This window comes from Bacteroidia bacterium (genome assembly GCA_039924845.1).
Classification (GTDB): domain Bacteria; phylum Bacteroidota; class Bacteroidia; order DATLTG01; family DATLTG01; genus DATLTG01.
Map to the genome: position 1 here is coordinate 1 of JBDTAC010000010.1, position 57,671 is coordinate 57,671.

59 protein-coding genes (1 of these 59 running past the window's edge) are annotated in these 57,671 nt (G+C 35.5%); 29 read left to right on the forward strand and 30 right to left on the reverse strand.

Going from position 1 to position 57,671, the window contains the following annotated elements; genetic code table 11:
* Positions 1-1,539: SpoIIE family protein phosphatase (locus ABIZ51_01270; protein ID MEO7087402.1), on the forward strand; the 1,539-nt coding region annotated here is incomplete at its 5' end.
* Positions 1,540-1,595: 56 nt separating this feature from the next.
* On the opposite strand, the gene ABIZ51_01275 is transcribed toward ABIZ51_01270, so the two are convergent.
* The 12 genes from ABIZ51_01275 to ABIZ51_01330 are packed head-to-tail and all read right to left on the reverse strand — an operon-like array spanning position 1,596 to position 10,273.
* Positions 1,596-2,102, reverse strand: a complete 507-nt coding sequence (locus ABIZ51_01275) for a DUF2480 family protein (protein ID MEO7087403.1) — start codon at positions 2,100-2,102, stop codon at positions 1,596-1,598.
* Between the two features lie 5 nt (positions 2,103-2,107).
* Positions 2,108-2,437 carry an iron-sulfur cluster assembly protein gene (locus ABIZ51_01280; protein MEO7087404.1) on the reverse strand — a complete coding sequence of 110 codons (330 nt, stop codon included), beginning with the start codon at positions 2,435-2,437 and terminating at the stop codon, positions 2,108-2,110.
* A gap of 17 nt (positions 2,438-2,454) precedes the next feature.
* Positions 2,455-2,883: a SufE family protein gene (locus ABIZ51_01285; protein MEO7087405.1), complete on the reverse strand. Its 429-nt coding sequence runs from the start codon at positions 2,881-2,883 to the stop codon at positions 2,455-2,457.
* On the reverse strand, positions 2,870-3,982 hold the full coding sequence (locus ABIZ51_01290; protein MEO7087406.1) for a hypothetical protein: 1,113 nt from the start codon (positions 3,980-3,982) through the stop codon (positions 2,870-2,872). The genes ABIZ51_01285 and ABIZ51_01290 overlap by 14 nt, the downstream gene beginning before the upstream one ends.
* Positions 3,983-3,986: 4 nt before the next feature.
* Positions 3,987-5,246, reverse strand: coding sequence for a cysteine desulfurase (locus ABIZ51_01295; GenBank protein ID MEO7087407.1), 1,260 nt, complete (start codon positions 5,244-5,246; stop codon positions 3,987-3,989).
* Entirely contained in the window at positions 5,224-6,570 is a 1,347-nt protein-coding gene (gene sufD, locus ABIZ51_01300) for a Fe-S cluster assembly protein SufD (protein MEO7087408.1), read from the reverse strand. The genes ABIZ51_01295 and sufD overlap by 23 nt, the downstream gene beginning before the upstream one ends.
* 1 nt (position 6,571) lies before the next feature.
* On the reverse strand, positions 6,572-7,021 hold the full coding sequence (locus ABIZ51_01305) for a hypothetical protein (GenBank protein MEO7087409.1): 450 nt from the start codon (positions 7,019-7,021) through the stop codon (positions 6,572-6,574).
* Between the two features lie 32 nt (positions 7,022-7,053).
* Positions 7,054-7,233, reverse strand: coding sequence for a hypothetical protein (locus ABIZ51_01310; GenBank protein MEO7087410.1), 180 nt, complete (start codon positions 7,231-7,233; stop codon positions 7,054-7,056).
* 37 nt (positions 7,234-7,270) lie between these two features.
* Positions 7,271-8,029, reverse strand: coding sequence for a Fe-S cluster assembly ATPase SufC (gene sufC / locus ABIZ51_01315; GenBank protein ID MEO7087411.1), 759 nt, complete (start codon positions 8,027-8,029; stop codon positions 7,271-7,273).
* 18 nt (positions 8,030-8,047) lie between these two features.
* Positions 8,048-8,446, reverse strand: coding sequence for a four helix bundle protein (locus ABIZ51_01320; GenBank protein ID MEO7087412.1), 399 nt, complete (start codon positions 8,444-8,446; stop codon positions 8,048-8,050).
* A gap of 42 nt (positions 8,447-8,488) precedes the next feature.
* Positions 8,489-9,940: a Fe-S cluster assembly protein SufB gene (sufB, locus tag ABIZ51_01325; GenBank protein MEO7087413.1), complete on the reverse strand. Its 1,452-nt coding sequence runs from the start codon at positions 9,938-9,940 to the stop codon at positions 8,489-8,491.
* 6 nt (positions 9,941-9,946) lie between these two features.
* Complete coding sequence (locus ABIZ51_01330) at positions 9,947-10,273, reverse strand: iron-sulfur cluster assembly accessory protein (GenBank protein MEO7087414.1); 327 nt, start codon at positions 10,271-10,273, stop codon at positions 9,947-9,949.
* Positions 10,274-10,560: 287 nt separating this feature from the next.
* Here ABIZ51_01330 and ABIZ51_01335 point away from each other — a divergent pair, with 287 nt between their 5' ends.
* The 16 genes from ABIZ51_01335 (at position 10,561) to ABIZ51_01410 (ending at position 21,629) form a co-directional block, all read left to right on the forward strand.
* On the forward strand, positions 10,561-10,989 hold the full coding sequence (locus ABIZ51_01335; protein ID MEO7087415.1) for a VOC family protein: 429 nt from the start codon (positions 10,561-10,563) through the stop codon (positions 10,987-10,989).
* 217 nt (positions 10,990-11,206) lie between these two features.
* The gene (gene dnaB, locus ABIZ51_01340; GenBank protein MEO7087416.1) at positions 11,207-12,721 is read left to right on the forward strand and encodes a replicative DNA helicase; all 1,515 of its coding nucleotides are present in this window, start codon (positions 11,207-11,209) and stop codon (positions 12,719-12,721) included.
* Positions 12,722-12,752: 31 nt separating this feature from the next.
* Positions 12,753-14,027: an asparagine synthetase B gene (locus tag ABIZ51_01345; protein ID MEO7087417.1), complete on the forward strand. Its 1,275-nt coding sequence runs from the start codon at positions 12,753-12,755 to the stop codon at positions 14,025-14,027.
* A gap of 71 nt (positions 14,028-14,098) precedes the next feature.
* Positions 14,099-14,293 (forward strand): hypothetical protein, encoded by a 195-nt coding sequence (locus ABIZ51_01350; protein ID MEO7087418.1) that lies wholly within the window; start codon positions 14,099-14,101, stop codon positions 14,291-14,293.
* Positions 14,294-14,328: 35 nt separating this feature from the next.
* A complete protein-coding gene (locus ABIZ51_01355) occupies positions 14,329-14,487 on the forward strand; it encodes a hypothetical protein (protein MEO7087419.1) in 159 nt (52 codons plus the stop codon).
* Positions 14,487-14,984: a hypothetical protein gene (locus tag ABIZ51_01360; GenBank protein ID MEO7087420.1), complete on the forward strand. Its 498-nt coding sequence runs from the start codon at positions 14,487-14,489 to the stop codon at positions 14,982-14,984. The genes ABIZ51_01355 and ABIZ51_01360 overlap by 1 nt, the downstream gene beginning before the upstream one ends.
* Before the next feature lie 284 nt (positions 14,985-15,268).
* Positions 15,269-15,781: an acyl-CoA thioesterase gene (locus tag ABIZ51_01365; protein MEO7087421.1), complete on the forward strand. Its 513-nt coding sequence runs from the start codon at positions 15,269-15,271 to the stop codon at positions 15,779-15,781.
* A 126-nt stretch (positions 15,782-15,907) separates the two neighbouring features.
* Positions 15,908-16,486, forward strand: a complete 579-nt coding sequence (locus ABIZ51_01370; protein MEO7087422.1) for an adenylate kinase — start codon at positions 15,908-15,910, stop codon at positions 16,484-16,486.
* A gap of 11 nt (positions 16,487-16,497) precedes the next feature.
* On the forward strand, positions 16,498-17,511 hold the full coding sequence (gene obgE, locus ABIZ51_01375; protein ID MEO7087423.1) for a GTPase ObgE: 1,014 nt from the start codon (positions 16,498-16,500) through the stop codon (positions 17,509-17,511).
* A gap of 189 nt (positions 17,512-17,700) precedes the next feature.
* Entirely contained in the window at positions 17,701-18,096 is a 396-nt protein-coding gene (locus tag ABIZ51_01380) for a phosphatase PAP2 family protein (protein ID MEO7087424.1), read from the forward strand.
* The gene (gene crcB / locus ABIZ51_01385) at positions 18,089-18,457 is read left to right on the forward strand and encodes a fluoride efflux transporter CrcB (GenBank protein ID MEO7087425.1); all 369 of its coding nucleotides are present in this window, start codon (positions 18,089-18,091) and stop codon (positions 18,455-18,457) included. The genes ABIZ51_01380 and crcB overlap by 8 nt, the downstream gene beginning before the upstream one ends.
* Positions 18,458-18,485: 28 nt before the next feature.
* Positions 18,486-19,109: a 4'-phosphopantetheinyl transferase superfamily protein gene (locus ABIZ51_01390; protein MEO7087426.1), complete on the forward strand. Its 624-nt coding sequence runs from the start codon at positions 18,486-18,488 to the stop codon at positions 19,107-19,109.
* Between the two features lie 32 nt (positions 19,110-19,141).
* Positions 19,142-19,873 carry a geranylgeranylglyceryl/heptaprenylglyceryl phosphate synthase gene (locus tag ABIZ51_01395; protein ID MEO7087427.1) on the forward strand — a complete coding sequence of 244 codons (732 nt, stop codon included), beginning with the start codon at positions 19,142-19,144 and terminating at the stop codon, positions 19,871-19,873.
* A 13-nt stretch (positions 19,874-19,886) separates the two neighbouring features.
* Positions 19,887-20,516, forward strand: coding sequence for a thiamine phosphate synthase (locus ABIZ51_01400; GenBank protein MEO7087428.1), 630 nt, complete (start codon positions 19,887-19,889; stop codon positions 20,514-20,516).
* A gap of 28 nt (positions 20,517-20,544) precedes the next feature.
* Positions 20,545-21,099: a nicotinamide riboside transporter PnuC gene (pnuC, locus tag ABIZ51_01405; protein MEO7087429.1), complete on the forward strand. Its 555-nt coding sequence runs from the start codon at positions 20,545-20,547 to the stop codon at positions 21,097-21,099.
* A complete protein-coding gene (locus ABIZ51_01410) occupies positions 21,072-21,629 on the forward strand; it encodes an ATP-binding protein (GenBank protein ID MEO7087430.1) in 558 nt (185 codons plus the stop codon). The genes pnuC and ABIZ51_01410 overlap by 28 nt, the downstream gene beginning before the upstream one ends.
* Before the next feature lie 4 nt (positions 21,630-21,633).
* Here the strand turns inward: ABIZ51_01410 and ABIZ51_01415 are convergent, their stop codons facing one another.
* Together ABIZ51_01415 and ABIZ51_01420 are read right to left on the reverse strand one after the other, a co-directional pair.
* Positions 21,634-22,665, reverse strand: coding sequence for a type I asparaginase (locus tag ABIZ51_01415; GenBank protein MEO7087431.1), 1,032 nt, complete (start codon positions 22,663-22,665; stop codon positions 21,634-21,636).
* Entirely contained in the window at positions 22,662-23,432 is a 771-nt protein-coding gene (locus ABIZ51_01420; GenBank protein MEO7087432.1) for a TatD family hydrolase, read from the reverse strand. Before ABIZ51_01420 ends, ABIZ51_01415 begins: the two co-directional genes overlap by 4 nt.
* A gap of 77 nt (positions 23,433-23,509) precedes the next feature.
* Here ABIZ51_01420 and ABIZ51_01425 point away from each other — a divergent pair, with 77 nt between their 5' ends.
* Together ABIZ51_01425 and ABIZ51_01430 are read left to right on the forward strand one after the other, a co-directional pair.
* Complete coding sequence (locus tag ABIZ51_01425; GenBank protein MEO7087433.1) at positions 23,510-24,475, forward strand: glycosyltransferase family 9 protein; 966 nt, start codon at positions 23,510-23,512, stop codon at positions 24,473-24,475.
* A gap of 565 nt (positions 24,476-25,040) precedes the next feature.
* Positions 25,041-27,419, forward strand: coding sequence for a DUF5686 and carboxypeptidase regulatory-like domain-containing protein (locus ABIZ51_01430; protein MEO7087434.1), 2,379 nt, complete (start codon positions 25,041-25,043; stop codon positions 27,417-27,419).
* An 11-nt stretch (positions 27,420-27,430) separates the two neighbouring features.
* On the opposite strand, the gene ABIZ51_01435 is transcribed toward ABIZ51_01430, so the two are convergent.
* Genes ABIZ51_01435 through lpxD form a run of 4 tightly spaced genes read right to left on the reverse strand, consistent with a single transcriptional unit; the run spans position 27,431 to position 31,328 of the window.
* On the reverse strand, positions 27,431-28,051 hold the full coding sequence (locus tag ABIZ51_01435; protein MEO7087435.1) for an ATP-binding cassette domain-containing protein: 621 nt from the start codon (positions 28,049-28,051) through the stop codon (positions 27,431-27,433).
* Positions 28,052-28,088: 37 nt separating this feature from the next.
* Positions 28,089-28,862, reverse strand: coding sequence for an acyl-ACP--UDP-N-acetylglucosamine O-acyltransferase (lpxA, locus tag ABIZ51_01440; GenBank protein MEO7087436.1), 774 nt, complete (start codon positions 28,860-28,862; stop codon positions 28,089-28,091).
* Positions 28,834-30,264 (reverse strand): bifunctional UDP-3-O-[3-hydroxymyristoyl] N-acetylglucosamine deacetylase/3-hydroxyacyl-ACP dehydratase, encoded by a 1,431-nt coding sequence (locus tag ABIZ51_01445; protein ID MEO7087437.1) that lies wholly within the window; start codon positions 30,262-30,264, stop codon positions 28,834-28,836. Before ABIZ51_01445 ends, lpxA begins: the two co-directional genes overlap by 29 nt.
* On the reverse strand, positions 30,261-31,328 hold the full coding sequence (gene lpxD / locus ABIZ51_01450; protein MEO7087438.1) for a UDP-3-O-(3-hydroxymyristoyl)glucosamine N-acyltransferase: 1,068 nt from the start codon (positions 31,326-31,328) through the stop codon (positions 30,261-30,263). The genes ABIZ51_01445 and lpxD overlap by 4 nt, the downstream gene beginning before the upstream one ends.
* A gap of 295 nt (positions 31,329-31,623) precedes the next feature.
* Here lpxD and nirK point away from each other — a divergent pair, with 295 nt between their 5' ends.
* From nirK to ABIZ51_01470, 4 genes are all read left to right on the forward strand, one after another.
* Positions 31,624-33,117, forward strand: coding sequence for a copper-containing nitrite reductase (nirK, locus tag ABIZ51_01455; protein MEO7087439.1), 1,494 nt, complete (start codon positions 31,624-31,626; stop codon positions 33,115-33,117).
* A 38-nt stretch (positions 33,118-33,155) separates the two neighbouring features.
* The gene (locus ABIZ51_01460; GenBank protein MEO7087440.1) at positions 33,156-33,908 is read left to right on the forward strand and encodes a formylglycine-generating enzyme family protein; all 753 of its coding nucleotides are present in this window, start codon (positions 33,156-33,158) and stop codon (positions 33,906-33,908) included.
* Between the two features lie 34 nt (positions 33,909-33,942).
* Positions 33,943-34,569 (forward strand): SCO family protein, encoded by a 627-nt coding sequence (locus tag ABIZ51_01465; GenBank protein MEO7087441.1) that lies wholly within the window; start codon positions 33,943-33,945, stop codon positions 34,567-34,569.
* Between the two features lie 421 nt (positions 34,570-34,990).
* Complete coding sequence (locus tag ABIZ51_01470; GenBank protein ID MEO7087442.1) at positions 34,991-35,512, forward strand: peroxiredoxin; 522 nt, start codon at positions 34,991-34,993, stop codon at positions 35,510-35,512.
* Between the two features lie 18 nt (positions 35,513-35,530).
* Here the strand turns inward: ABIZ51_01470 and ABIZ51_01475 are convergent, their stop codons facing one another.
* Complete coding sequence (locus ABIZ51_01475; protein MEO7087443.1) at positions 35,531-36,205, reverse strand: MarC family protein; 675 nt, start codon at positions 36,203-36,205, stop codon at positions 35,531-35,533.
* A 72-nt stretch (positions 36,206-36,277) separates the two neighbouring features.
* Positions 36,278-37,615, reverse strand: coding sequence for a T9SS type A sorting domain-containing protein (locus ABIZ51_01480; GenBank protein ID MEO7087444.1), 1,338 nt, complete (start codon positions 37,613-37,615; stop codon positions 36,278-36,280).
* A gap of 178 nt (positions 37,616-37,793) precedes the next feature.
* Between ABIZ51_01480 and ABIZ51_01485 the strand changes: the two genes are divergently transcribed.
* Complete coding sequence (locus ABIZ51_01485; protein ID MEO7087445.1) at positions 37,794-39,131, forward strand: FAD-binding oxidoreductase; 1,338 nt, start codon at positions 37,794-37,796, stop codon at positions 39,129-39,131.
* Positions 39,132-39,232: 101 nt separating this feature from the next.
* Complete coding sequence (locus ABIZ51_01490) at positions 39,233-39,724, forward strand: hypothetical protein (protein MEO7087446.1); 492 nt, start codon at positions 39,233-39,235, stop codon at positions 39,722-39,724.
* A gap of 85 nt (positions 39,725-39,809) precedes the next feature.
* Here the strand turns inward: ABIZ51_01490 and ABIZ51_01495 are convergent, their stop codons facing one another.
* The 3 genes from ABIZ51_01495 to ABIZ51_01505 are packed head-to-tail and all read right to left on the reverse strand — an operon-like array spanning position 39,810 to position 43,002.
* Positions 39,810-41,066, reverse strand: a complete 1,257-nt coding sequence (locus tag ABIZ51_01495) for an ABC transporter permease (GenBank protein ID MEO7087447.1) — start codon at positions 41,064-41,066, stop codon at positions 39,810-39,812.
* A gap of 5 nt (positions 41,067-41,071) precedes the next feature.
* Positions 41,072-42,217 (reverse strand): glycosyltransferase, encoded by a 1,146-nt coding sequence (locus ABIZ51_01500; protein MEO7087448.1) that lies wholly within the window; start codon positions 42,215-42,217, stop codon positions 41,072-41,074.
* On the reverse strand, positions 42,214-43,002 hold the full coding sequence (locus ABIZ51_01505; protein ID MEO7087449.1) for a lysylphosphatidylglycerol synthase domain-containing protein: 789 nt from the start codon (positions 43,000-43,002) through the stop codon (positions 42,214-42,216). The genes ABIZ51_01500 and ABIZ51_01505 overlap by 4 nt, the downstream gene beginning before the upstream one ends.
* Before the next feature lie 226 nt (positions 43,003-43,228).
* Here ABIZ51_01505 and ruvC point away from each other — a divergent pair, with 226 nt between their 5' ends.
* Positions 43,229-43,780, forward strand: coding sequence for a crossover junction endodeoxyribonuclease RuvC (gene ruvC / locus ABIZ51_01510; GenBank protein MEO7087450.1), 552 nt, complete (start codon positions 43,229-43,231; stop codon positions 43,778-43,780).
* Here the strand turns inward: ruvC and ABIZ51_01515 are convergent.
* The 7 genes from ABIZ51_01515 to ABIZ51_01545 all read right to left on the reverse strand — a co-directional run bounded on the left by ABIZ51_01515 (position 43,752) and on the right by ABIZ51_01545 (position 55,037).
* Positions 43,752-44,156 (reverse strand): HIT family protein, encoded by a 405-nt coding sequence (locus tag ABIZ51_01515; protein MEO7087451.1) that lies wholly within the window; start codon positions 44,154-44,156, stop codon positions 43,752-43,754. The two genes, ruvC and ABIZ51_01515, sit on opposite strands and share 29 nt — an antisense overlap.
* 3 nt (positions 44,157-44,159) lie before the next feature.
* Positions 44,160-44,633 (reverse strand): transcription elongation factor GreA, encoded by a 474-nt coding sequence (gene greA, locus ABIZ51_01520; protein MEO7087452.1) that lies wholly within the window; start codon positions 44,631-44,633, stop codon positions 44,160-44,162.
* An 80-nt stretch (positions 44,634-44,713) separates the two neighbouring features.
* Positions 44,714-45,799, reverse strand: a complete 1,086-nt coding sequence (locus ABIZ51_01525; GenBank protein MEO7087453.1) for a PorV/PorQ family protein — start codon at positions 45,797-45,799, stop codon at positions 44,714-44,716.
* A gap of 56 nt (positions 45,800-45,855) precedes the next feature.
* A complete protein-coding gene (locus ABIZ51_01530) occupies positions 45,856-49,860 on the reverse strand; it encodes a T9SS C-terminal target domain-containing protein (GenBank protein ID MEO7087454.1) in 4,005 nt (1,334 codons plus the stop codon).
* A 47-nt stretch (positions 49,861-49,907) separates the two neighbouring features.
* Positions 49,908-53,648: a TonB-dependent receptor gene (locus ABIZ51_01535; GenBank protein MEO7087455.1), complete on the reverse strand. Its 3,741-nt coding sequence runs from the start codon at positions 53,646-53,648 to the stop codon at positions 49,908-49,910.
* A gap of 354 nt (positions 53,649-54,002) precedes the next feature.
* Positions 54,003-54,332, reverse strand: a complete 330-nt coding sequence (locus tag ABIZ51_01540; GenBank protein ID MEO7087456.1) for a hypothetical protein — start codon at positions 54,330-54,332, stop codon at positions 54,003-54,005.
* Positions 54,333-54,425: 93 nt separating this feature from the next.
* Positions 54,426-55,037, reverse strand: a complete 612-nt coding sequence (locus ABIZ51_01545) for an SET domain-containing protein (protein MEO7087457.1) — start codon at positions 55,035-55,037, stop codon at positions 54,426-54,428.
* Between the two features lie 283 nt (positions 55,038-55,320).
* Here ABIZ51_01545 and ABIZ51_01550 point away from each other — a divergent pair, with 283 nt between their 5' ends.
* From ABIZ51_01550 to ABIZ51_01560, 3 genes are all read left to right on the forward strand, one after another.
* A complete protein-coding gene (locus ABIZ51_01550) occupies positions 55,321-56,223 on the forward strand; it encodes a hypothetical protein (protein ID MEO7087458.1) in 903 nt (300 codons plus the stop codon).
* A 1-nt stretch (position 56,224) separates the two neighbouring features.
* A complete protein-coding gene (locus tag ABIZ51_01555; GenBank protein MEO7087459.1) occupies positions 56,225-56,653 on the forward strand; it encodes a hypothetical protein in 429 nt (142 codons plus the stop codon).
* 97 nt (positions 56,654-56,750) lie between these two features.
* Positions 56,751-57,671 carry the beginning of an ATP-binding cassette domain-containing protein gene (locus ABIZ51_01560; GenBank protein ID MEO7087460.1) on the forward strand. Its footprint extends 2,169 nt past the window's final position, so 921 of the gene's 3,090 nt are visible here — the first part of the coding sequence; its start codon is at positions 56,751-56,753; the stop codon falls past the right edge of the window.

Here is a 57,671-nt window from a genome sequence, read left to right on the forward strand (position 1 = left end):
GTGGATGACAAAGAAGGAACTGCCGATTGTTACGGATGTATTGGAAGTGCGTATACCAAACAACACAATTATTCAGAAGCGATTAAAAATGATTTACTCAGCTTGCAAATGCTGCAAGAAATTGGCAGTAAAAATGGAATCGCAACGTTGTACAGCATACTCGGAACTTTGTATGCAGACGAAAAAAATTATGGAGACGCGTTGAAAAATTATTCGTTCGCTTTGTCTATTCGAAAAGAAATTGGCGACAAAGAAGGTATCGCACAATCGTACGAGAATTTTGGAAATCTATACATTCAACAAAAACATTTTGCAGCAGCGATAACTGTTCTTGAAAATGCAAAAGTAATGGCAGATTCTATCGGAGAAAAAAATATTTTGAAAGATACCTACAAACTACTTTCCGAAGCCAATTACGGAGCAGGTAATTTTAAAGCAGCGTATGAATTTCATGAAAAATATACGAATTTAAAAGATACCATTCTAAATGACAAAAATCAAAAGCAAATTGCCGAAATGAGCACCAAATATCAGAGTGAAAAAAAAGACAAAGAAATTCAATTACTTAATAAAAACAAGGATTTAACGGCAGTAGAAATACAAAAACAAAAAGCGGAGCGAAATGCATTTATTGTCGGATTTATATTAATGATTGTTTTGGCATTTTTTATTTTTAGAAGTTACCGTGAAAAACAAAAAGCGAATGAAATAATTACCGCACAAAAGATAGAAGTGGAACATCAAAAAACAATAGTAGAAGAAAAAAACAAAGATATTACCGATAGCATTTATTACGCTCGACGAATACAACGCGCCTTGCTTATTTCTGAGCAATATTTAAAAAAACAATTGCCCGATTATTTTATTTTATACCAACCAAAAGACATTGTGAGTGGCGATTTTTATTGGGCATTAAACATACAGAATACTTTTTTAATTGCTACCGCAGATTGTACTGGACACGGTGTTCCTGGAGCATTTATGAGCATGCTTGGCATCAATTTTCTAAATGAAATTGTGGTTGAAAAAAATATTTTAGAGCCGAATAAAATAATGGATGAATTGCGTCAAAATATTATCCACGCACTTAATCCTGAAGATACACAAGAGGAAGCGAAAGATGGAATGGACATGGTTTTATGCGCGTTCGATTTCAAGAATAAAAAATTAAAATTGGCAGCCGCCAATAATCCAGTTTGGATTGTTCGAAATACTACAAATGAAATGCCTTTTTTGGAAGAAATAAAACCGGATAAATTTCCTATTGGGAAACACGATCAAGATCAAATTCCGTTTACGGCACACGAAATAAGTTTGCAAAAAGGCGATGTTGTTTATACGTTTACAGATGGTTACGCCGATCAGTTTGGTGGATCGAAAGGAAAGAAATTTAAGTACAAACAACTAAAAGAATTAGTACTCGCTAACTTTTCAAAACCGATGAACGAGCAACAAAAAATAATAGCAGAAACGCTTGTCAACTGGAAAGGCAATTTAGAGCAAGTGGATGATATTTTACTGATTGGAATTAAAGTGTAAAATGAGTCTTCGAAAAAATATTTTTTCGAGCGGACAAAAATAAAAAACAAAAAAAATCAGCTTTTCTTTTTGTACAAAGGCACAGTTGAGCAAGGTTCGCCATACATAATACTTTTTGCAAGTGGTCGTAAAAGTCTTGTCAATTCTACGTAAGCAGAAACAGGAACCGAAATTTTACTACAACCTTTTATCACTACGCGTTGATCTGCAAACGACTGTACATCTAACTTAGAAAGACTTTCTTGAAATAAATTTATTTCTAAATTTTCCATTGTTCCGAAAAATATTTTTTTGGCGAAAGGCTCTAAAACCACTGTTAACAACATATACGCCCAAGTTGGAACAATCGCATCGGAGGAACAAATAATAGCTACAAATTTATTTTTGTACTGTTCCCAATTTTCATTTTTCACAAATTCCCGAAACTCTTTTTCGCGTAAAATCAATCCTTGAAACAAATGTTCTTTTATATCGAAAACAACACGGTCACCCTTTTGATAAAGGTCTCCCAGATTAATTTCCATCAATCCACTTTGTGAAACTTTGTTTACGATTGGTTCCATTTCGTTTACATAAATCCCAATTCCAATTGTGCTACTTCACTCATCATTTCTTTTTCCCAAGGTGGTTCAAAAGTAAGCTCTACTTTCGCAAGCCTCACTCCTTCTACTTCTCCGAGTTTAATTTGAACATCTGGCGGCAAGGTTTCCGCAACAGGACAGGAAGGCGAAGTGAGTGTCATTTTTAAATTCACATCGTTTTCAACACTTACTTTTATCTCGTAAATCAATCCCAATTCCCATATATCTACAGGAATTTCAGGATCATAACACGTTTTGAGCATGTCAATTATCTTTTGCGACAACTCGGTATTTTCGGAAATAATTACTGCGGGCATTTGTATTTATTTTATTTCTATTGACTTGATAATTTACTTTTATATGCAATCGCATCTAATTTCATTTGCTTTATCATGCTTAGCAAACCGTTGCTGCGCGTAGGAGACAGATGTTGTTGTAATCCAATTTTATTTATAAACTCCATTTTTGCATCTAATATTTCTTGAGGCGTATGATGCGATAACACTCGAATAATCAATGCTACCAATCCCTTCGTAATAATCGCATCACTGTCGGCTGAAAAAATAATTTTTTCGTCCAACAATTCGGAATGCAACCAAACCTTGCTCTGACAACCTTTTATCAAACGATCATCCGTTTTAAATTCGGCTTTTATCATTGGCAACGATTTTCCTAATTCGATGATGTGTTCGTATTTTCCCATCCAATCGTCAAACAATTCGAACTCTTCAATAATTTCTTGTTCGGTTTCAGTTATGTTCATCAATATAAAAATTTTGCATAGGATATTTTAAGTTTAATTTTTTAAATAAATCATCATCAATAAATGTTTGATATAAAGCCATTTTTCCGGTATTTAATGCTTTAGAGTTTTTAATTTCTGAGTATGGAATCCAAAATATATTATCAGAATTGAGCAATCCTTCTGAATCATAACAATTAAAGTTTATTCCAATAGCATTAATTTTTTTTGAAATAGTTATTGCAGCAGGAACATAATTCGAGTCATTTTTGGGAATACTAAAAATCCATTTTTCTTTTATCATAAGATTAGAATATAAATGGGTTTCAGGTAATATATCATTTGCTCCTTGAGAAGTTTTGAGAGTATCTTTACAAATATTTCCCAGTTCATCTCTCGTTACCTCTTTTTTGCAATCTGCATCAGTAAATGCTTCCACATTTCCTCCAGAAACAAAATTTGATAATTGGGAAACCCAATAAGTTAATGGCATAATAGTTAATGAATCAGCATTTTTAAAACTGATACTTCTGATTGAAATATTTTTCTCGGTCAGCGAATCATCATCATAGTCGTTAATATAATTAATAAAAATATCTTCGATAATCGAGGATAATCGTTTTGTTTCAGAAGGACTAAGAAATTTATCGTAATCATTTAATGGAACTGCGAATAAAGGTTCTTTAATAGTCGTAATAGTATTATATCTATAATTATTCTCGTTGTAATAATAGAGTCTCGAGAAGCCAAGTATTTTCGCATTAGTAAGGGTTGAATCCCATTGAATTTCAATTTGGTATTGATTGGTTTTAAATTTTCGTATTTTATTAAAATCATTTTCTCGCACTTGGTATAATGTATATGGAATATCAAAAAAACAACTTGTATATTTATCAACATAAAGAGGAAGATAAACGGCATTTTTATTTTGTTTTTTTTCTTTGTAATTTTTATTCAGAATGCTCATTTCGGCAACTATATTCATTAATTTTGTTTCCACAGAATCTAAAAAATGGATTTCGGAAGTATCTCGTATATCAACAATAATTTTACTTGTTTGTGCATTTATTTTTAATGCATACGACAAGAAAAAGATTCCGCAAAAAATTATTTTTTTCATGTTTTTACTTTAACATTTTAATTGCGCGCTCAAGACCTTTCACAAATTCATCCACTTCTTCTGTCGTATTGTAAAAAGCAAAAGTAGCACGTATCGTTCCCGGAATTTTATAAAACAGCATCAGCGGTTGTGTGCAATGATGACCAGTGCGCACAGCAATCCCGAGCTGATCTAAAATGGTGCCTATATCAAAAGGATGCGTGCCCTCAATAAAGAAAGAGAGAACGCCTGCTTTTTCTTTTGCTGTACCAATGATGCGTAAATCTTTTATGCGACTTAATTTTTCGGTGGCATAATGCAATAATTTTTGCTCTTGAAAAAATATTTTTTCGAGACCGATTTTTTGGATGTAATGAAGTGCCTCTGCTAAGCCGATAACGCCTGCAATGTGTGGCGTTCCAGCTTCAAATTTCAAAGGCAAATCTTCGTAAATTGTTTTTTCGAACGTAACCGTTTTTATCGTTCCGCCACCAGTTTGATAAGGCGGAAATGCATTTAGAAATTTTTCTTTTCCGTACAAAACGCCTATTCCTGTTGGACCAAAAACTTTATGTCCGCTGAAACAATAAAAATCAGCATCCAAATCTTGCACATCTATTTTTGTGTGAGGCACAGCCTGCGCGCCATCTACCAATACTGGAATATTTTTTTCGTGCGCCAAAGCAATCATTTCCTTTATCGGATTAATCGTTCCGAGCGTATTGGAAATGTGCGTTATCGCTACAATTTTTGTTTTAGATGAAAATATTTTTTTGTATTCATCTAATACTAATTCTCCAGTTTCATTAATCGGAATGACTTTTAAAACTGCGCCTTTTTCTTCGCAGATTTGTTGCCACGGCAGGATATTGCTGTGATGTTCCATCGCGCTGATAATAATTTCATCGCCTTGAAAAATATTTTTTTTCGCGAAACAGGTCGCAACCAAATTTATCGATTCAGTAGTTCCTTTAGTGAAAATAATTTCATGAGAAAATTTCGCGTTGAGATGTTTTTGAACAGTGATTCGTGCTGCTTCGTAAGCTTCGGTAATCTCTCTGCTCAAGGCATGTACGCCGCGATGAATGTTTGCATTTTCATTTGAATAATAGTTAGAAATCGCATCAATAACCGATTTTGGTTTTTGTGCTGTAGCTCCGTTATCGAAATAAATCAAAGGTTTCCCGTTTACTTTACGCGATAAAATAGGAAAATCCGAACGAATTTTTTGTAGATCAATGGCAGTATCAACTGTCACCAAATTAATTGGTTTTAGTGTTGTCATCTTGTAATCTTTTCTCAATCAACTTTTCTATATACACTTTCAACGCCTCTATTTTCAGGGTGTTTACCACATCCACGGCAAAAGCATACATCAATAATTTTTTTCCAGATGCTTCACTTAATCCGCGCGAACGCAAGTAAAATAAAGCATCTTCGTCTATTCTTCCAGTGGATGTTCCGTGCGAACATTTTACATCATCTGCATAAATTTCCAATTGCGGTTTTGCATTAATAGTCGCGTCATCACTTAATAAAATATTTTTACTGCTTTGATACGCATTTGTTTTTTGCGCATCTTTTCGAACCATAATTTTTCCGTTAAAAACACCCGTTGATTTCTCATTTAAAATGCCTTTGTACAACTGCCGACTTTCACAATTCGGCGCACAATGATCCACCAAAGTATGGTTATCCACGTGCTGATTTCCTTTCGTGATAAACAAGCCGTTGAGGTGCGTTTCGCAATGTTCCGCGTTTAGCGCGATGTTTAAATTATTGCGAATCCATGATCCACCTAAAGTAAAAGTATTGGTGTCGAAATGCGAATTAGCTTGTTGTGAAACATTTGTAGCATGAATCCGATTTCCGTTTTCACATTCTTTTTGAAGCGTATAATAATGCATTTTTGCATTTTCCGCAATCGAAATTTCAGTAACTGTATTCGTAATTATTTTTACAGGAAGGTCAAAAGTATCAATCGTTTCAATGATTTTCAGTTCAGATTTTTTTCCAATCAAAAATAAATTTCGCTGATTAAAAAAAGTCGACTGTTTTGCCGTTACAAGATTTAAAATGTGCAACGGTTTTTCTAAAATGATATTTTCTGGAACATAAATAAAAAGCCCATTGTCCGTAAAAGCGGTGTTTAGCGCGACAAATGCGTCGGAATTAATGTCTGCATAATTTGAAAAATGTTTTTCAAAAATAGCAGTATGTTGTTTCGAAGCTTCTAAAAAATCACATACAATAATCGTTTTCGGAAGGTTTTCTAACATCGAATTTTCTTTCGAAAAAATTCCGTTTACAAGCACAACAACATCCGTATTCAAATGCGGAATAAGTTGTTTTTCTATTTCCTTTTGAGAAATTTTTGCCAATGAATTTTGGTATGCAAATTCCTCTTTGAAAAATAATTTTTCAGGAGAAGAATATTTATATTCTTCATTTTTTCTATTTGGAAATCCTTGTTTCAAGAAACTTTCCATCGCTTTCGCGCGACTATTTTTCAAAAAAATACTGCCCGAAAAATTATTTTTTTGACGCTCATATTCTGTGGCAAAAATTGCGGCAGTATCTATTTTTTCTATGCTTGCGGTCATCGACATTTTAATTCTTATTACTGTGCTTAAATTTTTTTTCAAGTGCTTCTATATCCGCTTTATCTTGTGTTCTGCCTGTGCTTAATTTATTTTTTTTGAGATCTTCGTAATGAATATAACGAAGTGAAATACCTTGAATTTCTTTTGTCAATGCTCGTTTAGTACAATCTGAAAACTCAACTCCGTCAATAGAAGTTAGTACTTCAATCCTTACCGGTTCTCTTCCAAAACTAATACCTGGCGAAGGATTTTGTTTGGTTGCATTTTGTAATAATTGTTCTTTATTTATTTGCGCAAGAGGTCCTCCAAAATCGCTCACTACTTTTAATAAACGGTCGGCATTTTCATCCGTTTTTTGTATCCAAATATCTAAATCTCCCGTATATCTTGGGTGTCCGTGAAGACCAACTGCATATCCTCCAACAACCATATACGCAACATTATGATGATTTAACAACTTAATAAAATCCCAAAAATCTTTGTTGATATTCATCTGTATTCGAAATAAGTTCTATCCATTTTAGGAGAAAGTTGGTTCATTTCTATCCACTGCGCACGTAAAAATTCTATGGCGTAATAGCGTTCTTCCACAGAGCGTTCTATCCAAAAAATACTTTCCATTTCCGCTTCTTCCGCAGAGGAAACATTTTTTACAATGGTTCTGTCCATCTTAAAAAAACTTGATATATCGAATTCTTCCGTCATATTATGCCATTAATTCGGCTTCTTTTTTTATCCAATCGTATCCTTTTGCTTCTAATTCCAACGCTAATTCTTTGGTTCCAGATTTCACAATTTTCCCTTGATACAAAACGTGAACGAAATCTGGAATAATATAATCTAAAAGCCTTTGATAATGCGTGATAACAACGGTTGCATTTTCTTTTGTCTTCAACATATTTACGCCATTTGCCACAATCCGCAAAGCGTCAATATCAAGTCCACTGTCGGTTTCATCCAAAATAGAAAGTTTTGGATTCAACATTGCCATTTGAAAAATTTCGTTGCGTTTTTTTTCTCCTCCACTGAAACCTTCGTTTACCGAACGATTCGCCAATCCGCCTTGCAACTCCACCAAGGCTTGTTTCTCTTTCACCATTTTCAAAAAATCTTTTGCTTCGATAGGCGGTAACCCTTTGTAAGCACGAATTTCAGTAATAGCTGTTTTCAAAAAATTAATATTGCTCACACCCGGAATTTCTACTGGATATTGAAATGCGAGAAATAATCCTTCTGCAGCGCGTTCTTCAGGAGCAAGGTCTAAAATATTTTTGTCGTTAAAAAAAATTTCTCCAGCAGTAATTTCATATTCTGGTCTACCCGCTAACACATTTGCCAAGGTGCTTTTGCCAGAACCATTTGGTCCCATAATAGCGTGTATTTCACCTTTCTTTATCTCCAGATTAAATCCTTTGAGAATTTCTTTTCCGTCAATACTTGCGTGTAAATTTTTTATGGATAACATATTTTAAGTTATAATGTTTTAAGGTTTAGAAGTTGTAATATTTTGTTTCATTTTAAATTCTTTCAAATAAGTTATAAAAGAACCTAACTTTTTACTCACATCTAAAGCCTCATTGTTTATTTTTTTAAATTCTGATTCTGTTATGTAATTCTGATTTTTTGAAATTAATAATTGTGTTCTCAATTCTCCTGCCGAACCTTTCGCAATTACTAAAAAATATTTAAATTGATTCGTACTGTTTCGTTCAAATCCTTCCGCGATATTAGAAGGCACCGAAATTGCCGATTTCCTTATTTGATCTCTTAACGCAAAATCTTTACTAAAAAAATTATTATTTGTTATTGCATAAATGGAATTTGTCAATAGAATCGCTAATTGCCAAACGACTAACTCTTCTATTTTCTCCACTTTTGCCATACAACTTTAAAGCTTTTTAACCTTTCAACTTGTAACAAAGAATTAACCCACACTTCCTTCTAAACTAACTGCTAATAATTTTTGTGCTTCAACGGCAAATTCCATTGGCAGTTTATTTAATACTTCTTTGCAATAACCATTTACTATTAATCCGATTGCTTTTTCTGTCGGAATGCCGCGTTGATTGCAATAAAATAATTGATCTTCGCCAATTTTAGAAGTGGTTGCTTCGTGTTCTACAATCGCTGTTTTGTCTTTTATTTCGATGTACGGAAATGTATGCGCGCCACATTTATCGCCCATTAATAAACTATCACATTGCGAAAAATTACGTGCATTTTTTGCGCCTTTCGAAATTTTTACCAAACCTCTGTAACTGTTGTTGCTAAAGCCTGCTGAAATTCCTTTCGAGATAATTGTGGAGCGTGTATTTTTTCCGATATGTGTCATTTTTGTTCCAGTATCCGCTTGCTGATAATTATTGGTAACCGCAACAGAATAAAATTCTCCGACAGAATTGTTTCCTTTCAAAATCACGGAAGGATATTTCCACGTAATGGCAGAACCGGTTTCTACTTGTGTCCAAGAAATTTTTGCGTTATCGCCCAAACAAATTCCGCGTTTGGTAACGAAATTAAAAACGCCACCTTTCCCGTTTTTGTCGCCTGGATACCAATTCTGAACAGTTGAATATTTTATCTCACCATTTTTATGCGCAATTAATTCTACCACTGCAGCGTGTAATTGATTCTCATCGCGGCTTGGAGCGGTACAGCCTTCCAAATAACTTACATAAGCGTCTTCGTCGGCGATGAGTAAAGTACGCTCAAATTGTCCAGTTCCGGCTGTATTAATCCTAAAATAAGTGGATAATTCCATCGGACAACGAACGCCTTTCGGGATGTAGCAAAAAGAACCATCCGTGAAAACGGCAGAATTTAAAGCCGCATAAAAATTATCGGTATAAGGAACAACGGTGCCCATATATTTTTTCACCATTTCGGGATGTTCTTGCACAGCTTCGCTGAACGAACAAAAAATAATTCCTTTCTCTGCCAAGGTTTCTTTAAAAGTAGTTTTCACCGAAACGCTGTCCATCACAATATCAACCGCAATGCGTGATTCAACGCCACTTAAACGTTTTTGTTCTTCTATAGAAATACCTAATTTTTCAAATGTTTTTAGTAATTCCGGATCTACTTCATCCAAACTACCAAGTGTTTTTTTAGGTTTTGGAGCCGAATAATAAATAATGTTTTGAAAATTGGGTTTGATGTAGGAAACGTGTGCCCAGTTAGGTTCTTCCAATGTAAACCAGTGGCGCAAGGCTTTTAAACGATATTCCAACATCCATTCTGGTTCGTTTTTTTTAGCCGAAATAAAACGAATAATATCTTCATTTAAGCCTTTTGGCGCATTGTCTGCTTCAATATCGGTAACGAAACCGTACTTGTATTCTTCGTTAATTTTCTCCGCTAATATCTCGTTTGCCATTTTCTTTTATACTGAAAAACTTTCTCCACAACCGCATGTTCTGCTTGCATTTGGATTAATAAATACGAATCCTTTTCCGTTCAATCCGCCGGAATAATCCAGTTCTGTTCCGATGAGGTACAAAAAACTTTTTTTATCCACTACTACTTTAATACCTTTGTCTTCAAACACTTGATCGCCCTCTTTCATCTGGTTATCAAATTCTAATTTATACGATAAACCAGAGCAACCGCCACCTTCTACCCCAACGCGGATAAAACTATCCAAAGGATGTTTTTCTTGTTGTATCAAGCTCAGGGCGTGTTGTTTAGCATTTTCTGAAACTGTTATCATAACATATTGATTTTCAAATTTATACTCGCAATTCTTATTTAGATTAAATCTAAAGAGAGTACAAAATTACCTAAAAAGAGGGATACTTGCAAATAATTAATAGAGTTTTTTTAAGGAATTTTTGTGTGAATTAAAATCCCTTTTTTTACTGCTCGAAAAATTATTTTTTTGAACGTGCTTTTTTGAAGTAGAAAAACGTGCCTGAAAAATTATTTTTTCAAAGAAGCAGAAATTATGATTCTAAAAAGAACTATTTTTATGCGTCCAAACTAAAATCTAAAAACATAATGGCACGAATCAATCCTTACCTCACGTTTAACGGCAATTGCGAACAAGCATTTATTTTTTATCTTTCTGTTTTTGGCGGAAAATTCAAAGATTTTAGTCGTTTCGGAGAATTTTCTCCTATTAAAGGACAAGAACTTCCAGAAAGTGACTTAAATAAAATAATGCACGTTTCGCTTCCAATTAGTAAAGAAACTATTTTGATGGGCAGCGATGCACTTCCCATACATGGCGCCATTACCATTGGTCAGAACTTGTCACTTTCCGTAGATACTGATACGAAAGAAGAAGCAGATAAAATTTTTAACCAACTTGCAAAAGGCGGAAAAATAACTATGCCGATTGCTACTACTTTTTGGGGTGCGTATTTCGGAATGTTAATCGATCCATTTGGTATTATTTGGATGGTAAATTACGACGAAAAAAAATAAATATGTAAACATTTATAGTTCTATTTACTCCCGAATAGACCTATTTTATTCATCTTCAGAGAAAATAATTTGTTTAAAACGTGTCGGGCGATTGTTAAAAAGAAAAAAAAAGAGTTCTTTCTTTTTTCGTATTTTTGAGTAAGAAATTTTTTAAAATCAGTTTTGGTTTATTTGCAGGCACAACGCTGAAAAGACGGAACTATTACATAAAAACAGCATGAACGAAACTAACGACAAACTAAAAACAGAACAAAAACGCAAATTCACACCTTCTAAATCTTACAATAATTTTTCAGAAACAGGGAAACTTCCACCACAAGCTGTTGAATTGGAAGAAGCAGTGTTGGGCGCATTAATGCTCGAAAAAGACGCACTCACCAATATAATTGATGTGTTGCAACCAAAAAGTTTTTACAAAGAAGCGCACGAACGTATTTTTTCTGCCATCCAACAATTATTTATGCGCTCCGAGCCAGTGGATATTTTAACGGTAACCAATCAATTAAAAAAAACGGGCGAACTCGATATAGTAGGTGGCGCGTATTACATTACACAACTCACCAATCGCGTGGCATCGGCTGCTAATGCAGAGTTTCATGCGCGGATTATTGCACAAAAATACATTCAGCGCGAATTGATTCGTGTTTCCACGGATACCATTAAAGATGCGTACGAAGACAGCACCGATGTGTTTGATTTATTAGACACTGCCGAAAAAAATCTTTTTTCGATTGTGGAAGGAAACATCCGTAAAAATTACGATAAAATGAGCACGCTTATCAACAAAGCGCTCATTCAAATTGATACCGCAAAAAATTTAAAAACAGGTGTAACAGGCGTTCCTACAGGTTTTACAGAACTCGACAGAGTTACTTCTGGCTGGCAAAAATCTGATTTGTTAATTCTAGCAGCACGCCCTGGTATGGGTAAAACAGCTTTTGTACTTTCCATCGCGCGCAACGCAGCGATTGATTTTCAAAAGCCAGTAGCTATTTTTTCTTTAGAGATGTCGTCGATACAGCTCGTAAATAGGCTTATTGCGAGCGAAACGGAATTATCGGCAGATAAATTACGCAAAGGACAATTGGAGCCACACGAATATCAACAACTGCATGCAAAAATAACACATCTCGCGGAAGCGCCTATTTACATTGATGATACACCGGCTATTTCGGTTTTCGAATTGCGTGCCAAAGCACGACGATTGAAAGAAAATCATAAAATAGAAATGATCGTAATCGATTATTTGCAATTGATGACGGCTGGAAGCGACAACAATCGCGGAAATCGCGAACAAGAAATTAGTACCATTTCGCGTTCCTTAAAAAGTTTAGCGAAGGAATTAGAAATTCCAGTAATTGCACTTTCTCAATTAAGCAGGGCGGTGGAAACGCGCGGTGGTTCTAAGCGTCCGCAACTTTCCGATTTACGTGAATCGGGAGCGATTGAGCAAGATGCCGATATGGTGATGTTTATTTATCGCCCAGATTATTACGGAATGGAAGGCGAACATCCAGATGCGGTACAAGGCGAAGCGCAAATTATCATTGCGAAACATCGTAATGGAGCCTTGAAGGATGTGAAATTGCGTTTTATTGATCGCTTGGCGAAATTTGTGGATGCGCCGTCTGAAGGCAATTACGCGCCTTTGGAACCTTCCAACGATTTTGATCCAACAAACAATATCATTCGCGGTTCGAAAATGAATGACATCGAAGAATCTCCTTTTTAAAAAAATAATTTCTAAGAAATAAATTCAATAAATTCGTTTGAAAAAATATTTTTTTATATTGATTTTTCTCGCTGCAACAATTGTTTGTAAGGCAAGTTTCATTTTAATTCCGATGGATGATACGCAAAAGAATCAACTTAAATCCTACGGAATTGCCTATTGGGAATTAGAAAATAAAGTGGAAGTACAGTGGTTGTTAAATTACCGCGGTGGCAGTTTTTTATTTCCGGATAATAAAATTTCAGAAAACGAATGCAACATTCGCGGCGTTTCTTACGAAGTAATTGCGGATGTGCAAGCCACTGCAATTCTTCAACAAATTGCCGATCCGCAAGTAAATATGGATGCTGTTAAATTAGATAAAGCTCCGAAAATTGCGGTCTATTCGCCCAAAACAAAATTGCCTTGGGATGATGCTGTTACGCTCGTGCTTACGTATGCTGAAATTCCGTACGATGTTGTGTATGATGATGATGTGTTGGCAGACAAGTTGCCGCAATACGATTGGTTGCATTTGCATCACGAAGATTTTACTGGACAATACGGAAAGTTTTTTGCTGCTTATAGTAATGCGCCTTGGTATCAGGAAGAAGTACGTTCTTCCGAAGCAGAGGCTCATAAATTAGGATTTAAAAAAGTATCGGAATTAAAATTAGCAGTGGTTAAAAAAATTCGTGATTTTACGGCTGGCGGTGGATTTTTATTTGCGATGTGTTCTGCGCCAGATTCGTACGACATTGCTTTAGCTGCTGATGGCGTGGATATTTGTCAAAGCGTTTTTGACGGCGATCCTGCTGATCCAGATGCAAATAAAAAATTAGATTACTCTAAAACCTTTGCCTTTACAGGATTTACTTTGGATATGAATTTAGGCGATTACGAAAAATCAAACATTGATACTTATTCTATTCGCAGTTCGCAATATCACATTACCGAAGCAAATGATTTTTTTACGTTGTTCGATTATTCCGCCAAATGGGATCCTGTTCCCACCATGTTGTGCCAAAATTATATGAAATTAATTAAAGGCTTTTGGGGACAAACGGCTGGTTTCAACGAAGCGTATATCAAGCCGGAAGTGTTGATAATGGGCGAAAATAAAGCTGCTAACGAAGCGCGTTACATACACGGAGATTACGGAAAAGGCACTTGGACTTTTTATAGCGGGCATGATCCGGAAGCTTATCAACACCGCGTTGGCGACCCTCCAACAGATTTGAATTTACATCCTAACTCACCCGGATACCGCTTGATTCTGAACAATGTTTTGTTTCCCGCAGCGAAAAGGAAAAAACAGAAAACGTAATTTTGGTTTTGAAAAATTATTTTTTTGAAGACTCCTTTTTAATTTTAGATTTTTATTGAAATAATTACAATATGGATAAGCTAAAAGACAAACTGATAAAATACGATTCCGTAATCTGCATTATAGCAGGTATATATGGGTTAAGCGTTCTTTTTTGTTGGAAAACAGGAACATCTTTTATGGGAGATGTTGCCGCTGGAATATCAACAATATTGGCTGGAATTTATTTGTTTTTTAGTGCCATTTTTTTGAAAAAAAAGCGCTAATAATAACAGGCAATTCAAGTTATATTAAAACAAAAATGACAACAACTTCAATAGGACATATTTACAAGGACTATCGAAAGGATCATAAAGGAACGCCTTCCTTTATGATTGACTTTTACAATGAGCATTTTATTTTTCTTAACAACATTAAATCATTCTCCGACAGCGAAGAATTAAGCATATCTACAAATTGATGGAAATATTTAAAAGTGAATTATCTCAAGCTCAAATTATAAAAAAAGGAATAGTAAATACTTTTTTTAAGATATTACTATTCAACCTAATTTGTCTAATTGTAAGTGATTTTGGAACAAAAAAAAATGAAATTTGGTGGATTTTTAACACTTTGATTATATTACTTATCGGATTAAATGTATTAAAAAAAAGAAATAGAAATGTTCTCAAAATAATTTTTAATGAGGATGAAAAAAGCATACACATTGAATACTTAAAATATTTTTTAAAAAAGGAACAAACAGATATTTCTTTTAAGGAATTGGGTTTTTATTTTGGACAAAATACTTATGGGCGCGGAGCGTTGACTTTAACACTTGTTTTTTTTAAAAATAGAAAATATTTATTTGAAATTAAATGCATTAGTAACGTATGGGATTGGGAAAAAGTAAAAGAAGTACAAGAAAAATTGAAGCTTTTAGCGACAAATCTAAAGTATCCAAACGGTAGTGGGTAGTGTTTCTATTTGCACCCAACAAATAATTGACAATGGAGAATTGAAAAAGACCTTCGAAAAATTATTTTTTCAAAGCAATTACTTCATCCATTAGTTCGCATAAATTTATTGTGAGATTTTTGCGCGAATATTTTTCGATGTGTGTGTTGGTAGTTTGCAAATTATTTTTTTTGTACAAATCGTAATAATTAGAAATTATTTTTTTGAAGCCGTAAAATCTTATCTTATTTCAGCTGATTTTACAATACCTTTGCAACGAAAATTAAAAAACTAATTAGATACTTATGAAATCAAAAACTGCCCAAGAAACGATTGCTGTTTCTACTCAAATTGTTCTTCCGAATGATACCAATACGCTCGGAAATTTAATGGGTGGACGCTTATTGCATTGGATGGACATTACGGCTGCCATTGCGGCGCATCGCCTTTGCAGACGAGTAGTGGTAACGGCTTCGGTGAATAATGTAACATTTAGTCATCCGATAAAATTGGCGGATATTGTAACACTCGAAGCAAAAGTTTCGCGCGCTTTTACTACTGCGATGGAAGTCTTTATTGATGTGTGGGTGGAAAATCACGTAACCGGAATCAAAACAAAATGCAACGAAGCCATTTATACATTTGTGGCGGTGGATCAAATGGGAAATCCGATTTCTGTGCCGGAATTGATACCTGAAACGGATTTGGAAAAAGAGCGTTTTGCAGGTGCTTTACGCAGACGACAATTGAGTTTGATATTTGGTGGAAAAATGAAGCCACACGAAGCTACTGAGCTAAAAGCCTTGTTCGAAAAATAATTTTTCGAGAGTTGTTTTTGTGCTTCAAAAAAATAATTTTTCAAGGCGCTAAAAACACCTTCCAATTTATCCCGATAAAAAAATTTTATCTTTGAAGATTCTTAGCATTTAAAAAGAAATCTGAGCATGTTGAACATTGTATTATTTGGACCTCCGGGAGCGGGCAAGGGAACGCAATCCGAAAAATTAATTGAAAAATTTCAACTCGTACATTTATCTACGGGAGATATTTTACGCGCCGAACGAAAAGCCGGAACTCCGCTCGGACAAAAGGCGCAAGCGTTTATCGAAAAAGGAGAATTGGTACCCGACGAAGTCGTAATTGGAATGATTGGTTTGCAATTGGCTAAAAATAAAAATGCAAACGGATTTATTTTTGATGGTTTTCCTCGAACTACGGCTCAAGCAGAAGCATTGGATAAATTGTTAGCAGAAAATAAATCATCCATAACCTTAATGTTGGCGCTGGAAGTAAACGAATTGGAATTGAAAAAAAGATTGTTGTTGCGCGGAAAAGATTCTGGTAGAGCAGACGATCAAAATCCGGAAATTATTCAAAATAGAATTGATGTTTACAATCGAGAAACAGCTCCTGTAAAGGATTTTTACTCGAAGCAAAATAAATTTTTCGTCGTTGATGGAATTGGAACGATTGATGAAATTTTCGGAAAATTGAGTGTCGCAATTGAGAAAAATAATAAATAAAATACATAAAAATGTCAGATTCGAACTTTGTTGATTATGTGAAAATATGTTGCCGCTCGGGCAAAGGAGGCGCAGGTTCGATGCATTTGCACCGCAGTAAATTAACGGCGAAAGGTGGTCCAGATGGTGGAGATGGCGGCAGAGGCGGACATATTATCTTAAAAGGCAACAGACAATTGTGGACTTTGATTCATCTAAAATACCGAAAACACGTAATTGCAGAACCGGGCGGAAGTGGCGGAAGTGCGCTCTGTACGGGTGCTACAGGAAGAGATGAAATATTAGAAGTGCCACTCGGAACGATTATCAGAAACGCAGAGACGGGCGAAGTAGAATTTGAAATTACGGAAGACGGTGAAACAATTATCATTGTTCCCGGCGGTCGTGGCGGCAAAGGAAACGATTATTTTAAAACGTCTACGATGCAAACTCCGCGTTTCGCACAGCCTGGTGGACCTGGTAGAGATGAATGGAAAATTTTTGAATTAAAAATATTGGCGGATGTAGGATTGGTGGGCTTTCCGAATGCAGGAAAATCAACGTTACTTTCTGTAGTATCTGCGGCAAAACCGGAGATTGCGAATTATCCTTTTACCACGCTGGTTCCGAATCTAGGAATTGTTTCGTATCGTGATGAAAAATCTTTTGTAATGGCGGATATTCCTGGAATTATTGAAGATGCCCATCTCGGGAAGGGCCTCGGAATGCGTTTTTTGAGACACATCGAGCGCAACTCTTCTTTGCTTTTTATGGTTCCGGCAGATAGTCCGGACATTGTAGCGGAATATAAAATTTTATTGAACGAATTAAAACAATACAACCCGGAATTGCTCGACAAGAAAAGAGTTTTAGCGATTTCTAAATGCGATTTATTGGATGCAGAGTTGATGAAAGAATTGAAAAAAGAAACAAAGTCAAAATTCCCAGATAAAAAAAATGTGCCGATTGTGTATATTTCTTCTCAGGCACAACAAGGGATTACGGAACTAAAAGATGTGTTGTGGGAACAAATGAATAAGTCATAAAAAGAGTTGATAGAGAAAATAAAAAATATCGATACTCAATTTTTTCTCGCTATTAACGGGGCTCACACTAATTTTTTCGACGTCGTTATGTATTGGGTTTCCAATAAGTTTTTTTGGATTCCGTTTTATCTTTTTCTCTTAATTCTCATCATATTACAATTCAAAAAAAAAATAATTCTTATTTTACCGATGATCGTGCTTGCTGTTACGCTGAGCGATCAATTGGTAGTTCGACTTTTCAAAAATGTGTTTAAACGTTATCGCCCGAGCCACAATTTGAACATTCAAAATATCGTACACATTGTAAATGGGCATGCTGGCGGACAATATGGTTTTATTTCCAATCATGCCAGCAATGCCTTTGTCATCGTTGTTTTTATCAGTATTTTGTTCCGTCAAAAAAATAAATTTTTGTCTTATTTGATGTTTGCTTGGGCTTTGCTTATCATGTACAGTCGCGTTTATTTGGGAGTTCATTATCCAATGGATGTAATATGTGGCGCGCTTTTCGGTAGTTTTATTGGCTTTTTGATTTGGAAACTTTATTTTTACACGGATAAAAAAATATTCCCATCACATGAATAATATACTTGCTGTTTTTATTGGAGGTGGACTTGGAAGTCTTGCCAGATATGGGATTTCAATTGCTTTGATTGGTAGAATAAAAGCCAGTTTCCCTGTTTCTACTTTTTGTTCTAACATTCTTAGTTGTTTTATTTTAGCGATTACCGTTTTTGTTTTGGCAGATAAAACAACAATGAATCCTTTACTGAAATTTTTTATTGTTACCGGTTTTTGTGGCGGATTCAGTACATTTTCTACATTTAGTTTTGAAACGGTAGAATTATTTCGTAGCGGAGATGTGTTTTATGCCTTATTAAATATCCTTATCAGTTTAATTGCTGGAATTGCCATTATTTATTTTTTTGCTAAAAATATACAATGAAAAAAATATTTTTTCGATGCCTCTTTTTTTGATAAAAAAAATTTCTGAGAATTTAAAAATAGGTATTTGGAATATCACCGAAACACCTGTCGGTATTGCTTCTTCACTCTTTTTAAATAAATACGATTTGAATGTTCTTTCAAGTTTTACGAATGATAAACGTAAAGTAGAATGGCTGGCAGCACGCGTTTTAATCAATGAATTAACAAATGAAAATTGTGCAATTGAATACAGTGAATTTCACAAACCTTTTATCATAGATTCTAAAAATAAAATTTCCATTTCACATTCGCGCGATTATGTGGCTGTGGCTTTAAATACTTTATCCGAAACGGGAATTGACATCGAAGAAATTCATCCGAAAATACAAAACATCGCCTCAAAATTTATGAGCGATGCAGAATTAGCGGCACTTCCACTCAATAATTTTATTGAACCGATGTTGGTTTATTGGTGCGCCAAAGAAGCTTTGTATAAATTGTATGGTGATAAAAATCTTGTCTTTGCGGAGAATTTAAGTATTCAGCCTTTTAAATACAATCCCGAAAAAGGAAAAATAAAAGCGTGCATTTGTAACGAAAAATTTAATCGCGAATATATTTTAGTGTACGAAAAAATAAATAATTATCTGATGGCGTATGTATTGGAGTAAATTAATTTATCTATTTTAGATTCAAATTTTTGATGCAAAATAATTACCTACATATCTGCGAAAAAAAAAGCAAGAAAAAAAAGCAACTTGCCTTGTTGATTGATCCTGATAAGTTTCATTCTCTTGAAATTATTGATGCTGCGAACAAAGCGCAAGTAGATGTATTATTGGTAGGAGGAAGTATTTTAACTTCTGGAAACATCGAAGAAACAATTCTCAAAATAAAAAAACAAACCACAATTCCTGTTATTATTTTTCCGGGAAATACGATGCAAATTAGTAATAAGGCAGATGGAATTTTATTTCTTTCTTTGATTTCAGGACGCAATCCGGAATTGTTAATTGGAAACCATGTCATCGCGGCACCGCTTTTAAAATCAAGCCAAATAGAAGTTATTCCGACAGGTTATATGTTGATTGAAAATGGAAAACAAACTGCCGCCGCTTACATGAGTCAGTCGTTACCGATTCCGGCAGATAAAGATGAAATTGCGGTGTGTACTGCATTAGCAGGCGAAATGTTGGGATTGAAAATGATTTACATGGACGCAGGAAGTGGTGCAAAAAATCCAATAAGTGCTTCGATGATAAAAGCGGTACGAAAAAATATTTCTGTGCCTTTAATAATTGGCGGTGGAATAAAAACGGCGGAACAAGCTGTTGTTGCTTGCGATGCAGGCGCAGATATTGTCGTAATTGGTAACGCATTCGAAAAAGATTTTTCGCTTGTTGAAACGATTTCAAAAAGTATTCATTCATTTTAATAGGATTTCATTTATGCAACTAATTGTTATTTCCAGCTCCACTAATTTCGAAAATGAAATGGAAATTGTTGGAAAACTTTTTGAAGCTGGACTCGAAACGTTTCATCTGCGAAAGCCAAAATTTTCCACGCGAGAATTAAAGAAATACATTCAGCAAATTTCACCAAATTTTCACAATCGAATTGTGATTCATTCTCATCACAGTTTAGCCGGAAAATTCAAATTAAAAGGCATTCATCTTACGAAAACACATCTCAACAGAAACCTAAAAACAAGCTTAGTTGTGAAATGGCTTCGATTTAGAAATCCCAAGCTTACTATTTCTACTTCATACTCTAAATTAATCAGTATTTTCGAGGAAGACAAACGTTTTTCATATGTTTTTTTAAGCCCTGTTTTTGATAGTTTAATCGGAAAATATCAATCTGGTTTTACGGAACACAGCATGAAAAAAGCAATTGAAAAAACTTCGCATAAAGTAATTGCGCGTGGTGGCGTAGACATTCATTGTTTGCCGAAGGCAAAGGAATTGGGTTTTGCTGGAATCGCTATTTATTCCGGACTTTGGAATAAAAAAAATCCATTGACAGAATTTGAAAGCATAATTAAAAAATGTTATGAATTAGGCATTCCAATTGAATAATCTGATTTCCTATATTAGCAATAACGCGTTGGAAATTTCTGCAACGCTGATTACTATTATTGGGATTTGGCTTGCTGCAAAAGCAAATAGTTGGAATTGGTTATTCTCAATTGTTGCGAGCGCTGTTTATACGTACATATTTTTTCATTCTCAATTGTATGGTGATGCTACACTGAATTTTATTTTTATCATTCTTAGTTTTTACGGCTGGTACGAATGGGTTTTTAGTGGAATAAAAAACAATTCGCTTAAAATTTCTTCTGTAAAGAAAAATAAAAAAATAATTTTCACACTTTGTCTCTCCTTTATTGTAGGAGCTATATTTACTATTTGGCTGTTAAAAAAAACCAACACGAATGTCCCGTACTTAGACGGAATTACTACTGTTTTAAGTCTTATTGCAACTTGGATGAGTGCGAAAAAAATAATTGAAAACTGGATAATCTGGATTTTTACAAATACGATTTACATCGGAATATATTATTACAAGCACTTGTATCCGACGGCTGTGCTGTATTTTATACTTGCATTATTGGCAATTTACGGAATGTATGAATGGAAGAAAATAATGAAAACAGCTTGAAACAGCAGAACGATATCCTAAGGATTGCCGTATTAGGTCCAGAAAGCACTGGAAAATCAACTCTTTCCGAGCAATTGGCAATACATTACAAAACAATTTGGATGCCAGAATATGCACGCGAGTATTTGAAAAACAAAGCGGATTCATACAATTTGGAAGATATCTTGAAAATTGCGCAGCACCAATTACAACTTGAAAAAAATAATTTTTCAAACGCCAAAAAAATAATTTTTGCAGACACCGAATTAATTATCGCAAAGGTTTGGTGTGAGGCTGTTTACAAAATTTGTCCAGATTGGATTTCAAAAAATATGATACAAAATAAGTACGATTTTTATTTGCTTACCTATCCAGATATTCCTTGGGAGCCTGATCCTTTACGTGAAAATCCACATCGTAGAGACTTTTTTTTTCGTTGGTACGAGCAAGAGTTAAAAAATATGAATGCTCAATATGCCATTATTAAAGGCTTTGGGAAAGATCGCTTACAAAATTCGATTAGCGCAATCGATCACTTTTTGAAAAAATAATTTTCTAAACCGTCATTTCTCCCCGCAAGTTTATTTGCAAATTATTTTTTACTTCTTGTATAGATTTATTTTTTTCGAGCAAAAACATTAGTTTGGTAATTGCGGCTTCTATCGTCATATCGTTTCCGCTGATAACACCTATTTTCGCTAATTGCGCGCTGGTTTCGTATTTTCCTTGAATGACACTTCCGGCAACACATTGCGAAATATTTAAAATAATTTTTCCAGATTCGATGGCATGTCTTAGTTCGTTCAAAAATATTTTTTCAGTGAAGGCATTTCCAGAACCAAATGTTTCGAGAATAATTGCTTTTATATTTTTCAATTTCAAACTATTTTTCACTACTTCCATCGGAATACCCGGAAAAAGTTTCAGAATTAAAATTTTATTGTCCAATGAAGTATGCACTACGAGCGATTTTTCACTGGATTTCATAATCGCTGAAAAGTTATAATGTATATGAACACCCGCATTTGCCAGCACTGGATAATTGGGTGAGCGAAAGGCTTCAAAATCTTCCGAATTAAATTTATGTGTCCGATTTCCTCGGTACAATTGGTATTCAAAATAAATACACACTTCGGAAATAATTGGCTTCCCATTTTTTTGTGCTGCCGCGAGTTCGATGGCAGTAATTAAATTTTCTTTTCCGTCGGTGCGGATAGTACCAATAGGCAATTGCGAGCCAGTGAGAATAACCGGCTTCGATAAATTTTCCAACATAAAACTCAAAGCAGATGCTGTAAATGCCATTGTGTCGGAGCCATGCAAAATGACAAATCCATCTACTTTAGAATAATTTTTTTCGATGATTTTTGCGATTTGAACCCAATGTTTTGGCTGCATATCGGAGGAATCAATCGGTTTTTCAAACGACACAGAAGAAAGTTGGGCATCCAATTTTTTTAATTCTGGGATTTGATCTGTGAGATGTTTAAAATCGAATGGTTTCAAATGTCCACTACGATGATCTTCCATCATACCAATGGTTCCGCCGGTATAAATTAAAAGAATGTGTGCTGATTTATTTTTCATATTCCGAATATTTTTTTTGAATTAAGTGTTGTTATTTCCGCTACTTTTTCCACAGAAATATTTTTTATTGTTGCCAACTTTTCAGCAATAATAACTAAAAAAGAAGGTTCGTTTCGCTTGCCTCTGTGCGGCGCGGGAGCTAAAAAAGGAGCGTCTGTTTCGAGTACGAAATGTTCCAAATCAATTTCTCTCACCACATTATCTAAGCCCGAATTTTTAAAGGTAAGTACGCCGCCGATGCCCAGTTTAAAACCGCCGAGTGCGATTATTTTTTCGGCTTGCACTAAAGTTCCTGAAAAACAATGAAATATTCCTTTTAGCTTGTTGTCGTTGAGTTCTGATAAAATTTCGAACACTTCTTCAAATGAATTTCTGGAGTGAATTACAATCGGCAAATCGTATTTTTTTGCCCATTCAATTTGTGTACGAAATACTTTTTGCTGTTGCGAAAAAAAAGTTTTATCCCAATACAAATCAATTCCGATTTCGCCGATGGCAACAAATTTTTCTTTGGACAAATAATTTTCAGCAATGGCTAATTCTTCTTCGTAATTTTCTTTGACAGAACAAGGATGCAAGCCCATCATCGGAAAACAGTGTTCCGGAAATTTTTTTTTCAAATCCAATAACCCGGCTATTGAAGTTTGATCAATGTTTGGTAAAAAAAAACGCTCGACGCCTTTACCAATAGCATTTTCAATTAAAAGAATTCGATCAACATCAAATTCTTTTGCATACAAATGCGTGTGCGTATCGGTAAAAATCATTTAGCAAATGTAAGCGAAAGGGCTTGAAAAATAAATTAAAAAATAGTCTATTTTTGTTCTGTAAAAAAATTCTGCATTTGCCAAAAATTCTCATTATACGATTTAGTTCCATTGGCGATATTGTCCTTACGACGCCTGTTATCCGTTGTTTAAAGCAACAATTAAAAGACGCGGAAATACATTTTCTTACGAAAAATAATTTTCGAGACGTGTTGAAAAACAATCCGTACATCCATAAAATTCATAGTATTGAAAAAAATAGTTCAGAAATTATTGAAGAATTAAAAAAAGAAAATTTCGATTTTATTATTGATTTACACCATAATTTACGATCGTTTGAGATAAAAAGGCATTTGAAAAAGAAATCTTTTTCGTTCGATAAACTGAATTTGCAAAAATGGCTATTAGTGAATTTGAAAATTAATTTTTTACCGCCCATTCACATTGTAGATCGTTATTTAAAAACGGTTAAAAAATTAGGTGTAAAAAACGATGGAAAAGGCTTGGATTATTTTATTGCCGACGAAGACAAAATTTCACTATCCTCGCTACCAGGTTCTCACCAAAAGGGTTTTATTGCATTTGTAATTGGGGCTAAACATTTTACCAAACGATTACCAATTGAAAAAATAATTTCCATTTGTAAAAAAATAAATCAGCCTATTATTTTATTGGGCGGAAAAGAAGATGCAGAAAAAGCTGCTATCATTGAAAAATCGAATGAGAAATTAATTTTCAGCGCATGTGGAAAATATTCGATTGCCCAATCTGCTTCCTTGATACAACAAGCAAATGCTGTGATTACGCACGATACGGGTTTGATGCACATCGCGGCAGCTTTCCGAAAAAGAATTTTTTCGGTGTGGGGAAACACCGTTCCGGCTTTTGGAATGAGTCCGTACATGCCTGTGAATGGCTCGAAAATAGTGGAAGTTCAAAATTTATCCTGCCGACCGTGTTCCAAAATCGGATACGAAAAATGTCCAAAAAAACATTTTAAATGTATGATGGATATTGACGAAAGCATTTTTTTAGAGCTTTGAAAAATTAATTTTTCAAATGCTCTTTTCAACTATTATTTTCATTGTTAAAGGAATATGTAAATTTGTGTGTTGTTTTAATTTATAACCCGTCTCGTAGAACAATTTAATTTAACAAACTTTTTTAATATAAATTATGGACACAAAACTCGTTGATAGGCTTTATAACATTGTTTTAGAAAGCAGAAAAATTCAACTACACATTACAACGTATCAAATTTTTATGGGCTTGCGAAAAAACCATTGCTGAAAATCCTAACTTAGACTTTCGCGATTGGACAATTGCTGGCCGGATTTACTTAAATTTAGTCATAGATTTTCCAGATATTGATCTTGGACCTATAATACAACCGTTATAATGTGTAGTTGAAATTTCATGCTGCGAAACTTATCCGATTAATCCTCTTCAAAAAAATAATTTTTCAAAGCATTTTTCTTCATCACCTAATCACTTCCTCACTTAATATATATATTTGCTTATTGATTTTATAAATTGTTGATGTCGAATTTACTTTCAAAAAAATATTTTTTCGTACTGCTTTTATTTCCGTTTTTCTCGCAGGCAACTGTGATAAGCGGTAAAATTACAGACGAGCAAAATCAGCCCGTTCCTTTCGCCAACGTATATATTGAAAATACCACCGTTGGTACTATTGCCAATCCTGACGGTTTATATTCCTTGGATGTTCCACAAGGAAAATGTTTGTTGGTTTTTAAAATGATTGGTTATAAAATGCAGGTGGAAACGCTTGCTGTAAATCAAAATCCGATTAAATTAAATGTACAATTACACATTGAAAAAACCGAATTACAAGCCGTAACTATTTCTGGAAGTGGCGAAGATCCTGCGTATCGCGTGATGCGCCAAGTTATCAAAAAAAGAAAATTTTATTTGGATCAAGTGAATTCGTATTCCTGCGATGTATATATAAAAGGCTTGCAGCGGATTTTGAAACATCCCGATAAAATTATGGGTTATAAAGTGGATCCGGGTGGCGATATCGACAGTACTTCTGGCATTTTTTATTTATCCGAATCGGTTTCGAAATTTAATTTTGAGCAGCCCGATAAAATTCGAGAGAAAATGATTTCCTCCAAAGTAAGCGGTGATAACAAGGCATTCAGTTATAATCAGGCTTCGGATATGTTGCTTAATTTTTACGAAAACGTTTTGCAAATTCCGATGCTCAGTACGCGCGGATTTATTTCGCCCATTGCTGGCGATGCGTTTTTGAATTACCGTTATAAAATGCTCGGCTCCTTTTTGGAAAACGGTTTGATGATTGATAAAATTTTGGTGATTCCAAAATATCCACATGCTCCGCTGTTTAGCGGCGTTATTTATATTGTGGAAGATCAATGGCGCATTCACAGTTTGGATTTAGAATTGACGAAAGAAAATCAATTGCGATTTTTAGATACGTTTAAAATTAAGCAAACTTTCTTGCCCGTTAACGCTGATGTGTGGATGCCCTTTTCCAATAAAATTAGTTTTGATTTTAGTATTTTCGGGATAAAAGGTAATGGCGTTTATTTGGGCGTTAATTCCAATTATCAATTGAATCCTGTTTTTCCGAAACATTTTTTTAATGGCGAAGAATTAGATGTTTCTGATAGCGCGAATAAAAAAGATTCTACGTATTGGTCGCGTGTAAGGCCTGTAACGCTTACGAAACAAGAAAAGAAAGATTATCATCAGCGTGATAGTTTGATGACGAAGCGAACGTCAAAAGCGTATTTAGATTCGGTGGATCGCATCAATAATAAATTTAGTCCAGCAGATTTAATTTTTGGTTACACCAATCAACATCAATACGAAAAATACGAATTTAATTTTTCTCCTTTTATAAAGAATATTGCGTTCAATACCGTTCAAGGTTGGAATTTGGCGCTCAATACAAGTTATTATAAATACAACGAGGATACGCATAAAAGCGATCGTTTTACGATGCATTTCGGTTATGGATTTTCGGATAAAAAACTTTTGCTGGGCGCAGAATGGAAGCATGTTTATCTGCCCGTAAAATTTGGTGAGTTTACTCTTAAAGCCGGAAAATCAGACAATCAATTTAATGAAAACGAGCCGATATCAACGCTTGTAAACAGTGTGTATTCTTTGTTTGATAAAACGAATTATATGAAATTGTATCAAAAAGAATATGTTCAAGCACATCATCAAATAGAACTTTTTAATGGATTTCTTTTTTATACAGATGTCGAATTTGTCGATCGCTCGCCTTTATTGAATACTACTGATTTCAGTATTTATCAGAATAAACATTTTTATACTTCTAATGATCCTCAGAACGCAGAAAATTTTTCTAATTCGTTTTCTGAAAATAAAATTTTTGATATTGATTTAGGATTTCAATTTTCTTTCAAGCAACGTTATTTGATGCGTCCGAATGAAAAAATAATTTTGCGATCGAAATTTCCTGTCTTGAAAGTTTCGTATAAAAAAGCGATTGAGAGTGTTTTTAACAGCACTGCCAATTATGATTTATTGAAGGCAGAATTGACTGGCAGAATAAATTTGAAAATGCTCGGACATTCTATTTACAACGTCAGTGTAGGAAAATTTTTAAATTCCGAAAATGTAAGTTTTATGGATTATCAACATTTTAACGGCAACCAAACATTGATTTCTAATTTCGATATTAACACTTTTGATTTGTTGAATTATTATACTTACAGCACGAAAAATTATTTTTTACAAGGTGCCTTTGAACAAAATTTCGGAGGATTTATTCTCAATAAAATTCCACTCATTCGAGAATTAAAATTTCAAGAAATAGCAAGTGTGAAAGTGCTTACAGACGATCAATTGCATCGTTACACCGAGTTTTCTGTAGGTGTTAAAAAATTATTTTTCAGAGCTGAATTTGTAACTTCCTTTTCGGATAATCAAAAATTAAATTCCGGATTTAGGTTTGGATTATTATTCTAAAAAAAATCAGATTATTTATAATCTTCGATTTTTAATTCTTGATTGCAAAAATTATATTCATGTTTCTGTTCGTTGGAACAAACAATAACGATGCGGTTCTTCGTGTGATTTTTAATTAAGTTTTGATACCATTCAATCGCATTTTTATCCAAATTGGAAGCTGGTTCATCCAATAATAAAAAAGGCGTATCGCTTAAAATAGCCAAGGCTAATTTCACACGTTGTTTCATCCCGGAAGAATAATTTTTCAGTATTTTATCTTTCGCATAAGCCAATTGTGTCGACTCAATTACTTTTTCTAAATCCCATCCCGAAAAATATTTTTTGAACTTGAAATGAAAATCAATCATCTCCGAAAGCGTATATTTTTCTAATAGTTCAAGGTATGGAGAAGCAAAACTGATTTGCGAAAATATTTTTTCTTCCAAAATTATTTTTTCATTTTCGGAGTAAGAAATGGTGCCTTCAGATGCCAATAAATTTCCAGCAATAAGTTGTAATAAAGTTGATTTTCCAGAACCGTTAGATCCGATAATTACATACGCATTTCCATCCGAAAATTCGTAATTTACATTTCGGAAAATCCATTCGCGGTTATAACGTTTACCAATATTAGCAAGGCTTATAGACATTCTTGAAAAAATATTTTTTTGAGGATAGAAATTTTTATTAAGAAATTCCTCTCATAATTCCGTCCGTTGATTCGCGGATAAATTGGATGATTTGATTTTTTTCGGCAGATGCTGGAGCTTCTTGTTCCACAATGTGTATCGCGTTGGTTACATTGTGTCCACGCACATAAATAGTGCGGTACATATCTTCAATTTCCAAAATAATTTCATTTGAAAAACCTCTGCGTCGCAAGCCAACCGAGTTAATCCCGACATACGAAAGTGGTTCGCGTCCGGCTTTTGTAAATGGCGGAACATTTTTTCGCACCAAGGAACCGCCTGTTATAAAAGCGTGCGCGCCAATCCGAACAAATTGTTGAACGGCAACCAATCCTTCTAAAATCACGTAATCTTCAATGGTAACGTGCCCTGCGAGATTTACACTGTTGGCAACTATTACATGATTTCCTAAAATGCAATCGTGTGCAATGTGCACATACGCCATAATCAAACAATTGCTACCAACTGCAGTTTTCATTTTATCTTTGGTTCCGCGATTAATCGTTACGCATTCGCGGATAGTAGTATTATCACCTATTTCAGCAGTTGTTTTTTCTCCTTCAAATTTTAAATCTTGCGGAATAGCGGAGATAACAGCTCCCGGAAAAATTTTGCAATTTTTCCCGATGCGTGCGCCTTCCATAATGGTTACGTTTGGACCAATCCATGTACCATCGCCAATTTCAACATTTTGATAAACGGTTGAAAATGGCTCTACGATTACATTCTTTCCAATTTTTGCTTCAGGATGTATGTACGAGAGTGGGTTCATTGTTTTTAACTTTTACTATTTGTGCCATCATTTCGGCTTCCATTACTGCTTTTTTTCCTACATACGCTATTCCTTTCATGTGGCAAATTCCGCGTCTGATAGGGGTTAGCAAGTAAAGATCAAAAACGACAGTGTCTCCAGGACGAACCATTTGTTTGAATCGGACTCCATCAATTTTCATAAAATACGTCAAATAATTTTCCGGATCAGGAACTGATTTTAGCGCCAAAATGCCTCCTGTTTGTGCCATTGCTTCTATTAATAAAACGCCCGGCATTACTGGGTTTCTCGGGAAATGTCCCTTGAAAAATTCTTCGTTCATGGTTACATTTTTCACACCCACAATGTGATTGGCAGTGTGTTCCATGATTTTATCAATGAGCAACATCGGCTGGCGATGTGGTAATATTTTCAGAATATCGTTGATGTTGTAAACAGGCTCTTTATCTAAATCAAAAGTGGGGATATTGTTTTTTTTCTGTTGTTTTTCTTTTTTGATGAGTTCTTTTATTTTTTTCGCGAAAGCAACATTGCCAGCATGTCCCGGACGAGCCGTTAAAATATGTGCTTTTATGGGCATTCCAATCAGTGCGAAATCGCCAACAATGTCTAATAATTTATGACGAGCCGGTTCATTAAAAAAATGCAAAGTGGTATTATTCAAAACACCTTTGCCTTTTATTTGCACATCGGGTCTATTAAAAACTTTGGCGAGATGATCTAATTTTTCTTGCGGAATAGGACGATCCACAAGTACAATCGCGTTATCAAGATCGCCGCCTTTAATTAAATTATGTTGTAATAAAGTTTCCAATTCGTGCAGAAAAACAAAGGTTCTGCATTTCGCAATTTCTGTTTTAAATTCGTGAATGTTGTAAATGGTTGCGTGCTGCGTTCCCAGTACTTCCGAGTTATAATCTACCATTACGGTAATTCGCAAATCGTCTTGCGGAACCGCCAACATTTCTACCTTTTTGATAGGATCTTCGTACGATAAAATTTCTTTCAGTTCGAAATAAATGCGCTCCGCTTTTTGTTCTACGAAACCTGCTTTTTCAATTGCTTGCACAAACAGCATGGAGCTTCCATCCATAATCGGAATTTCAGGTCCGTCTATTTCAATCATCGCATTGTCAATTTCCATCCCAACCAATGCTGCCAACACGTGTTCTGTTGTGCTTACTCTGCCGCCGTTTTGCTCTAATGTAGTTCCGCGTTCGGTATCTACTACATTGTCCACATCGGCATCAATAACAGGCTGATTTGGTAAATCAATACGCTTAAATTTATATCCGTGATTTTCTTCAGCCGGTTTAAATGTCAGGGAAACTTTTTTTCCGGTGTGTAATCCTACACCCGAAATCGTTATCGGATTTTTGATTGTTCTTTGTTTCACGCTCATAGTTCTTTTTCGATTCCTGCGGATTTTAATTTTAATTCTGCAATTGTATTTTCGAGAGTTTTAATTTTCATTTGTAATTCAGGTAATTTCCGGAAAACAACATACGCGCGTTTGTAATCGCCAATGCTGAATGCTGGTGATCCTTGTACAATATCACCTTCTGTCAAAATACTATTTCCAACGCCTGATTGTGCGGCAATTTTCACTTTATTGGCAATGGTTAAATGTCCTATAATACCTACTTGTCCTCCAACCATGCAATCCTTACCAATTTTTGTAGATCCTGAAACGCCTGTTTGCGAAGCAACAACAGTGTTTTCACCGATTTCTACATTGTGTGCAATTTGAATTAAGTTATCCAATTTCACGCCTCTTCGTAAAATGGTGGATCCAAGTGTTGCTCTATCAATCGTAGTGTTGGCACCTATTTCCACGAAATCTTCTAACACAACATTTCCTATTTGAGGCACTTTTTTATAATTATTATCTGTTTGTGGTGTAAAACCAAATCCATCTCCGCCAATAACAACGCCTCCATGAATGTCGCAATTTTTTCCGATAACAGTATCCGAATAAATTTGAACTCCTGAAAAAACAATTGTGTTATCGCCAATCGTAGTATTTTCTCCAATAAAAACATTCGGAAAAATCTTTACATTTTTTCCAATTTTTACATGATCGCTAATGTACGCAAATGATCCGATGTATGAATTTTCGCCAACAGTCGCGCTTTCCGAAACGAACGCAAATTTTTCGATTCCTGTTTTATTAAATTTTATTTGATTGTACGCTTCTAATAATTTGGCAAAAGCTTCGCGTGCTTCCGCAACACGAATAAGTGTGCAACCTTCTTTTAGTGGGCGTTCTGCCACAAAATCATGATTTACAATCACGATGGTAGCTGCCGTAGTATAGATGTAGGACGTGTATTGAGGGTTTCCTAAAAACGATAAAGAATTCGGCTCGCCTTCTTCTATTTTCGATAATTTGCTAACCGTTGCTGCGGGGTTTCCTTCCACTTTTCCATCAAGCATTGCCGCGATTTGTTGAGCTGAAAATTTCATTTCGTTTAGTTAAAATATGGACGAAGATATTATTTATCTGTAAGATAAACAAAAACAACTTTCGAACACAAAAAAGAGATACGAACTTTTGATTCTTCAGAATTATTTATTGATGGAAAAAAGAGTCTCAGAAATAAATTTTTTACTCTTTAGTAAGTTCAAATTTTTCTACTTTCAATACTATTTTTGAAAGAAATTCATTTTATGATTTATATCATACTATTTCATGAGATGTATCATAGAACTCGAAAAAGGTATTTATCTATTTTTGTCCCGTTATAAAACAAAAACCTATATGAAAAGGCTACTAAACACTAAAAATTATTTTTTACTGCTGCTTGCAGCTGTAATTTTTCAAACAAACTTTAACAGTTGTACAACCGAACCTTCGGTTACTAAACAAAAAGCCGATTCCACTTATGGTGGTCAATACGAAGCAAGGCTTTCGTATGCTCCCAATGTCCCGGAGGAAGTTAATTATGGTCATCCAATGAAGGTGGTTGTGCATTTGAATATTATCGAAAAAGTAATGCGTTTGGCAGATGGTGTAACGTATGATTTTTGGACATTTGGCGGACAAGTGCCAGGTAAATTTATTCGTATCCACGTGGGGGATGAAGTTGAATTTCATCTCAGTAATGACCCGAACGATAAAATGCCTCACTCCATTGATATGCATGCTGTAACAGGACCAGGTGGAGGCGCAGAAGCTTCTATGACCGCTCCTGGACACACATCCATATTTTCATTTAAAGCCCTTGAAGCAGGATTGTTCCTTTATCATTGTGCGACCGCTCCAGTTGGAATGCACATTGCCAACGGAATGTATGGATTAGTATTAGTAGAACCTCGCGAAGGACTTCCGCACGTTGATAAAGAATTTTACATCATGCAATCGGAAGTATATACTACTGGTAAATATGGCGATCAAGGACTTCAAGCATTTGACATGCAAAAAGCATTACTCGAACAACCTAATTATGTTATATTTAATGGTTCTGTCGGTTCTACTATCGGGGCTAATGCTTTACACGCAAAAGTGGGCGAAAAGGTGCGCTTTTATGTAGGAAATGCCGGACCAAATTTTGTTTCTTCTTTTCATATTATTGGTGAAATCATGGATACAGTAAGAATAGACGGTGGTACCTTAGAAAATCACAATGTACAAACTACTCTTATTCCTTCTGGTGGAGCTGAAATAGTGGAGTTTACTTGTAAAGTGCCAGGGACTTATACGATTGTTGATCATTCTATTTTTAGGGCATTCAACCAAGGAGCTTTGGCTCAACTGATAGTTTCAGGTCCAGAAGACAGTGCGATTTATTCTCATAAACAACAAGATATAGTGTATCTGCCGGAAGGATCCATATTACAGTCGATGTCTCAACCTGTACAACCTGCAATTGAAGAGAGAACAATGGAAGAGCGATTGACATTGGGAAAAATAAGATTTGAAAGCACTTGCGCCGCATGTCACATGTTTAATGCACAAGGCGTACCGGGATCTTTTCCTCCGCTTGCTGGCTCTAATTTCTTAATGCCTCGTCAAGATAAAGGAATTCAAATTCTATTACACGGTTTAACAGGTGAAGTTACGGTTAATGGAAATAAATTTAACGGAGTAATGCCGCAATTGGGATTAAGTGATGATGAGATTGCCAATGTATTAACGTATGTTCGTAATAATTTCGGAAATAAAGACGGATTAGTTACAGCGAAAATGGTAGCAGATTATAGAAAACAAGGCGATAAACCTGCAGTAACACATCCAAGTAAAAAGAAAAAATAATAATTGTGGGGCGGAAAAAAATTATCTGTCTGTGTATTGTGATTGGCTTAACGTCAGCTTTTGCTGACGTTAAGGCTTATTCTGCAAACATCGGAGAAAATAAGTCTATCGTGCATACTGGAATGGTTAAAATTCCGGAAGGTTATTTCGCACCTTTTTTCAAAACGTATGGCGGAAGCAAAATAAAAGTTCCGAGTTTTTATTTGGATATTTATCCCGTTACCAATCAAGAGTTTCTTGCATTCGTAAAAGCCAATCCAATTTGGTCGAAATCAAAAGTAAATCGTTTATTTGCCGACACGAATTATTTAAAAGATTGGAAAAGTGATTTCAATTTTGGTGGAAATCTTAGCAATGCGCCCGTTACAAATGTTTCTTGGTTTGCTGCAAATGCGTATTGCAAATGGAAAGGAAAACGCTTGCCTACGCTGGCAGAATGGGAATATGTTTCAGCAGCCAACCCTATCGGCAGAAATAGTTACGACACTGTTTCATTGGCTACTTACATCTTAAATTGGTACAACAAACCAACGCCAAAAACGATTCCAGCTATTCACAGCACATTCGAAAATAAATTAGGTGTTTGGGATATGAACGGATTGGTATGGGAATGGATTTTTGATTTTAACATTCCTTCGAGTTCGTCATCCACTTGTGCAGGAATATCTATAGGCGTTGTGAATAAAGAAAATTATGCTGCCTTCCTTCGCTATTCTTTTAGGAGCAGTTTAAAAGCAAATTATGCTGTCAGAGATTTAGGTTTTAGATGCGCTATGGACGCGTCCAAATAAATAGAGATTAACAAAATATAATTCTAGAAAGAAGATGAAAACAATTAAAAACATATTGCCAGTCGGATTGATTTTAGGAGTTCTACTTTTTAATTCGTGTACCAATAAAAAAGTGCCAGATTGTTGTAAAAATAAGATGAAAGATACCACTTCTTCCAAAACAGAAAGCACTTCCGATTTGTCTATTTATCAATTAAACGGAACTTGGGAAACGCAAAACAATCAACAAATTAATCTTACTGCATTAAAAGGAAAAATACAAGTCCTTACTATGTTTTTTAGCAATTGTACGTATGCGTGTCCGCGTATCGTAAACAATCTGAAAAATATAGAAAAAGAAATTCCAGCTAACTTAATTCCGCAAGTCGGATTTACACTTGTCTCTTTTGATACGAAAAGAGATACGGTTGCCAGATTAAAAGCTTTTGCCAAGGAAATGAAGTTGGATGGAAATTGGACATTGCTTCACGGAGATGAAAATGAAGTGCGCGAATTATCTATGTTGTTGAACGTAGATTATCAAAAGCAAAGCGATGGAAACTTTGCCCACGCGAGCGTTATTAATGTGTTGGATAAGGATGGAAAAATAATTTTTCGACACGAAGGTTTAGATTCCGATTCAACTGAAGTAGTTCAAAAAATTATTTCCGCACTGAAATAAATTGGAATATTTTTTCAAAAATTGTTTTTTTATTTGTGTTTTTTGATAGATACTACAAACCTTAAATTTTTATTTGCTTATTTCAAGACAAAAGAAAAGGAAGGTAAAATACCAGTTTGAAAAAATATTTTTTGAAGGCATCTGATTTCGAACAAATTACCTCACCAAAATCCTCTCCTTTAGAGAAGGGATGAGGATGAGGATGAGGTCGGAAGCTAAAATGAAATGAGAAATCAAAGCCTTGAATTTTTGGTTCTTTTTTTTAAGAAAAATTGAACCGAATGCGAGACGAAGTACAGACGATAATCAAAAATTAAAAAAAATAATTTGAATGTTCAAGGTTTGTTATCTTTGTCAAAACTTCGTGTATAAGTTCTTAATCCAAGAAACCTCTTAATTCATAAAAATAAATCCACAACTTATGTATAAATTCATTTCTATCACTTTTTTGGCAGTGCTGTTATCTGCTTCTGGCTACGCTCAATCACGTCCATTGAGTGTAGGCGATAAAATGCCTTTGTTTTCTCTGAAAGATCAGGATGGCAAAACATTTAACATGAAAGATTCTGTCGGGAATAAATTATTTGTTATTTTTTTCTATCCGAAAGATGAAAGTCCGGTTTGTACAAAAGAAGCCTGTACTTTCAGAGACAGCTTAAATATGTTTGCACAAGCAGGTGCGGAAGTGATTGGAATTAATCAAGGTACAGTCGAGAGTCATAAAAAATTTCAGCAAGATGATAAACTCAATTACGAATTATTGAGCGACCCAGACGAAAAAGTAATCAAAGCATTTGGCGTTAAAAAAGGATTATTTACTACCCGAATAACTTTTATCGTAGATATTTCAGGAGAGATTGTTTTCGAGTACGAATCAAAGTTTGATGGTAAAAAACATGTTGCGGAAGCACTTAATTTTGTAAAGACATTGAAGAAACAATAAGGAATTTGATATCGATTTTTATCCTTTTACCAAACTCGTAATTCCAGATATAGCAATTTGTAATCCCACACAAAATATAAGGAAAGCAGAAATGCGATTAATAATTATTTCTCCGTTAGAACCTAAATAATTGATAATCGTTTTTGTATTGAGGTAACACACATAAACCATCGTACACATCACTATTATCGCCAAAAAAATGGCACTTGTATTAACCAAATAATCAATCGTGCTCCCCCGTGCCGCATGTGCACTTAACGTAAACAATACCGATATGGTTCCAGCTCCAGTAGTAACCGGAAAAGTAATTGGATAAAATAATTGATTGGTGATGCGGGAATAATTATTTGGCTCGATTTCCGCTCCCGCATTAAGCTCTTTTTCTGTTGTTTTTTTATCGGACGAAAGCGATTCCCAGCCCATTTTACAAATCATAATTCCTCCCGCTAATTGAATAACAGGAATGGAAAGTCCAAATAATTTTAATATCCAATGTCCAGCAAATAAAGAAATCGTGCAAATTGCAAAAGCATAAAACGTAATTTTTCTAACCGCTTTTTTCTTTTCCTCTTTTGTCAGATTGGCAAAATAAGGTGTTACCATAAACGCAGATCCAAAGGGATTTACCACTGGGAACAAGGCAATCACTCCAATAAAAAGCAAATGTACAAATGAATGATAATTTATATTCATGCAGTAAACATAAGGTAATTTTTCGTGTGAGAACGCATTCTTTTATAGTTACGAAAAAATAATTTTTCGTAACTATTGTACCACAATTTTTCCGTCAGAAATTATTTTTCCATCATCCGAAAAAATTTTGCAAAAATAAATTCCTTTTGCTTCAGCACTTAAATCAATTTGTGTTTGCGCTGAATTGAGCGTTTGAAAAATTATTTTTTCACCCAACACATTATAGACTTCTATATTTAGCTTTTGAAAATTATTTTTTTGAACGACATTAAAAATTCCGTTATTCGGATTTGGAAAAATATTAATTGAAGCATTTGAAAAAATATTTTCCGAAACACCTGTTGTTCCTGTTACTTCACGAATTCGCGCACCTGTGGCAATGTAAATATTGTAAGATGCATCAACAGCAACACCCTGAATGGTATCAATTGCGGCATTAACCGCAGGTCCTCCATCGCCACTATAATTATTTATTCCATTTCCAGCAACAGTGGTAATAATCCCAGATGTATTTACTTCACGAATTCGAAAATTGCCCCAAACAGCTATATATATATTTCCAACTGCATCAACCGCTACTCCAGAAGAAAAATTTAATTCAGCTGCGGTTGCCACTCCACCATCTCCACTATAACCTTGGATTCCATTTCCGGCAATGGTCGTAATAATACCGCTTGTATTTACTTTTCGAATGCGTTGATTGCCTTCATCAGATATATATACATTTCCAGTTGCATCAACCGCTACTCCGTTAGGGTCATTTAATTCAGCTACGGTTGCCAATCCGCCATCTCCACCATAACCAGAAGTTCCATTTCCAGCAATGGTCGTAATAGTTCCACTCGTATTTATTTTGCGTACACGATAATTGTTGCCATCAGATATAAATACATTTCCAGTTGCATCAACCGCAACTCCGTTAGGGTAATTTAATTCAGCTGCGGTTGCCGCTCCACCATCTCCACTATAACCTTGAATTCCATTTCCCGCAATGGTGGAAATAATTCCACTGCTATTTATTTTGCGAATGCAATTATTTTGCGTGTCGGCAATATATACATTACCTGCTACATCTACTGCTACTTCTTGGGGATAACTCAATTGTGCTGCAGTTGCAACTCCTCCATCTCCACTATAACCAGCGGTTCCATTCCCAGCAATGGTGCTTATAATACCACTCGTATTTATTTTTCGAATCCGATTATTGAATTGATCTACAATAAATACATTTCCACTGGCATCCACTGCTATTCCATAAGGAGAATTAAATTCTGCAGAAGTTGCAGCAAATCCGTCTCCACTAAAACCTTGAATTCCATTTCCCGCAATGGTGTTTATGATTTGTGCATTTCCTTTGTTAGCAAAAGCAAATAATGCAATTGCGATTGTAGAGAGTAGGATTTTTTTCATGGCGCTATTTTTTGTTTCTGTAAATGTATTTTATTTAAAATTGAAAAACAAACCAAACTTCATTAATAATTCATACGTTTGAAGAGGTGTTTTTTAGACTTCGAAAAAATAATTTTTCAAATAACATTTTTTAACACATCTAAAAAAAATATTAATTATTTGCATGTAACTTTGCGTAATGATTTTACAAGATTGGTGGTACACCACACTCCTCGGCATTGAGCGCGCTATTCAGCCGCCTTTAAAAGAAAATATTAAAGCAGATGTAGTTATTGTTGGTGCCGGCGCAGCCGGACTTTCGGCAGCGATGGCTTTTGTTGGAACTGGATTGAAAGTAGTAGTGCTCGAAAAAAATATTTGCGGCGGCAGTTCCACCGGAAAAAGTGCCGGATTTTTAACGCCCGATAGCGAATTAGAACTTTCGCAATTACTCCGTCGTTACGGAGTGGATGGTGCACGCGACCTTTGGGAATTGGCTTCTTCGGGAGTTGATAAAATTGTTGCTAACGTAAAAAGATACAATTTAAATTGTGATTTAATTGCACAGGACAGTTTATTTTTGGGCAATGATGCAGAGGGAATGAAAGAAACCATCGAAGAAGTAGAAGCTCGAAAAAAATTAGGTTACGAAGTTCAGTTATACAACAAAAAAGAAGTAAATGAACTGGTTGGTTCGCATTCTTACACAGGCGCTGTAAGGTATTCAGGGACATACGGAATTAACGCTTTGCGTTATGCACACGGAATAAAAAATGTGTTGATGGATAACGGCATTCAGATTTACGAATCATCCGAAGTGCGACATATAAAAGAACATACCGTTTATACACATCTGGGTTCTGTTACGGCTGAAAATATTATTTTTTGTGCCGATAAATTGGATCCGCGATTAACGGATTATTCTAAAGATATTTTTCACGCACAAACTTTTTTATCCATCAGCGAACCTTTGGATGATCGTGACTTGAATTATTTATTTCCGAAAGGACAATTTCAATGTTGGGATTCGGATTTAGTATATTCCTATTTCCGTTTAACGGGAGATAATCGCTTATTGCTTGGCGGCGGAACTTCGCTCAGTACTTTTTCCAGTAATTACACTACTTCGCCACACATTATAAATGACGTTATCAATAAATTTAAAGCGAAATTTTTGGGAATAAAACGCTTGGAATTTATTCAGTATTGGCCCGGATTAATTGATACAACCAGAGATTTAATTCCCACCGTTGTGCGCGATGAAAAACAACCTTATATCCATTTTGTATTAGGTTGCGTTGGTTTGCCTTGGGCAACTTTTTGTGGCGATTTTGCTGCACGTCATGTGATTGATGATAAATCGTGTAACGATCATAAATATTATCAATACTTAAGTGCCGATCGGAAATTTTTTGTGCCGATTTGGATGGAAAATATTTTCGGGAAACAACTTGTTTTCTCCATCAATAACGGTTGGGCAAAATATTATCAAGTAGATAAAAACAAAGAAATTGCTTTTAAAGAAAACCGTTTTTAAAAAATAATTTTTCGCACAAAGATTCTTGTATCTTTGTGCCACTTAAATTTTTACATTCACAAAAAAATAATTTTTTCAACCCTTAAAAAATAAATTTCAAAATGAAAAAAATCATAAAACTATTATTTGTTTCCGTACTTGCTGGCGGACTTGCTTTCGCGATGTCATCGTGCAACGGAAAAGATTCAAAAACTGGCGCTAATGGAAAAGACAGCACTGCCGTGAAAACATGTTCGAAAGACACCAGTAAAATGGCTTGTTGCAAAGGAGGACACGAGTGTATGAAAGGTTGCGACAAAGGTTGCAAAACGGATTCGGCTTGTATGAAAAATTGTGGGCCAGAATGTGGAAAACAAGGCATGATGCAATGTATGAAAGACCATGGTTGTTCTGCACACGAGTGTATGAAAGGCTGTGATAAAAATTGCAAAAGCGATTCGGCTTGTATGAAAAGTTGTGGCGAAAAATGCAGCAAATCAGGTGCTTCTTGCACTGCAGGAGGTTGTATGAAAGGTTGCGATATGGGCTGCAAAAATAAAGCAGAATGTATGAAGAACTGCGGAGAAAAATGTGCTAAAGGACATACGATGTAATTTTTTTTCGAAAAATATTTCTAAAAGCTTCGTGTAAAAACGAGGCTTTTTTTATGCTTCAAAAAATAATTTTTCAAACGCCTTTTTAAGTGCCCATTAATTGGTCATCGCTTCCCGACTTAGTGTCTAAGGCGTCGCGTAACCCGTTACCGAGCAATACAAATGCCAGTACCATTAACATAATGGCAAGTCCTGGTAAAAAGGCAAGGTAGGCAGCGTCCGCGATAATGTATCCGCGATGCGCATTAATCATTTCTCCCCAAGAGGCTGTTGGCGGTTGCGCGCCGATACCCAAAAAGCTTAATCCAGCTTCGATTAAAATCGCAGAAGCAAAATTAGCCGCAGAAATAACGATAACCGGTCCCATTACGTTGGGAATAATGTGTTTAAAAATCAAGCGATAATTAGTAAAGCCCAATGCCCTACCCGCTTCTACAAATTCCTTTTCGCGGATACCCAGTATTTGTCCGCGTACAATACGGGCTACATCTACCCACATGGTAAGTCCTACGGCAACAAAAACTTGCCAAAAGCCTTTTCCTAAAACAAGCGTAATCGCAATCACCAATAACAGTGTTGGAATAGACCAAACTACGTTGATAACCCACATCACAGCATTGTCCACCCAACCTCTAAAAAAACCGCCCAGTGCGCCCATTAAAATACCGACTACAATAGAAATAAAAACGGACACAAAGCCCACCGCCAAAGAAACGCGCGTGCCAATCATTAATCGGCTTAACATATCGCGTCCTTCGCGATCCGTTCCTAAAATATATTTGCGCCATACCAAATTGTTCGCGATAATACTTTCTTGCATTTCGCGCACTTGCTTTTTCATTTTCGTGTTACTTCCAAATTCGTAAAATTCCTCATAGCCTTCCATTTGATTGTTTACAACGGGCGAATTGTAATTGATGGCATAAACCACATCTGCCACATTGTATTTTACCATGGTGCCTTTGTTGGGTGTTTCTCCAGTGTATTCCTCACACACAATATCATTGTCTTCAAAATAATAACGATAAATAGGAACATCCGTATAATCGCTTTCTTCTCCAAAAAGCATTTTATATAAAAAATTTACATGATGGCTTTTTTCATTTTTCCGGACGCGCAATAATTGCACTCTGAAACCAGGTGGTTTAATAGAAAGCTCCAACAATTGCTCGTTAGCATTTGGCGTGGCATCGGGTGTGATGAGGTATCCCGCCAAGGCAATAATTACAGAAAAACTGATTACTACCAAACCAAACATCGCCAATTTATTTTTGCGAAGGCGTTGCCAAGCGTAAAACGTTAACGACTCTGAATAACTATTTTTTTCTCTGCGAACCGACATTATTGTTACTTACTTATAACTCTATTTTTCCAATTTATTTTCCCGAAACTACCAAAAACACTCATGTACAAAACATATATTGGATAAAAAACCACTATAATCAAGATGCACACGACATAGCTCCTTTTTTCGAAAAAAGAAACGGCTAAAAATAAGAACAAAAAGTCAATTATACATTTTGTTGCGAAAAGAAATAAAAATAAGGCGATGAAAGTCTTATTATAAGCGATGAAACATGCACTGAAAAGCACTAAAAAATTCATGCTCCAAATAATTCCACCTGTCCATAAAATAAATTTACTTTTTAAGCGTACCGTTTTGGATGCCCAACGTTTTCGTTGGGAAATAAATGATTTTAAATTGGGTGCTTCTTTTGTAAAAACAGTCGCTTCCGCGGATTTCAAAAATTTTATTTCGGATGGATATTTTTTTCGAATTTTTTCCATCAAAAATAAATCGTCGCCGGAAGAAATGTGTTCGTTTCCTTCGAAGCCGTTTACCTCTTGAAAAATTATTTTTTCGAACGCCAAATTAGCACCGTTGCACATCAAGGGAAAATTGAAATATGCGGATGCGCCACCAACAGCAACTAATCCAGCGAATTCTACACTTTGTAGTTTTTGAAAAAATGTTTTTTTATCCGCGAAAATGACGGACGAAAAAATAAATTTCGGGTGGTTTTTTTCATAAAATAAAACGATGGTCGAAAGCCATTTTTGAGGAAATGTACAATCTGCATCCGTCGTGATAATGAGCGTTCCAGTTGCTTTTTCGATGCCAGAAGAAATGGCATTTTTTTTTCCTGCTTTTTGCGATGAAATTAAAATGACGTTTGAAAAATTATTTTTTTGAAGCGCGTTTTTCAGAAGTAAAAAAGTCTCATCTTCCGAAAAATCATCGACGATAATTAGTTCTGTTAATTCTTTCGGATAATCTTGTAACAAGAGGCTCTCTAAACATTTTAAAATATTATTTTCTTCGTTCCGAACCGGAATAACAATCGAAATTTTTGTACCTCCAAAAATTATTTTTTCAGACGACGAAAAAAAATTTGTGCGTATCCATCCCACCATTAAAAATAAAAAAAATACGGCGTACAAAAAAGCAATCGTAATAGAAAAACAGAAAATAATATTGGTAAAAAAAATCATTTTTGTTTGAAAAAAGGAATCTTAAAAATAGTAAAACTGCCTATTAATGCAGGAAGTGCAATATTCACAATCCAAAGTGCGATGGATGCCAACGCAATTCCGATTACATTGGGCGAAAAAATTCCGAGAAATAAAATGGCGGCAGAACTGCGTACACCCAGCTCTGTGAGCGCAAAAGTTGGAATAAAAGTAGTGGTAGAAAAAATCATTACGATTAAAATACACGCTGATAGAAAAGGTATTTCTACTCCAAAAACACACAACAAAAAATAAAATTGCATCGTAAAAATAATATATCTACAAAAAGAAAAAAACAACAAATTCAAGAGTTCTGACGATGAAAAGGTAAAAAACAAATTTATTTTTTCTTCGTGTTTTCGTAAAAATTTTAGTTTAAAAAAATATTTTTTGAAACGTTCGTTTTTGAAATAAATAAGTGGAAAAAAAATAATAATTAGCACCATCAATAAATCAATAAGTATTAAAAAATAATTTTTCAAAGGCGTAAAAAAAGCCAAATAAAACATAAAAACAAAAGCACCAATTACAATAGTAACAAGCAATTGAGCCGTATTTCCGAGAAAAGTAAGTACAATCCCTTTGCTTCGATTTTCGGGTTCCAGAAAAAAAATTCTGCCACCAAATTCACCCACTCTATTGGGTGTAAAAGCGCTTACGGTAATGCCTGCCATCACGGCTTTTAGCGAGGTATAAAAATTAATTTTTTGGATTTTCTCGATTAAAATTTTCCATTTAATAGCTTCAAAACTCCAATTTACGACCATGAAAACGAGTGTTAAAACAATTAAAAAAATGTGCTTCGAAAAAATATTTTTTTGAAACAAATTTTCTGAATTACTTGTTATTGTTGAGTTATAGAATATTTTATAAAAAATATACGCAAAAGAAATAACGACAATAAGTATTTTAAACAAAAGACTTATAACTTTGTATGTGTTGTTTTTTTTCAACGACGATGCGAATTGATTTTATCTAAACAAATGTACTAAAATGGCGGCAGACAGGATTGTTTTGGGAATTGATCCGGGTACAACGGTGATGGGTTATGGCTTGATTCATATCCAAGGAAGTACGATGAAACTGATTGCTGCTGGCGTTTTGAAGCTCGATAAATTAGAAAATCATCCAATGAAATTGAAAAAAATTTTTGAGCGGACTACCTATTTAATTGAAGAATACAAACCCGATGAATTGTCGATTGAAGCTCCTTTTTTTGGAAAAAATGTGCAATCGATGTTAAAGTTAGGAAGAGCGCAAGGCGTTGCCATTGCGGCTGCCCTAAATAAAGGCTTACCTGTTTTTGAATATTCTCCCAAAAAAATAAAACAATCCATTACCGGAAATGGAAATGCCTCGAAAGAGCAAGTGGCGGCAATGCTGAAAAGTTTGCTCGGGTTTAAAGAAATGCCCACTTATTTAGATGCTACGGATGGCTTGGCAGCGGCGGTTTGTCATTATTTTCAAAAAAATAATTCTGGTGGCGAAAAAAAATTTTCGGGATGGAAAGCGTTTGTTACTGAAAATCCTGGAAGGAAAGCCTGATTTTCTCGGCTGTTTTTGCTAATTCTTCGTTTGAAAAAATTTTTTTCGGAAGGGCAAAATTCATATCGCTTACGCGATTGATGGGAATGAGATGAATATGCGCGTGCGGAACTTCTAAGCCAATAACGGCAACACCGACTTTTTTACACGGAATTGATTTTTTGATGGCTTGAGAAATTTTTTTTGCGAAGAGCGTTAAAGCTGTGTATTCAGCATCTTCTATATCAAAAAAATTATCGATTTCTTTTTTCGGAATTACCAATACATGTCCTTCTGTTAAAGGCGAAATATCTAAAAAAGCGAGACAAGAATCGGTTTCCGCAATTTTATGACAAGGAATTTCTCCATTTATTATTTTACTGAAAATAGTTGCCATTTTTTAGCGAGAAATTTCAATGATTTGGAATTGGACGCTTCCAGATGGGACTTTGATATCCACTTTATCGCCTACTTTTTTTCCGAGTAAGCCGTGCGCAATGGGCGAATTAATGGATATTTTTCCGGCTTTTAAATCCGCTTCATTTTCCGCCACAAGCGTATAAACCATGGTAGCACCATTTTTTATGTTTTTAATTTTTACTTTGGAAAGAATCAATACTTTGGAATTATCTAATTGCGACTGATCAATCAGACGTGCATTATTGAGCACTTGCTCCATTTTAGAAATTTTCAATTCGAGCAATCCTTGTGCTTCTTTGGCGGCATCGTATTCTGCATTTTCCGACAGGTCACCTTTATCTCGCGCTTCCGCGATTTGCTTGGAAATGGAGGATCTTTCTTTTGTTTTCAAAAAATTTAATTCGTCCTTCAGTTTTTTCAAACCTTCATCTGTAAAATAAGATAATTGTGTCATGTTATAGGCTATTAAATAAGTGTAAAAAGAGAATCCCGCAATGGAATTCTCTTTTTAACAAAATTAAGAAAAAAAACGAATCAGAGACTTATTCTCGCTCCAATAGTGTTTGTTCCTTGGAAAGGATCGCTTGCTCTGTAAGAATAATCAATTGAAAAAGTAGATTTTTTTGCATGTCCAAAAGGTAATTGAACGGTAAATCCAGCTGTTGGACCAGTATATGCTGTTAAACGGCCCGCATCAATAGCATCAAAAATTCCGTTTTCGTAACAAAATCCAACTCGTAACATCAAATAGCTTCTGAAGCCGTATTCCAATCCCAATTGGTATTGATCTTGTGAAAATGAATTAGATGTGAAATTTGCCGCGATTGTTAAACGTTGCGTTTTAAGTGCAGAACTGTCTTTCGAAAAGTTAATGTCGTATCCAGCACCAATATTAACTAAAGAAGGCAACTCAAACTCTTGAGAGCGTTGTTCTACCGTCATATTAAACGGATTTCCGTTTGGCAAAGCTGTTCGGAAAGATAAACCATCACCTCTGAAGACCATTGTAGGACCTACATTTTTCAATGAAATACCGAAATGGATATTGTTGGTAGGACCGGTAACATACTGAACGCCGGCATCTACTGCAACACCTTTTGCACTGACGTTAGAAATGGCTTCTGAAATTACTTTCATATTGATTCCACCATAAATATTGTCTGAAAATGCTTTAGCATACGACATTCCTAAATTGACAAACGAAGGGCTGAATGTTCCCAAACCTCCTTCTGGATTGTCAGTCGTCGTAATCATAATATTTCCAAAATCCATTGACATCACATTAAACCCAATAACACCTGTTTTGCCAACACGTTGAGACAAGCCGAAAGTGTTAATTCCAATTCCTGTGCCTACCAACCAGTTGGTATGATCGAATATTAATTCTGTTTGGGGAGTAAAAGCAAGACCTGCAATATTGAGGTAAGATGCTTCTATGCCCTGACACATAGCAGTATTCGCTCCTGCCCATCCAGAAGAACGAGCCCAAGGGTTAATTAACAACTCTGTTGCTCCAGCAGTACCTGCCCTATCGGGATTTCCTGCAAACAAATTAGTGGGCATCAATGCTGCTAATCCTATCAGTAAAGCGGGGGTCAGAAACTTATAAGATTTTTTCATACTATTGGTTTTAATGTGATTCACTTTTAATAACACAACTTATATATTTTATTTTTTTAGAACGAATTTAAGTCTATCGGACGCATTACTCCAAACCATTTTAATGTTTTTTCACCCACTCCCGGAACATCCACATGAATAATATACATTCCGCTGGCAATAGGTACTTCAGCTTGGTTTTTCAAATCCCAGTCTAAATAAGTAACTGGAGAATTTTTCTTGTACAAGCGAATAAGTGTACCATTTAACGTAAAGATGGTAATGGTACAATTTTGCGGCAAACAAGTAATCTTCACTCTATTATCTACTGCATTGGTTTCGTAAGCCGAATAAGCATAGTAAGGATTCGGAACGATGTTTATTAAAGCCAAGGCATTTTGTGCCGCATTCAAATTACTGGTTTTTGTTTGTAAATCAGCGGTATTGAATGTGTACATCGGATAATTGGTGTTTTGTGCTGGACTCGCGCTATCAATTGAAGGAGCGGCGTTACTTGCGCCATAACGTGCAGCATAAGCTCTCATGTATGGTCTTCCAACTCTAATTCTGATTTTAACATCTGTTTCCAACAATTGATGTCCAGCATTAAGTAAAGGAATATTTACCCACATGGCATCCGCAAAAACAGAGCGTTTGTTTACAGCGTTAGTAGGACCTGAAGCATCGTCCAACAAAGTGCGCATTTTAAAACCGGCATCGTATTTCGATACACTGGTTGGGCTATCGCCATTATGTCCAAACACATAAATATAATGCTTACCACCCCAAAGTTCGCTCAAAGCCGGATTATTAAAATTAACTGGATTAGAATACAAATCAGCAGTAGGATCCCATTTCATATCGGCACCATTCTCTGATGTCAGCCAAGAATCTTCTCCAAAACAAATATTTAGACGCTCTCCTGTTTCCACATTGATGGCATAACCTGGAAACCAACCCATACCCATTGCAAAATCACTGTTGTCGGTCGAAGGGTAATTGGCAACGCCATTTTTATCTACGGATGGTGATTTACGAATGTCCAATTTCGATGCATTACCTATAGCTAAAGACGAAGCTTCTTCCATCTCAAAAACAGGACATCTGGACCATTTGGATTTATCTGCCGTAATGACAACATCAATACTTGCTAAATCGCTCAATTTACTGAGCTGAGGTACTGATGAATTACATTGAGGACCACCTAAAGAAGTATTCGATGCATCAGTATGTAAACACATAAAATAAGGAGCCCAAGTACCACCAATTATTTTGGTAAAATCACCGTTTGGATCCGCCCATTTAGCTCCTATTTTATAGGAATTATACGCTGGTGCTGATGCCGGAGGAGCTGGAAGTGAAACGGTCCCAGACATAATCCATGTTTGCGGTTGCCCTCCTCCTTGATAAGGAACTCCTGTAAGCCAATTTTTGGTCGGATCTGCAAACGTCATTGTGGCTTGAAGTACACCGCTGCTTGGCAATATAGCACTTGTTGTTAATGGCAATGTTTGACCCACTGTATTAAATGTAGTGGGTGCTTGTGTACCCGGCACAGATACTTGTTGTGCAACAACCGATAAACCCCATTGTGGAATAATTTGTTCATTATTCGAATGAATCGTTGTATCTGATTTAACAATAACACCCGTAGTCAAATCTGTTAATGTCCAATGAGAATTATAATTTACACCTTGATAAAACTTCAATACAAAATTATTATTCGGAACATTTAACGGATCTATCACTTTTACTAATACCGGTCCTCCTCCATTAACATAAGTAGGAGTTGTTACACTGTTAGTTGGTGAATTTAAGATATTAGTAACTGTTTGAGGTGTTAAATCTAAGATGTTACCACCGTTACCTTGTCCTTCTACTCTTGTTAAAGAAGGTCCATTAGCATAACTTGCTGCTTGAACCGTGCCTCCGTTTTGAGGTTCTGGAATATGCGGAATGCCCGTATAAACCTGAATATTATTTCTACCTTGTAAAAAAGGCACTTTTTGTCCGCCTATAGTAGCCGGATTTCCTTGATCATAGGTTTCATAATTATTCCAAGCATAAGATATCACCATATAGTAGTATTGTTTGTTATCTACTAAAGTAGGATTTCCAGAAGTATTGAATAAATCCTTGGTAATGTTAAAAGAATGGGTAATTCCATTGTTTGCCCCTGTTACTTCTAATGTAGGAACGTTGGCATTTAATGTTTGGTCAAATGTAAAATTAACCATTTGTATAATGGAATCGTGTACATCACATTGCGCTACTAAACGTGCTTGGTTCGGATCTAATAAATTAGACGCAGTAACTGAAGCATTTTGTAATTGGAAAATCTCATACCCTTCAAATACGTATTGTGTATCTTTGAACGTTTTAGCAATGGTCGCAGATGTTTGAGCATACTTTTCCAAATAATTATTAGAAGTTTGTTTATTGGAAAGCGTCAAAATCAATTCATTTTGGAGTTCTTGGATTGTTAAATCTGGAGCATCCGGACCATCCAATACTTTGAAACAATTGTCGAACAAAGCTTGTGCTTTATCATCTGCTGCTTGCAAAAGAGGTATCGGAGTTATATTATTTCCGTTAGTCGCTCTTGCCCAAACGGCTCCATCCGTTACATAATTAACAGCACCTGGATCTAATCGAAAAGGACCAGCAGATTGGATAAAACGTCTATCTCCAAAAGGGTTTGGAATCGCAGCTTCGTCCCAAATAGAGCCTGGATTAACTCCTCCAGTACCTTTGTAAGCGATGTCTGTTGTTGAGTTATTGAATGGATCACCAGGAAACATAAAATCGCATTTTACACCACCTGTATTATGTCCATTGCCGCCCCACTGCATGGGAGTTCCATCTCTCCAAACACCTTGTAAATAATTGTAATAATCCGTCGCATTTTGTGGATTTCCAACAATGGTAAAGTCATTGTTGTAGTACATAAATTTGGTCATCGGAATGTTTCCATGACTGTCTACAAAACTAGTTCCGTAACTGTCCACTCCTGCACCTGGTCCAACTGCTTTTGGTCCTTGAAAAAAGTCCACACCAATAGCTGGAGGATATTGACCATAAGGTAATTCTCCTGCTGGACAATTTTGGTCAATGGCTTCTCCATTATAACAATAGCCAAAGCCTCTTCCCACATCACAACCTACATAATCATCTGTACCGCAACCTAAGTCAGGATCTACCCATTGTCCGAAATACACATTGTTTACTTGATACGAAGAACGATTGATGACTTGGTATTGATAAAAGGTACAATTATTTATTTCATCATTGGTAGCAAAAGCGAAAGCTTGCGCCCTAATTTCTAATCCGATGGCTTGTCCTCCTGTTTCGGTATGGATATTTCCTTTATCGTTATACACCCACCAAATTGTTTGGTCGCCATAAAGTTGTCCTTGGCAAGTGGTGGCTTTTCCTGTTAAATTATAGGCAGGATAATCTCCTACGGAAGGATCGTAATGTCCATCTCCCACTACATCCACGAAAGGAGCTAAATACTTACCTTGCCCTTGAGATTGATCTCCATTACCTGGCCATGTTAAAATAGCCTGTGAAGGACCCGTATACCCCGGAGGAGGCGTTCCATGCAAAAAAGAATAATAATCTTGTACTTCTTGGCGAGTTATCAACCAATGTTTATCGTATTGGCTACAAACAGTTTGGTTGGTAGAAGCGGTAATTGTATCTAAAGGACCTGGCCAAAAGTCATTTCCATTTTGACGATACGTCATAGCAGCTATTTTTAACTGACCACCTGCATCAATACCTCCAATCCATAAAGCTCCAGCAAACAAGGCATCAACGCCTCCTCCTTTTGGTACTTCATACTTAGGATTCTGTAATAAATCCCACCACATATCTCCTCCGCCCAGTATTCTGGCTCGGACATTGTTAAAGTTCAAATCTTGCTGCGAGGTCGCAGGGTTACATGCGGATGCCAATGTAGTCGGTGGGGGGGCTGGACGATGTTGTCCAGACTGACCTACATTTTCTCTTGCAGTAACATTAGCCATAAATGCGATAGATGCTGCAAAGGCTAAGAGGTGATTACATTTAGTTTTCATGGTCGTTATTTTTATTGTTGTTTATTTTCTATACTCTATTTATAATATTAAAAATCCAAAGCTACTCCTATACGTATTCTTCTCGGTAAACTGTAATTGCTTGGATCATTCACTTTCACTCCATACAAATCGGTAAAAGATTGAGGGCTTGTTTGTGTCGCAATCAATTGTTGTCCTTGAGCTGAACTTAAAAAGCCATCATCTCCTGGATTTCCAGTAGCTCTATAAACAGCTAATACATTTTGTGTGTTAAATAAATTCAGCACTTGAACATAAATATCCAAATCTGCTTTTTTGCGACTATCTTCTCCTTCTTTTTTCTTACCGAAAGTTAAAGGAATATCTTTATCCACTTTTAAATCTGCTCTAAATTGCCATGGCAAATTCGATCCATTTGGATTTCCTTCGATAACGGATTGTTGAGCAACTCCAATTGCCACATTTTGTGTATTCACATCTCCTTGTGTAATATTGAACTGTCTGGTATAAGGTGTTCCCGAACCAAGACGGAATACTAAATTAGCTCCCATATTTGCCAACAATTGCAATGTTTTTTGTCCGTCTTTCCCTTTGTGTGTGGTTAAAGTAGGACCATTGTAATCGGAACCAGAAGGAAAACGATAATCAATATTTGTTACAAATTGATTCCGTTGGTCATAATCCAATGGAATAATTGTTCTAAGGTTAGGTAAGCCAGCACTCACTAAATTAATCTGCTCTGACGCATTAGAACCTGTTCCATCTGCAAATTGTAAAGTATAACTCGCAGTTAAACGAATATTATTTGTTCTTCTTAAATCATAAGCAATGGTTAATCCTTTTACGGTTCCAAAATCTACGTTTCCATAGGTGTTATAAGTAGTTGGATAAGCATCTACCACTCCTTGTACTTGAATCAAATCTCTAATTTCCCGATAAAATGCAGAAATAGTAATTGCTGAATTTTTACTTTCATTCAACGCTTGTCTGAAACCCAATTCATAATCGGTAGTTCTTTCTGGTAATAAATTCGGGTTGTTGATAACTGAACCAGCTTGTAATTGCTGTAAATACTCATAACTGAATGGGTCCAACCGATTTACTGCACCCGCTGCCGAACCTGCAGTAGGGCGTTGCGTCAATACATCATAATGTGCAAAAAAGTCAGCTACATCCGAAATAGGAAAAGAAAAAGCCAAACGTGGCATCACATTTATTTGTGGCGTATAGCTTTGGAAAGCAGCCGTTGTTAAAACCTGGTTGTTTGGGTTTTCCAAATATGGAGCTATTTTTCCGGTAGATGTTGCCAAAGCCAATACCGTAGGATCTTGTAATTGATTACCTTGTGAATCATACCAAGTACTTCCATTTCTGAATCCTACTATTTGAGTTGGATTGTTGACATCGTTCACATACACTACATAATTGGAACCGATGTTAGCAGGAATGGCACCTAAATTAGTTACCTCTGCGGCTGTTTTAGCAGGATACAACAAATAAGGATCGCTTAGCACTTGTTGATTAGCATCGTAACGGTCGATACGAACACCCACGTTAAATTTTAAATCTTTAAAATCGAAATGATCTTGAATATATCCTGCCACATAAATTGGACGGAAAGGGGCTACCTCTCTGGACAAATCACCTCTCGAATCTACCTTATTAAAATAATCACCTAAAGTTGGGTTGCCTGTTTGCGCACTTCCATCATAATTATAACCATAATAATTAACGTAAGAGCCTCCGCTGTTTAGTAAATCACTTGCACTAAACATGTTTAAAGAATACATACTTGGGTTATAGGAATCAATGTCCAACCATTGTGTGCTGTTTTGGGCTATCCCAAGTTCTTGTCTCAAGCTTTTATCAAAACGCGTTTGTGTACTTCCGTCGTACAAACGGTTGTATTCATAATAATTGTAAGTACCAGAACTTGCTACTATAGGATGCGCTGTGTCTAATTGAGTTAAATGTAAATTCGCCAATTGACGCATCAAAGTCCATAAACCGATTGGATTCACACTAAAATAACGGTCTGTTCTTTGTTCGTATTCAAAACCTACTTGAATCGCATGGTTTTTAATATTCGCAGAAAAATCCGTTACTACTCTAAACTGATTGTTATCTATAACAGTATATCCATTGTATTGGCGACCAGTATTGTACCATAACGAATAAATATTAGAAGGGCGATCTCCATTCAACATCCCCAAGCCTTGTTCTACTTGTGCACCAGTAGTTACGTTTTGTGCACCTGTGTATTTGTAAAAATCGCTCGTGTAAGCGGCTCCTTGAGCGTTGATATTGGAAGGAGTAAAGGTAAGTAAGGAATCCGAGAAAGCAGATTGATAATACCCTGCGGCATGTCCCGGTGTTCCATTTTGAAATTGATATGTTCTGGATTTATATTGATGAAACTGACCAACGTATCCATAATCGAATAAATTAGAACCTTGTGTCGCATCTTCTTGAATACTGTGATAATTGGTGTATCCAGCTTCTATACTATAATAAGCATTTCGGATATTCGACGTTGATTTTTCATCTTTAGATTGTGTGTCGGCGAAACGTTGTGTTAATCTGCCAAAAACTCTCCAAGTATTATTGGTGAATAAAGGATTGTGTGTTGGATTAAACAAAGCATAATCGTAAACAAAAGCATTGTATTTATTGTAATCCTCAGAACCGCCTAATGTTAATGTAATGTTTTTAGAAGGTGCATAATCCAACTTTGCATTTACGATAAACTCCGTAGAACCTACATTTTGGCGCGCTTTGATATGTGTTAAATCATTCATAGTAACATACTCCGCATTTCTCACAAAACCAGCGCCATTAGCTGCTGGAGAAATAGGATTGGCTTGCAATTGCGATAATACATCGCTGTTTACTTGATAAGCTCCAACAGCAGATGGACTTGGATCAATATCGTGTTCTGCTTGACCAGAAATAATAAATCCGAGTACCGATCTTTTTGTGTGGGTCGTGGTATCTTTTTTCATGATAAGCGGACCACCAAAACTAAAGTCAAATAAATTGTATCCGTAAGAATCTGTTAATTGAGACGAAACTGCTTCCACGCCACCAAAGTAAGTGCTTTGTGGTCCTTTTGTCGTAACGTTAATAACACCACCCGTTACATCTCCGTATTGTGCAGGAATACCTCCCGTAATAACGGAAATTTGCTCAATATCGCTTTGCGGAATGCTGCTGGAACCTCTTACTCTTTGTCCATCAATAAAAATAGCCGTTGTACTTTCTTCGTCAGCATCTGCATTACCAGTAGCACGCGCTCCTCTAACACTGATATTTGTTCCTTCATCTTGCTGATAAATACCCGGAACCGTGGATGCCACAGATCCCAAATCTTTGGATGCCATGTGCGTATAATCTTGCGCATCAATGGTTCCTCCAGTTTTCACATCTTTATCAATAATAGGAACTTTATATTCTACTTTCGTAAACGTTTTTAACTGAACGCCGTTTCCATTGTCCATCGCTGCAGGTACCTCCGATATTCTATCTGCATTTACAAAAATACCAGATATTTGCAATGGGTTGTATCCAAGCACTTGAATTTTTACATCATATTTCCCAGGAGGGAGTGGTTTAATATCGGCAATACCGTCAAAATCAGTTTGCCCGCTTCCAACTTGCGCGCCTCCATTTTCAACCACCACAGCAGCAAAAGGAATGCCCTGTTTCGTTGTTTTATCAACAACTTTCACTTTCATCTCGCCGGTTTGAGCCAACACTAATGTTGTTCCGACAAAAAAAACAGCTAACGTAGCGTAGAGTTTACGTATCATATTAAATAGGTTTAATGTTTAGTTTTCCTCGTGCAAAAAATAGAGGTCGTAAATATAGAAATAATAAAACTTAATTTCCAAATATTTTTTTTTATGTGCTTGGAAATAATACCGTTAAATTATTTCCGTCCTCTGCAGCCAGCAATAAAAGCAAGGCTTTGCGCGAAACGAAAAAACATTTCAATAAATTTCAAATTTTATGATTGTTCACTTCAGAACAAAAAGGGGGGAATTTTTTTAATGATAAGTCAACGAACTAAAAAACAAATCTGCTGCTTATATGGACAAAGATATACAAAAAGTTTCATCCTATCCAAATTTATTTTTGGAAATTATTTTTTTACGTTCGAAAAATTATTTTTTCGTGGCTCTTTTTTCGAACCAACGTTTTACAAAAAACTCTCGTTTGTTTTGATTGACACGCGCGGCATGGCGACGATCTTTCCGCATCCGTTTTTGCACTTTTTTTGTTTGCGTTTCCTTTTGATAATCACGAATTTTTTTCTTTTCTGCTCTATCTTGCAAGCGTTTTTGTTTCCAAGCTTTTTTATCTGCTTGTCTTTGTGCGCGCGAGGTAGGTGGACTTTTCTGCGCAGCATTTTCTTGCGAAAACGCCATCACCGGCAAGGCTAAAAAAGCCATCAGAAAAATAATTTTTCGAACTATTTTTAGTTTTTCATTCACGATGCAAAGATAACGTTTAAAAAAATAATTTTTCGAGCATCAAAAAACACATTCGAAAAAATAATTTTTCAAACCGATTTTTTGGTGGTGAAATTATTTGCTGTGTTTTTCTACTCCGTTTCCGTAGTAATGGCACGTTAAAATAGAATCCATTTTTGTTTCGCCTTTCGCGATGGAATGCGCTTTTTGAAGCGTTTCTTTGTCCAATAAGTTAGCCAAAGGTTGCTCCACATTTAAAAAATTTTGGAAGGCAGAAATTAATTTTTCATCCCAAATTTTATGATTATTTAAAATATCATCGGGCATTACACGCGTGCGCGTGCAGCCTTTTTCAGGAACGCAATCAAAGGGTTCCGACACATTCAAATAACCGTAATCGTCCGTCAATTGTTCTCCTGGTAAAATATCGCGCACCGCAATTTCAAATTCGTACGCCGTGCTAATGCAGCTGGAATTGAAGCTATGATTGACAAATCTGGAATTATCCCAACACAAAATAAAATGTCCTTTATTGTTTCGATAACTATAAACGTCCAAAATAGTGTGATAAGGTTCCTCCATTTCCTCCATTTCTTTTGGAGAGAAAATACGATCAAACTTATCTAAAGCCCACGTAATTGTGCCTTTTGGAATGAGTTGAGTGGCTACCACTCCGTAACCAATTTCATCACTAATAAAACGAACTTCTGTATGAGGGTGTATCATGCAATTTTTTTGAAAAAACGAAGTAAATGTATTTTAAATGTGAATAAAAAACACAATTGTTTGTTTATTTTATTTAATTGAAAATCAATATATTGAAAAATTATTTTTCCGAAGCCTTATTTTTGCCTGAAATAAAAAGGTAGAAAAGTCATCTCAAAAAAATAATTTTTCGAAGCATTAAATATGCACTTATTTTTATTTTTCATCTTTTATAATAAAAAAATACTATTTTTGAAAACTCAATTTTGAAAATATCAAGAAACAATAAAACGCTTTTACGATAATGAAAATACGACTATTACAAATCAAAAGCATTTCGCTGATTTTAGCCGCCTTCTCTTTGCTCTCTTTCGGATGCAAAAGCAGCGGAGATAAGTCTTCAGATGCTTCTACGGCACCGAAAATAGACAGCAACAAAACAACAGTTGTAAATGTAAACGGACATTTATTCAGCATTCCTTCGCCCATTCAAACTGCTTTTTTAATCCAAAAAAGTGGGGCAACGTACGACAAAACGATTTTAAATCCAGCTCAAAAAACGGCCAATTACACTTCTAATTTTCAGAAAGCCATTAATTTAGGCATTTACGGAGCAGATTTGGGTTATGTAACAATGTATGATCAACCGCAAGATGCCATTGCCTATTTGCATTCCGTAAAAGGATTGGCAGATGCTTTGGGCGTTTCTTCCGCATTCAGCAAAGAAACCTTGGAACGCTTTGAAAAAAATATTGGGAATAAAGATTCTTTATTAATGTTGGTTTCCGTGGCGTATCGCGAAAGTGATGCCTATTTGAAAAACAATCAACGCAACAATGTAAGCGGATTGATTTTAGCTGGCGGTTGGATTGAAAGTTTAAATTTTGCGACGATTGTTTCAAAAACAAAAAACACAACAGAAATTCAAAATCGTATTGCCGATCAAAAAACATCTTTGCAAAGTTTAATCGCAATGTTAACACCTTATGCAGACGATGCTGATTATAAAAAATTAGTAGATAATTTAAACGATTTATCAAAGTTATTTGAAACGGTTCAAATCAATTACGAATATATAAAACCAACTGTTGACGTGCCGAATAAAACAACCACCATCAACAGTAAATCGGATGTTAAAATTACAAGCGAACAAATACAGGCAATTACTCAAAAAATTCAATCCATCAGAACACAAATTGTAGGCTAAAATGAAAAAGGGAATACTTAAATTTTTATTAGTGGCGTGTGGCTTCGTATATGCGAGCACAGCGTCAGCACAGTGCGATACGATTGCAAACGTTTGCGCAAAACATTTGGAAACGGGTTTTATATCTGACGGACAACAATACCGTGCACTTTTATTGAACTCAGATGAAACAGCAGAATTTCATGCTACTTTTTACGGGGGATCTACATACAGAATTGCTGCTTGCAGTGGATTGACAGACGGAAATTTAATTTTCTCAGTATATGATAGTCAACGTAATTTATTGTTTACCAATAAAGATTATAGCAACGCAGCGTATTGGGATTTTAAAGTTACGTCCACATTGGATTGTACCATTGAAGCACATTTAGATCCCTCAACCAATCAAGGTTCCGGATGTGCCGTGATTTTAATCGGCTTTAAACAATAAGAACTTATTTTATTTCTGTAAAAGGACATGATACACTTTCGTATGATGTCTTTTTTTTATATTTTTAGCTTCTCATCACAAATACAAAATGTAATTTATGAGTGAACGAATTCTGAAAGCCTTAATGCAATTGTTCGCAATTATTGCGCGCGTGGATGGCATTACCAATAATGGGCGCGAGATTGTTCAGTCGTTTTTAAAACAACAACTCAATCAAGAATTGGTAGATCAATACTTGGTTATTTTTGATGGCTTTTTAGAAGTGCTTCATCAATCATCGAAAAAAAAAGACGGCAGCGAAAAACGTACTTCACTTAATTCCGTTAAAGTTTTACGAATTTGTACTCAGATAAATGCAGAATTAACGCAGAAACAAAAAATTGTTGTCCTCATCCGTTTGCTCGAATTTGTTAATTCGAATCAGGAAATCAGTCCGCAGGAATTAGAATTTGTTTCTACCGTTTCGGAAACATTTAACATCGAAGAAGGTGAATTTAAACGCTGCATGAATTTTGTGAAAATGGGATTGGAAACAGTTCCTGATTCTGACAAAATTTTAATTATTGATCACACTAAAAATCCGTCTTTTCATCTTACAAAACATATTTTTTCGGAAACACTTTCTGGACAACTCAGAGTACTGAATATTCCGAGTGTTAACATGTACGCGATTCGTTATTTCGGTGCAAGCGAATTGCACTTGAACGGACAATTAATGGTCGGCGATCGTATTTATATTCTCACGCAAGGCTCGTCGATACGCAGTTCCAAAGTACAACCAATTTATTACAGCGATATTATCAGTTCTTTTTTAAGCGATAAATCTAAATCCAAAATAACATTTATTGCCAAAAATATTGACTATAAATTTAAAGGTGGAAAAACAGGATTGCACAATATTAATATTGCAGAAGATTCCGGAAAATTAATTGGGATTATGGGTGGCAGCGGTGCTGGGAAATCTACCTTGTTAAATGTTTTAAACGGAAATGAAAAGCCTTCGAAAGGAGAAATTTTA

What these genes read in the sequence shown, in the direction of transcription:
- ABIZ51_01275 (MEO7087403.1), bottom strand. Translation starts at nt 2,102, where the DNA reads ATGGAACCAATCGTAAACAAAGTTTCACAAAGTGGATTGATGGAAATT.
- ABIZ51_01280 (MEO7087404.1), bottom strand. Translation starts at nt 2,437, where the DNA reads ATGCCCGCAGTAATTATTTCCGAAAATACCGAGTTGTCGCAAAAGATA.
- ABIZ51_01285 (MEO7087405.1), bottom strand. Translation starts at nt 2,883, where the DNA reads ATGAACATAACTGAAACCGAACAAGAAATTATTGAAGAGTTCGAATTG.
- ABIZ51_01290 (MEO7087406.1), bottom strand. Translation starts at nt 3,982, where the DNA reads ATGAAAAAAATAATTTTTTGCGGAATCTTTTTCTTGTCGTATGCATTA.
- ABIZ51_01295 (MEO7087407.1), bottom strand. Translation starts at nt 5,246, where the DNA reads ATGACAACACTAAAACCAATTAATTTGGTGACAGTTGATACTGCCATT.
- sufD (MEO7087408.1), bottom strand. Translation starts at nt 6,570, where the DNA reads ATGTCGATGACCGCAAGCATAGAAAAAATAGATACTGCCGCAATTTTT.
- ABIZ51_01310 (MEO7087410.1), bottom strand. Translation starts at nt 7,233, where the DNA reads ATGGACAGAACCATTGTAAAAAATGTTTCCTCTGCGGAAGAAGCGGAA.
- sufC (MEO7087411.1), bottom strand. Translation starts at nt 8,029, where the DNA reads ATGTTATCCATAAAAAATTTACACGCAAGTATTGACGGAAAAGAAATT.
- ABIZ51_01320 (MEO7087412.1), bottom strand. Translation starts at nt 8,446, where the DNA reads ATGGCAAAAGTGGAGAAAATAGAAGAGTTAGTCGTTTGGCAATTAGCG.
- sufB (MEO7087413.1), bottom strand. Translation starts at nt 9,940, where the DNA reads ATGGCAAACGAGATATTAGCGGAGAAAATTAACGAAGAATACAAGTAC.
- ABIZ51_01330 (MEO7087414.1), bottom strand. Translation starts at nt 10,273, where the DNA reads ATGATAACAGTTTCAGAAAATGCTAAACAACACGCCCTGAGCTTGATA.
- ABIZ51_01335 (MEO7087415.1), top strand. Translation starts at nt 10,561, where the DNA reads ATGGCACGAATCAATCCTTACCTCACGTTTAACGGCAATTGCGAACAA.
- dnaB (MEO7087416.1), top strand. Translation starts at nt 11,207, where the DNA reads ATGAACGAAACTAACGACAAACTAAAAACAGAACAAAAACGCAAATTC.
- ABIZ51_01350 (MEO7087418.1), top strand. Translation starts at nt 14,099, where the DNA reads ATGGATAAGCTAAAAGACAAACTGATAAAATACGATTCCGTAATCTGC.
- ABIZ51_01355 (MEO7087419.1), top strand. Translation starts at nt 14,329, where the DNA reads ATGACAACAACTTCAATAGGACATATTTACAAGGACTATCGAAAGGAT.
- ABIZ51_01360 (MEO7087420.1), top strand. Translation starts at nt 14,487, where the DNA reads ATGGAAATATTTAAAAGTGAATTATCTCAAGCTCAAATTATAAAAAAA.
- ABIZ51_01365 (MEO7087421.1), top strand. Translation starts at nt 15,269, where the DNA reads ATGAAATCAAAAACTGCCCAAGAAACGATTGCTGTTTCTACTCAAATT.
- ABIZ51_01370 (MEO7087422.1), top strand. Translation starts at nt 15,908, where the DNA reads ATGTTGAACATTGTATTATTTGGACCTCCGGGAGCGGGCAAGGGAACG.
- obgE (MEO7087423.1), top strand. Translation starts at nt 16,498, where the DNA reads ATGTCAGATTCGAACTTTGTTGATTATGTGAAAATATGTTGCCGCTCG.
- ABIZ51_01380 (MEO7087424.1), top strand. Translation starts at nt 17,701, where the DNA reads ATGATCGTGCTTGCTGTTACGCTGAGCGATCAATTGGTAGTTCGACTT.
- crcB (MEO7087425.1), top strand. Translation starts at nt 18,089, where the DNA reads ATGAATAATATACTTGCTGTTTTTATTGGAGGTGGACTTGGAAGTCTT.
- ABIZ51_01395 (MEO7087427.1), top strand. Translation starts at nt 19,142, where the DNA reads ATGCAAAATAATTACCTACATATCTGCGAAAAAAAAAGCAAGAAAAAA.
- ABIZ51_01400 (MEO7087428.1), top strand. Translation starts at nt 19,887, where the DNA reads ATGCAACTAATTGTTATTTCCAGCTCCACTAATTTCGAAAATGAAATG.
- ABIZ51_01410 (MEO7087430.1), top strand. Translation starts at nt 21,072, where the DNA reads ATGGAAGAAAATAATGAAAACAGCTTGAAACAGCAGAACGATATCCTA.
- ABIZ51_01415 (MEO7087431.1), bottom strand. Translation starts at nt 22,665, where the DNA reads ATGAAAAATAAATCAGCACACATTCTTTTAATTTATACCGGCGGAACC.
- ABIZ51_01420 (MEO7087432.1), bottom strand. Translation starts at nt 23,432, where the DNA reads ATGATTTTTACCGATACGCACACGCATTTGTATGCAAAAGAATTTGAT.
- ABIZ51_01435 (MEO7087435.1), bottom strand. Translation starts at nt 28,051, where the DNA reads ATGTCTATAAGCCTTGCTAATATTGGTAAACGTTATAACCGCGAATGG.
- lpxA (MEO7087436.1), bottom strand. Translation starts at nt 28,862, where the DNA reads ATGAACCCACTCTCGTACATACATCCTGAAGCAAAAATTGGAAAGAAT.
- ABIZ51_01445 (MEO7087437.1), bottom strand. Translation starts at nt 30,264, where the DNA reads ATGAGCGTGAAACAAAGAACAATCAAAAATCCGATAACGATTTCGGGT.
- lpxD (MEO7087438.1), bottom strand. Translation starts at nt 31,328, where the DNA reads ATGAAATTTTCAGCTCAACAAATCGCGGCAATGCTTGATGGAAAAGTG.
- nirK (MEO7087439.1), top strand. Translation starts at nt 31,624, where the DNA reads ATGAAAAGGCTACTAAACACTAAAAATTATTTTTTACTGCTGCTTGCA.
- ABIZ51_01465 (MEO7087441.1), top strand. Translation starts at nt 33,943, where the DNA reads ATGAAAACAATTAAAAACATATTGCCAGTCGGATTGATTTTAGGAGTT.
- ABIZ51_01470 (MEO7087442.1), top strand. Translation starts at nt 34,991, where the DNA reads ATGTATAAATTCATTTCTATCACTTTTTTGGCAGTGCTGTTATCTGCT.
- ABIZ51_01475 (MEO7087443.1), bottom strand. Translation starts at nt 36,205, where the DNA reads ATGAATATAAATTATCATTCATTTGTACATTTGCTTTTTATTGGAGTG.
- ABIZ51_01480 (MEO7087444.1), bottom strand. Translation starts at nt 37,615, where the DNA reads ATGAAAAAAATCCTACTCTCTACAATCGCAATTGCATTATTTGCTTTT.
- ABIZ51_01485 (MEO7087445.1), top strand. Translation starts at nt 37,794, where the DNA reads ATGATTTTACAAGATTGGTGGTACACCACACTCCTCGGCATTGAGCGC.
- ABIZ51_01490 (MEO7087446.1), top strand. Translation starts at nt 39,233, where the DNA reads ATGAAAAAAATCATAAAACTATTATTTGTTTCCGTACTTGCTGGCGGA.
- ABIZ51_01495 (MEO7087447.1), bottom strand. Translation starts at nt 41,066, where the DNA reads ATGTCGGTTCGCAGAGAAAAAAATAGTTATTCAGAGTCGTTAACGTTT.
- ABIZ51_01500 (MEO7087448.1), bottom strand. Translation starts at nt 42,217, where the DNA reads ATGATTTTTTTTACCAATATTATTTTCTGTTTTTCTATTACGATTGCT.
- ABIZ51_01505 (MEO7087449.1), bottom strand. Translation starts at nt 43,002, where the DNA reads ATGGTCGTAAATTGGAGTTTTGAAGCTATTAAATGGAAAATTTTAATC.
- ruvC (MEO7087450.1), top strand. Translation starts at nt 43,229, where the DNA reads ATGGCGGCAGACAGGATTGTTTTGGGAATTGATCCGGGTACAACGGTG.
- ABIZ51_01515 (MEO7087451.1), bottom strand. Translation starts at nt 44,156, where the DNA reads ATGGCAACTATTTTCAGTAAAATAATAAATGGAGAAATTCCTTGTCAT.
- greA (MEO7087452.1), bottom strand. Translation starts at nt 44,633, where the DNA reads ATGACACAATTATCTTATTTTACAGATGAAGGTTTGAAAAAACTGAAG.
- ABIZ51_01525 (MEO7087453.1), bottom strand. Translation starts at nt 45,799, where the DNA reads ATGAAAAAATCTTATAAGTTTCTGACCCCCGCTTTACTGATAGGATTA.
- ABIZ51_01530 (MEO7087454.1), bottom strand. Translation starts at nt 49,860, where the DNA reads ATGAAAACTAAATGTAATCACCTCTTAGCCTTTGCAGCATCTATCGCA.
- ABIZ51_01535 (MEO7087455.1), bottom strand. Translation starts at nt 53,648, where the DNA reads ATGATACGTAAACTCTACGCTACGTTAGCTGTTTTTTTTGTCGGAACA.
- ABIZ51_01545 (MEO7087457.1), bottom strand. Translation starts at nt 55,037, where the DNA reads ATGATACACCCTCATACAGAAGTTCGTTTTATTAGTGATGAAATTGGT.
- ABIZ51_01550 (MEO7087458.1), top strand. Translation starts at nt 55,321, where the DNA reads ATGAAAATACGACTATTACAAATCAAAAGCATTTCGCTGATTTTAGCC.
- ABIZ51_01555 (MEO7087459.1), top strand. Translation starts at nt 56,225, where the DNA reads ATGAAAAAGGGAATACTTAAATTTTTATTAGTGGCGTGTGGCTTCGTA.